Source organism: Rhodoferax bucti, assembly GCF_005876985.1.
GTDB classification, from domain to species: Bacteria; Pseudomonadota; Gammaproteobacteria; order Burkholderiales; family Burkholderiaceae_C; genus Allorhodoferax; species Allorhodoferax bucti.
Genome location: NZ_VAHD01000001.1, coordinates 55,664 through 112,919, shown reverse-complemented (window position 1 = coordinate 112,919; position 57,256 = coordinate 55,664). Strand labels below are relative to the sequence as shown.

46 protein-coding genes (2 of these 46 cut by a window edge) are annotated in these 57,256 nt (G+C 62.4%); 21 read left to right on the top strand and 25 right to left on the bottom strand.

Features of this window, described 5'->3' with window-relative positions; genetic code table 11:
• Positions 1 to 323, top strand: the end of a protein-coding gene (gene imuA / locus FDM28_RS00510) for a translesion DNA synthesis-associated protein ImuA (protein ID WP_206021886.1). The gene continues 718 nt to the left of window position 1, outside the view; only the last 323 of its 1,041 coding nucleotides appear in the window; its start codon lies beyond the left edge, outside the window; it ends in the stop codon at positions 321 to 323.
• Positions 292 to 1,731, top strand: a complete 1,440-nt coding sequence (locus tag FDM28_RS00505; protein WP_138511992.1) for a Y-family DNA polymerase — start codon at positions 292 to 294, stop codon at positions 1,729 to 1,731. The genes imuA and FDM28_RS00505 overlap by 32 nt, the downstream gene beginning before the upstream one ends.
• Before the next feature lie 29 nt (positions 1,732 to 1,760).
• On the opposite strand, the gene FDM28_RS00500 is transcribed toward FDM28_RS00505, so the two are convergent.
• Positions 1,761 to 3,422 (bottom strand): L-lactate permease, encoded by a 1,662-nt coding sequence (locus tag FDM28_RS00500; protein WP_138511990.1) that lies wholly within the window; start codon positions 3,420 to 3,422, stop codon positions 1,761 to 1,763.
• A 215-nt stretch (positions 3,423 to 3,637) separates the two neighbouring features.
• Positions 3,638 to 4,087, bottom strand: a complete 450-nt coding sequence (locus FDM28_RS00495; RefSeq protein ID WP_240791908.1) for a transcriptional regulator — start codon at positions 4,085 to 4,087, stop codon at positions 3,638 to 3,640.
• Positions 4,088 to 4,156: 69 nt separating this feature from the next.
• Between FDM28_RS00495 and FDM28_RS00490 the strand changes: the two genes are divergently transcribed.
• Positions 4,157 to 6,298, top strand: a complete 2,142-nt coding sequence (locus FDM28_RS00490; RefSeq protein ID WP_138511988.1) for a site-specific DNA-methyltransferase — start codon at positions 4,157 to 4,159, stop codon at positions 6,296 to 6,298.
• A 7-nt stretch (positions 6,299 to 6,305) separates the two neighbouring features.
• On the opposite strand, the gene FDM28_RS00485 is transcribed toward FDM28_RS00490, so the two are convergent.
• Positions 6,306 to 6,614 carry a HigA family addiction module antitoxin gene (locus tag FDM28_RS00485; protein WP_138511987.1) on the bottom strand — a complete coding sequence of 103 codons (309 nt, stop codon included), beginning with the start codon at positions 6,612 to 6,614 and terminating at the stop codon, positions 6,306 to 6,308.
• 12 nt (positions 6,615 to 6,626) lie between these two features.
• Complete coding sequence (locus FDM28_RS00480) at positions 6,627 to 6,908, bottom strand: type II toxin-antitoxin system RelE/ParE family toxin (RefSeq protein ID WP_138511985.1); 282 nt, start codon at positions 6,906 to 6,908, stop codon at positions 6,627 to 6,629.
• Between the two features lie 51 nt (positions 6,909 to 6,959).
• Here FDM28_RS00480 and FDM28_RS00475 point away from each other — a divergent pair, with 51 nt between their 5' ends.
• Positions 6,960 to 9,929, top strand: a complete 2,970-nt coding sequence (locus tag FDM28_RS00475; RefSeq protein WP_138511983.1) for a DEAD/DEAH box helicase family protein — start codon at positions 6,960 to 6,962, stop codon at positions 9,927 to 9,929.
• Positions 9,930 to 9,990: 61 nt separating this feature from the next.
• Here the strand turns inward: FDM28_RS00475 and FDM28_RS00470 are convergent, their stop codons facing one another.
• Positions 9,991 to 10,512 (bottom strand): DUF1993 domain-containing protein, encoded by a 522-nt coding sequence (locus FDM28_RS00470; RefSeq protein WP_170211546.1) that lies wholly within the window; start codon positions 10,510 to 10,512, stop codon positions 9,991 to 9,993.
• Positions 10,513 to 10,637: 125 nt separating this feature from the next.
• Positions 10,638 to 11,228: a PEP-CTERM sorting domain-containing protein gene (locus FDM28_RS17810; RefSeq protein WP_240791856.1), complete on the bottom strand. Its 591-nt coding sequence runs from the start codon at positions 11,226 to 11,228 to the stop codon at positions 10,638 to 10,640.
• Between the two features lie 171 nt (positions 11,229 to 11,399).
• Between FDM28_RS17810 and FDM28_RS00460 the strand changes: the two genes are divergently transcribed.
• Positions 11,400 to 11,900 (top strand): acyl-CoA thioesterase, encoded by a 501-nt coding sequence (locus FDM28_RS00460; protein WP_138511979.1) that lies wholly within the window; start codon positions 11,400 to 11,402, stop codon positions 11,898 to 11,900.
• An 11-nt stretch (positions 11,901 to 11,911) separates the two neighbouring features.
• Here the strand turns inward: FDM28_RS00460 and FDM28_RS00455 are convergent, their stop codons facing one another.
• Complete coding sequence (locus FDM28_RS00455; RefSeq protein ID WP_240791855.1) at positions 11,912 to 12,382, bottom strand: Lrp/AsnC family transcriptional regulator; 471 nt, start codon at positions 12,380 to 12,382, stop codon at positions 11,912 to 11,914.
• Positions 12,383 to 12,447: 65 nt separating this feature from the next.
• Between FDM28_RS00455 and FDM28_RS00450 the strand changes: the two genes are divergently transcribed.
• Entirely contained in the window at positions 12,448 to 13,383 is a 936-nt protein-coding gene (locus tag FDM28_RS00450; protein WP_138511977.1) for an EamA family transporter, read from the top strand.
• A 6-nt stretch (positions 13,384 to 13,389) separates the two neighbouring features.
• Here the strand turns inward: FDM28_RS00450 and FDM28_RS00445 are convergent, their stop codons facing one another.
• Entirely contained in the window at positions 13,390 to 14,151 is a 762-nt protein-coding gene (locus tag FDM28_RS00445) for an SDR family oxidoreductase (RefSeq protein ID WP_138511975.1), read from the bottom strand.
• A 132-nt stretch (positions 14,152 to 14,283) separates the two neighbouring features.
• Between FDM28_RS00445 and FDM28_RS00440 the strand changes: the two genes are divergently transcribed.
• Together FDM28_RS00440 and FDM28_RS00435 are read left to right on the top strand one after the other, a co-directional pair.
• Positions 14,284 to 15,036, top strand: a complete 753-nt coding sequence (locus FDM28_RS00440) for a dienelactone hydrolase family protein (protein ID WP_138511973.1) — start codon at positions 14,284 to 14,286, stop codon at positions 15,034 to 15,036.
• Between the two features lie 60 nt (positions 15,037 to 15,096).
• Positions 15,097 to 18,057, top strand: coding sequence for a CHAT domain-containing protein (locus tag FDM28_RS00435; protein WP_170211544.1), 2,961 nt, complete (start codon positions 15,097 to 15,099; stop codon positions 18,055 to 18,057).
• Between the two features lie 9 nt (positions 18,058 to 18,066).
• Here FDM28_RS00435 and FDM28_RS00430 read toward each other — a convergent pair whose 3' ends face one another.
• The 4 genes from FDM28_RS00430 to FDM28_RS00415 all read right to left on the bottom strand — a co-directional run bounded on the left by FDM28_RS00430 (position 18,067) and on the right by FDM28_RS00415 (position 20,956).
• Complete coding sequence (locus FDM28_RS00430; RefSeq protein ID WP_138511969.1) at positions 18,067 to 18,591, bottom strand: hypothetical protein; 525 nt, start codon at positions 18,589 to 18,591, stop codon at positions 18,067 to 18,069.
• 70 nt (positions 18,592 to 18,661) lie between these two features.
• Positions 18,662 to 19,705, bottom strand: a complete 1,044-nt coding sequence (locus FDM28_RS00425; RefSeq protein WP_138511967.1) for an LLM class flavin-dependent oxidoreductase — start codon at positions 19,703 to 19,705, stop codon at positions 18,662 to 18,664.
• Positions 19,706 to 19,741: 36 nt separating this feature from the next.
• Positions 19,742 to 20,296, bottom strand: a complete 555-nt coding sequence (locus tag FDM28_RS00420) for an ester cyclase (RefSeq protein ID WP_138511965.1) — start codon at positions 20,294 to 20,296, stop codon at positions 19,742 to 19,744.
• Between the two features lie 30 nt (positions 20,297 to 20,326).
• Positions 20,327 to 20,956 carry an NADPH-dependent F420 reductase gene (locus tag FDM28_RS00415; protein WP_138511963.1) on the bottom strand — a complete coding sequence of 210 codons (630 nt, stop codon included), beginning with the start codon at positions 20,954 to 20,956 and terminating at the stop codon, positions 20,327 to 20,329.
• 139 nt (positions 20,957 to 21,095) lie between these two features.
• Here FDM28_RS00415 and FDM28_RS00410 point away from each other — a divergent pair, with 139 nt between their 5' ends.
• Both FDM28_RS00410 and FDM28_RS00405 read left to right on the top strand, forming a co-directional pair.
• Positions 21,096 to 22,010: a LysR family transcriptional regulator gene (locus FDM28_RS00410; RefSeq protein WP_138511961.1), complete on the top strand. Its 915-nt coding sequence runs from the start codon at positions 21,096 to 21,098 to the stop codon at positions 22,008 to 22,010.
• A gap of 50 nt (positions 22,011 to 22,060) precedes the next feature.
• Positions 22,061 to 25,258: an error-prone DNA polymerase gene (locus FDM28_RS00405; protein WP_240791854.1), complete on the top strand. Its 3,198-nt coding sequence runs from the start codon at positions 22,061 to 22,063 to the stop codon at positions 25,256 to 25,258.
• A gap of 30 nt (positions 25,259 to 25,288) precedes the next feature.
• Here the strand turns inward: FDM28_RS00405 and FDM28_RS00400 are convergent, their stop codons facing one another.
• From FDM28_RS00400 to FDM28_RS00385, 4 genes are all read right to left on the bottom strand, one after another.
• Positions 25,289 to 26,308 (bottom strand): Gfo/Idh/MocA family oxidoreductase, encoded by a 1,020-nt coding sequence (locus tag FDM28_RS00400; protein ID WP_138511959.1) that lies wholly within the window; start codon positions 26,306 to 26,308, stop codon positions 25,289 to 25,291.
• A gap of 8 nt (positions 26,309 to 26,316) precedes the next feature.
• The gene (iolG, locus tag FDM28_RS00395; protein ID WP_138511957.1) at positions 26,317 to 27,312 is read right to left on the bottom strand and encodes an inositol 2-dehydrogenase; all 996 of its coding nucleotides are present in this window, start codon (positions 27,310 to 27,312) and stop codon (positions 26,317 to 26,319) included.
• A gap of 139 nt (positions 27,313 to 27,451) precedes the next feature.
• Positions 27,452 to 28,324, bottom strand: coding sequence for a MurR/RpiR family transcriptional regulator (locus FDM28_RS00390; RefSeq protein WP_138511955.1), 873 nt, complete (start codon positions 28,322 to 28,324; stop codon positions 27,452 to 27,454).
• Between the two features lie 120 nt (positions 28,325 to 28,444).
• Positions 28,445 to 29,191 (bottom strand): substrate-binding domain-containing protein, encoded by a 747-nt coding sequence (locus FDM28_RS00385; RefSeq protein WP_170211543.1) that lies wholly within the window; start codon positions 29,189 to 29,191, stop codon positions 28,445 to 28,447.
• A 281-nt stretch (positions 29,192 to 29,472) separates the two neighbouring features.
• On the opposite strand from FDM28_RS00385, the gene FDM28_RS00380 reads away from it, so the two are divergent.
• The 5 genes from FDM28_RS00380 to FDM28_RS00360 are packed head-to-tail and all read left to right on the top strand — an operon-like array spanning position 29,473 to position 36,676.
• Positions 29,473 to 31,425 (top strand): bifunctional 5-dehydro-2-deoxygluconokinase/5-dehydro-2-deoxyphosphogluconate aldolase, encoded by a 1,953-nt coding sequence (locus tag FDM28_RS00380; RefSeq protein ID WP_138511951.1) that lies wholly within the window; start codon positions 29,473 to 29,475, stop codon positions 31,423 to 31,425.
• A gap of 21 nt (positions 31,426 to 31,446) precedes the next feature.
• Positions 31,447 to 33,315, top strand: a complete 1,869-nt coding sequence (gene iolD, locus FDM28_RS00375; RefSeq protein ID WP_138511949.1) for a 3D-(3,5/4)-trihydroxycyclohexane-1,2-dione acylhydrolase (decyclizing) — start codon at positions 31,447 to 31,449, stop codon at positions 33,313 to 33,315.
• Positions 33,316 to 33,360: 45 nt separating this feature from the next.
• The gene (gene iolE / locus FDM28_RS00370) at positions 33,361 to 34,287 is read left to right on the top strand and encodes a myo-inosose-2 dehydratase (RefSeq protein WP_138511947.1); all 927 of its coding nucleotides are present in this window, start codon (positions 33,361 to 33,363) and stop codon (positions 34,285 to 34,287) included.
• Positions 34,288 to 34,305: 18 nt separating this feature from the next.
• Entirely contained in the window at positions 34,306 to 35,124 is an 819-nt protein-coding gene (gene iolB / locus FDM28_RS00365) for a 5-deoxy-glucuronate isomerase (protein WP_138511945.1), read from the top strand.
• A 25-nt stretch (positions 35,125 to 35,149) separates the two neighbouring features.
• Entirely contained in the window at positions 35,150 to 36,676 is a 1,527-nt protein-coding gene (locus FDM28_RS00360) for a CoA-acylating methylmalonate-semialdehyde dehydrogenase (protein ID WP_138511943.1), read from the top strand.
• Positions 36,677 to 36,802: 126 nt separating this feature from the next.
• Here the strand turns inward: FDM28_RS00360 and FDM28_RS00355 are convergent, their stop codons facing one another.
• Positions 36,803 to 38,005 carry a phytanoyl-CoA dioxygenase family protein gene (locus tag FDM28_RS00355; RefSeq protein WP_138511941.1) on the bottom strand — a complete coding sequence of 401 codons (1,203 nt, stop codon included), beginning with the start codon at positions 38,003 to 38,005 and terminating at the stop codon, positions 36,803 to 36,805.
• Positions 38,006 to 38,147: 142 nt separating this feature from the next.
• On the opposite strand from FDM28_RS00355, the gene FDM28_RS00350 reads away from it, so the two are divergent.
• Together FDM28_RS00350 and FDM28_RS00345 are read left to right on the top strand one after the other, a co-directional pair.
• On the top strand, positions 38,148 to 39,248 hold the full coding sequence (locus FDM28_RS00350; RefSeq protein ID WP_138511939.1) for a LacI family DNA-binding transcriptional regulator: 1,101 nt from the start codon (positions 38,148 to 38,150) through the stop codon (positions 39,246 to 39,248).
• A gap of 32 nt (positions 39,249 to 39,280) precedes the next feature.
• Positions 39,281 to 40,441 (top strand): MFS transporter, encoded by a 1,161-nt coding sequence (locus FDM28_RS00345; RefSeq protein WP_138511937.1) that lies wholly within the window; start codon positions 39,281 to 39,283, stop codon positions 40,439 to 40,441.
• Positions 40,442 to 40,583: 142 nt separating this feature from the next.
• Here FDM28_RS00345 and FDM28_RS00340 read toward each other — a convergent pair whose 3' ends face one another.
• The 7 genes from FDM28_RS00340 to xylF form a co-directional block, all read right to left on the bottom strand.
• Positions 40,584 to 41,513, bottom strand: coding sequence for a hypothetical protein (locus FDM28_RS00340; protein ID WP_138511935.1), 930 nt, complete (start codon positions 41,511 to 41,513; stop codon positions 40,584 to 40,586).
• Positions 41,514 to 42,185: 672 nt separating this feature from the next.
• Positions 42,186 to 43,499: a xylose isomerase gene (xylA, locus tag FDM28_RS00335; protein WP_138511934.1), complete on the bottom strand. Its 1,314-nt coding sequence runs from the start codon at positions 43,497 to 43,499 to the stop codon at positions 42,186 to 42,188.
• Between the two features lie 73 nt (positions 43,500 to 43,572).
• Complete coding sequence (gene xylB, locus FDM28_RS00330) at positions 43,573 to 45,021, bottom strand: xylulokinase (RefSeq protein ID WP_138511932.1); 1,449 nt, start codon at positions 45,019 to 45,021, stop codon at positions 43,573 to 43,575.
• Between the two features lie 2 nt (positions 45,022 to 45,023).
• Positions 45,024 to 46,202, bottom strand: coding sequence for an ROK family transcriptional regulator (locus tag FDM28_RS00325; protein WP_138511930.1), 1,179 nt, complete (start codon positions 46,200 to 46,202; stop codon positions 45,024 to 45,026).
• Between the two features lie 31 nt (positions 46,203 to 46,233).
• On the bottom strand, positions 46,234 to 47,007 hold the full coding sequence (locus FDM28_RS00320) for an ATP-binding cassette domain-containing protein (RefSeq protein ID WP_138511928.1): 774 nt from the start codon (positions 47,005 to 47,007) through the stop codon (positions 46,234 to 46,236).
• Positions 47,004 to 48,140 carry an ABC transporter permease subunit gene (locus tag FDM28_RS00315; protein ID WP_138514151.1) on the bottom strand — a complete coding sequence of 379 codons (1,137 nt, stop codon included), beginning with the start codon at positions 48,138 to 48,140 and terminating at the stop codon, positions 47,004 to 47,006. Before FDM28_RS00315 ends, FDM28_RS00320 begins: the two co-directional genes overlap by 4 nt.
• Positions 48,141 to 48,281: 141 nt before the next feature.
• Positions 48,282 to 49,301 carry a D-xylose ABC transporter substrate-binding protein gene (gene xylF, locus FDM28_RS00310; RefSeq protein ID WP_138511926.1) on the bottom strand — a complete coding sequence of 340 codons (1,020 nt, stop codon included), beginning with the start codon at positions 49,299 to 49,301 and terminating at the stop codon, positions 48,282 to 48,284.
• Positions 49,302 to 49,520: 219 nt separating this feature from the next.
• Here xylF and FDM28_RS00305 point away from each other — a divergent pair, with 219 nt between their 5' ends.
• Complete coding sequence (locus FDM28_RS00305; protein WP_240791852.1) at positions 49,521 to 51,152, top strand: CRTAC1 family protein; 1,632 nt, start codon at positions 49,521 to 49,523, stop codon at positions 51,150 to 51,152.
• Positions 51,149 to 52,501, top strand: a complete 1,353-nt coding sequence (locus tag FDM28_RS00300; RefSeq protein ID WP_138511925.1) for a vanadium-dependent haloperoxidase — start codon at positions 51,149 to 51,151, stop codon at positions 52,499 to 52,501. The genes FDM28_RS00305 and FDM28_RS00300 overlap by 4 nt, the downstream gene beginning before the upstream one ends.
• A gap of 15 nt (positions 52,502 to 52,516) precedes the next feature.
• Here the strand turns inward: FDM28_RS00300 and FDM28_RS00295 are convergent, their stop codons facing one another.
• Positions 52,517 to 53,101, bottom strand: coding sequence for a hemerythrin domain-containing protein (locus FDM28_RS00295; RefSeq protein WP_138511923.1), 585 nt, complete (start codon positions 53,099 to 53,101; stop codon positions 52,517 to 52,519).
• Between the two features lie 148 nt (positions 53,102 to 53,249).
• Between FDM28_RS00295 and FDM28_RS00290 the strand changes: the two genes are divergently transcribed.
• Together FDM28_RS00290 and FDM28_RS00285 are read left to right on the top strand one after the other, a co-directional pair.
• Positions 53,250 to 56,987 (top strand): DUF748 domain-containing protein, encoded by a 3,738-nt coding sequence (locus FDM28_RS00290; RefSeq protein WP_240791851.1) that lies wholly within the window; start codon positions 53,250 to 53,252, stop codon positions 56,985 to 56,987.
• A gap of 3 nt (positions 56,988 to 56,990) precedes the next feature.
• A protein-coding gene (locus FDM28_RS00285) for an FMN-binding negative transcriptional regulator (RefSeq protein ID WP_138511921.1) crosses the window boundary here: on the top strand, positions 56,991 to 57,256 show its start. 364 nt of this gene lie beyond the right edge of the window; the window shows 266 of its 630 coding nt (coding positions 1-266); it begins with the start codon at positions 56,991 to 56,993; the stop codon falls past the right edge of the window.

Here is a 57,256-nt window from a genome sequence, read left to right as displayed (position 1 = left end):
TGCAGGTGCAGGCACGCAGCCCCCGGCTGGGCGTGTTGCTGGCGGCTGGTCGCGCCTTGGCCCGGAGTGCGGAGGGGCCGAAAGAGCAAGAGGGCGTATCAGCCTGGGGCATGTGGCCTGCCACGCCGCCGGATGCTCAGGCCGCGCGCGCCGCATTTCAACAGCAGGCGCTGGGCGGCGTGGAGAGCCAGGCGTTCCCGTGGCCGCCGCTGCCGCCCGCGCAGGGCGAGCTGGCCGTGGCGGCGCGCGGTACGGCCGATGCGTATGGGCCTATGAATGCGGAGGCGGGCCATGCACTGGATCGCGCTGCGGCCGTCGCTTGATGCCACGGCTGCCCCGACCGAGCCCGTGTTGGTGGATGCGTCCACCGCGCTGGCATGGTGGGCCCTGCGCTTCACGCCGCTGGTGGCTCGCGTGGGCGACGCGCTGGTGTTGGAGGTGTCTGCCAGCGAGCGCTTGTTCGGCGGGCGCACCGCCTTGCTGCAGCAACTTTTAGAGTCAAATAGGCCGCTAGCGCAGGTGGAATATGCGCAAGGCGCTACTTCTTTGATAGCGCTGGCAGCCTTGCAGGTGCATACCTGCCGGGTGGGGCAGGCCGCGCCGGTGCGTGGGGTGCTGCCTGATGCCCTGCCGGTGCACACCCTGGCCGCGGCCCAGGCCCACCTGCCCACGCTGGCCCGCCTGGGTGTGCGCACCTGGGGGCAGCTGCGGGCCCTGCCGCGTGGGGGCGTGGTGCGGCGCTTTGGTGCCGAGGTGGTGGATGCGCTAGACCGCGCCTACGGCCAGCGCCCCGAGGTCTACCCTTGGCTCACGCTGCCCGATGTGTTTGATGCCCCGCTGGAGCTGGCGGCGAGTGTCGATGCGGCACCGGCCTTGTTGTTTGGCGCGCGCCGCCTGCTGGCGCAGCTGCTGGTGTGGCTGCGCGCCCGCCAGTCGGGGGTGCTGGCGCTGGAGCTGCTGTGGGAGCTGGATGCGCGCCGCGCCAACACCCGCCATGTGGACGCCCACCACCAGGGCGGCCAGCAAGGTCGATTGGAGCTACGCACCGCCGAGGCCACGCAGGACATGAGCCACCTGCAGCGCATTCTGGGTGAGCAGCTGGCCCGCGTCACCCTGCCGGCGCCGGTGCTGTACCTGCGCCTGCGCAGCCTGCAGACCCAACCGCTGGGCGGCGAGAGCCACAGCCTGCTGCCTGAAGATGTGCGCAAGGGCGACAGCCTGCACCAGACCCTGGAGCGCCTGGCCGCCCGGCTGGGCGCGCACAGCGTGCAGTGCGCCACCCCGCAGGCCGACCACCGGCCCGAACGCATGCAGCGCTGGCAGCCGTGGCGGGTGGATACTACGCGGAAAGAAAATCAAAATGCTATGAAATCAGGAGCTGCTCGCGCATATTCCATGAGCGCTAGAGGCCCAAAAGATTATGAAGCAGAGCACGATGTGCTCCCCACGGCCGACCTGTACCCCACCTGGCTGCTGCCGGTGCCGCAGCGGCTGGTGGTGCGCCAAGCCTCGCACCCGAGCGGTCCGCCGCAAAGCATTCCTTGTTATCACGGCGAGCTCACGCTACTCGCCGGCCCGCAGCGTCTGGAGACCGGCTGGCTCGAAGGCGAGCCCGCCTTGCGCGACTACTTTGTGGCCCGCAGCCCGCAGGCGGGGCTGGTGTGGGTGTACCGCGAGCGGCTGGAGGCGGCAGAAGATGCCGCCTGGTTTTTGCACGGGCTCTTCGCGTAGGAGCCCGTGCGCGGAGTGTCGCGAGGTGCTTAGTGCACCACCATCAAGGTGAAGGGGAACACATAGGCCTGCAGCGTCACGAAGATGCCGACCAGGCACGCCAGCGCGATCGAGTGGAAGAACACATAGCGCAAGATGTCGCCTTCGTGGTTGAACCACTTGGTGGCGGTGGACGCGACCACGATGGATTGGGCGTCAATCATCTTGCCCATCACGCCGCCAGAAGAGTTGGCCGCGCCCATCAGGTTGGCGGACAAGCCCAGCTGCTCGGCAGCCACTTTTTGCATGCCGCCGAAGAGCACGTTGGACGCCGTGTCCGAGCCGGTCATGGCCACGCCGATCCAGCCCATCAAAGTGCCGAAGAAGGGGTACAGCGCGCCAGTGCCGGCAAAGGCCAGGCCCAGTGTGGTGTCGGTGCCGGAGAAGCGGGTCAGCGTGCCTAAAGCCAGCATCAGCACGATGGTGACCAGCGAGTAACGCACCAGCCAGAACGTGCGGAAGAAGGTTTGCACAATCGCCAGCGGGCGGTAGCCCATGACCAAGGCACCGATGATGGCCGACAACAAAATGCCAGTGCCGGTGGCCGACAGGCCGTTGAGCACATAGACCGCGGCTTCCTTGTGGGGCGTGGGCACCACGGGGGGCACTTTTTCGATCAGGTTGTTCAAGCCTTCAATCGGAAACTTGGGCGCCCAGATGCCGTTGAAGTAGTTCTTCACGGCGGGCAGACCCCAGATGAACACGAACACGGTCAGGATCAGCCAGGGGGTCCAAGCGCTCAGCAGGGCAGAGGCCGAGTGGCGTTTGAGGGCGACAGGGGCCGGGGCTTCGCCGCCGTCCTTTTCGTGGCCCTTGAGCGAGGTGGAGCGCCAGACTTTCTTGGGCTGCCACACGCGCAAAAACAGCACCAGCGACACCATGGACACGATGGCGGCAATGATGTCCACCAGCTCTGGCCCGATGAAGTTGGACACCAAATACTGCGGAATGGCGAAGGACAAACCGGTCACCAGAATGGCGGGCCAGATTTCCATCATCGCCTTGCGGCCGGCAAACGCCCAGATCAGCCAGAAGGGCACCAGCAGGCTGAAGAAGGGCAGTTGGCGGCCGATCATGGCGGTGACTTCCATCAGGTCGTAGCCGTGCACTTTGGCCAGGGTGATCACCGGTGTGCCCAAGGCGCCGAAGGCCACGGGCGCCGTATTGGCAATCAGCGAGAGGCCGGAGGCTGCCAGAGGCGAGAAGCCCAGGCCGATCAAAATGCCTGCCGTCACCGCCACGGGGGTACCGAAGCCGGCCGCACCTTCAAAGAATGCGCCGAAGCAAAAGGCAATCAGCAGCAGTTGCAGGCGGCGGTCTTCGGTGATGCCCGAGAGCGAGTCCTGCAGCACCTTGAAGCTGCCGTTGCCTTCGGCCAACTGCTGCAAAAAGATGATGTTGAGCACGATCCAGCCAATGGGCAGCAGGCCGGTCAGCCCACCGAAGAAGGCGGCATTGCCCGCCATGCCGGCCGGCATGCCGTAGCCGAACACGGCCACCGCAAAGGCGGCAATCAGGCCCAGGCCCGCCGCAATGTGTGCCTTGATGTGCAGAAAACCCAAGCACACCAGCATCACCACCACCGGCACCGCCGCCAGCAGGGTGGATATGAACATGTTCCCGAAAGGGTCGTAAATTTGTTGCCAGACCATGTGTGTCTCCGAAGTACTTTTGAATGCAGGTGCACACCGCCTGAAAGGGGGCGGTTTGTGCAGTGCGGCAAATGTAAGAAGCTCACACGCGTGCTGGTGTGAAAAGAATTTTTCAGGCCCGTGAAAATAAATCCCCTCCTAGGGGAGGGGGCAAACCGCTTGGCGCGGCAGTCAGCAATCCGCCAGCTTTCGGGCTACTGGCGATCTGTGGGAGGTCAGGAGCGGGTCGTGGATGTGTCGGCTGTGGTGTCTTCGCCGTGCGCCTTGGCAAACGCCAGAATCACCTCTCGAACCACTTTGCGCTGCGGTGCTGGCAGCTTCAGGAACGCATCGAAGGTATCTCTCTCGGTGTAACCCGCACCCTCATCCCAGCGCTTTTGTGCTGCTTGCAAGTGGGTTTGCACTTGTTCCCCAAAGCGCAGTTGGTGGGGGTTGAGCTTGAGCAGCTTGGCCAGCTCCTGCAATTTGTCTTGCGTAGGAATGGCCTCCCCATTGAGCCACTTCCAGGCGGTTTGCCGCCGTACCGGGGTGCCTAGCCACTCTGAATTGAACTCGCGCTCCAGCACCGCACCGCTCACTTCCAGCCTTCTGGCTTTCATGGCTGCGCGTAAGCGTTCGCTGAATTCCTTCTTCTCATTCATGGCTGGCACGGTATCCGCACGCATCGCCACAAATGTCAATTACAGTTGACGACTTTTGTCCCTTTTTAAGGGTTTTACGATGGCGCGCGCTGTATGCCCAAATCCCTACTAGAACAACTCCCCGAGATCGTGGCCCAAGGCCGCAAAGAAGCCGAAAAAATCCTGGAGAGCATCGAAAGCCGCCATCGCGTGAGCCTGCAAACCCGTGAAGTGGTGCTGCCCGCCAAAGACAGTTCCGCCACCGACTGGATTACGGCCCAAGCCCGTGCCGACCGGCGCGAGGTGTTTGCGCCAGGGCAAGGCAGCTTGCTGGAGAGTGCGCAGCCCCTGTTGGGCGCGGCCCAAGCCGAAGCGCCCTGGGCCAACCGCCTGATTTATGGGGACAACCTGCTGGCTATGGCCGCGCTGTTAGCGGGTGATGACACCACGCCCAGCCTGCGGGGCAAGGTGGATTTGATCTACATCGACCCGCCGTTTGACAGCAAGGCCGACTACCGCACCAAGGTCGCGCTACCCGGCCTGGAGTTGGAGCAAAAACCCACGGTGATTGAGCAGTTTGCGTATTCCGATACGTGGAGCGACGGCACCGCTTCGTACCTCGCCATGATCACGCCACGCCTGATCCTGATGCGGGAGTTGCTGGCGGACACCGGCTCCATCTACGTGCATCTGGATTGGCATGTGGGGCATTACGTGAAGCTGGTGATGGATGAGGTGTTTGGGAAAGACAATTTCGTTAACGAGATCGTGTGGAAACGCTCTGAAGCACACTCAGACGCTAGTGCTTTTGGCGCGGTGCATGACGTCATTTTTTTCTATAAAAAAACACGCAGCAATATTTGGAATAGGCAGTACACGCCTTACACAAGTGAGTACGTAGAGCGTCAATTTAAATATGTAGAGCAGGAGTCTGGTCGGCGTTATCGATCTGCTGATTTGTCTGCTTCAGGACTGTCGGGCGGGGGGTACACATATGAGTGGAACGGCATTACGCGTTCTTGGCGTTGTCCCATCCAGACAATGGAACGCTATAAGTTAGAGGGACGCTTGGATTACACGGGCAAGGGACTTGTTCGATACAAGTACTACTTGGATGAGATGCCTGGTTTGGCAATCCAATCGGTATGGACTGACATTGGGAAAATTCACCATTTGGCGGATGAGCGAATCAGTTACCAGACTCAAAAGCCGGAAGAGTTGCTTGATCGTATCGTGCGATCGTCGTCCAATGAAGGTGCACTGGTAGCTGACTTCAACGGCGGCTCTGGCACCACCGCAGCAGTCGCCGAAAAACTAGGCCGCCGCTGGATCACCACCGACCTCGGCAAACCCGCCTGCATGATCATGCGCAAGCGCTTGATCGACCTGGAAGCCAAACCCTTCCTCTACCAAGCGATTGGTGACTACCAGGTAGAAGCCGCCAAGGCCACGCTGGGCCGGGACTTCCGGATTGGCGACCTGTCGCACATCGTGCTGTCGCTCTACGGCGCGTTGCCGCTCCCTACCGATGTGAATCCCCAGCGTAATCTGGGCCAGATTGCGGGAATCGATTTCGGTGGCCGCCGTGGCAGCAAAACACTGGTGCTGGCTGATTCGCCCAACAAGCTCACTGGCATGGCCACGCTCAAAAAAGCCATTGCCCAGCGCGACAACCTGATGGGGGGCTGGGACAAAGTGGTGGTGCTGGGCTGGAACTTTGAGCCCAGCATTGGCGAAACCATTACCGCGCTCAACGACTCACGGATGGAAGTGCTGGTGATTCCGCCGGACCTGATGGACCGGCTCAAGAAGAAGGGTGGCATCGACAAGCTGCGCGGGCAGGTGCGCTTCTCCAGCCTGCAGTACCTCACCATTCACCCCATCACGCGAACGACCGCGCGCAAGGCCGACGGAGATACCGAAACGCTCACCGTGCAGCTCAAAAACTATGTGTTGCTCTCGCCCGAGGCCATCAACTTGGATGATGCCAACCGCATCAAGCTACAGCAGATTGCCAATGCCGAGCCTCTGGCGCTGATTGAATACTGGGCGGTGGACCCGGACTACGACGGGAAAGTGTTCCGCTCGGTGTGGCAGGACTACCGGGGCAACACGGCCAACGATGCAGATGAATTGCGCGTGGTGACTACGGCCACAGTCACCGCTCCCGCAAAAGCGGGTCCGCGCAAGGTGTGCGTGCGGGTGGTGGATGTGTTTGGCTTTGAGGCCGAGGTGGTGACGACGGTGGGAGCCTGAGATGGGGTCAGGCCACCGCCAGGGTGCGTACGGCTTGGATGCTCTCTTTCATAGCGGCTTCGGTCGTTTTCAGGTCGTAGTTGCTTTGAAGGTTCAACCAGTATTGGGGCGTTTGGCCGAAGGCGCGCCCCAATCGCAAGGCAAGCTCTGCCGTCACGGGCCGATCGCCCTTGAGCAAGTGCGAAATGCGCATCGGCGAGACGCCCAACGCATCCGCCAGCGCCGACTGGGTCAGCGCCATGTCGTCCAAGATTTCGCGCAGGTACTCCCCGGGGTGAATCGGAGGCAGGCCGTTGGTGATGGGTTGTGCAGTCATTTCATTCACTCCTCAGTGGTAGTCCACGATTTCAACGTCAAAGGCATGGCCGCGCTCAAACCGGAAGCACAGGCGCCAGCGGTCGTTGATGCGAATGCTCCATTTGCCCGCCATATCACCGCTCAGTGCTTCCAGCCGATTGGACGGGGGCACCCGCAAGTCGTCTACCTCCACGGCTGCGTCCAATTGCGCAAGCCGCATGGCAGCGCGTTTCAGGATGTCTGGCGGCAAGCGACGCGATTTGCCGGTGGCAAACAGGCGCTGGGTTTCATCACTGGCAAAGCTTTCGATCATTCCAGCATATTTTAAACAAATTGTTTATAAAACCACAAACAGGGATTCATCATGCAAGGACAAGACACACAACTCGCCCTCGCCACCGGTTTGACTGCCAAGACCCAGCAGCTGTGCCTGGGCTTGGAGTCTGGCGCTGCGGATATTTTGGATTTGGTGACGCCGACCACCGCCGAGCTGTTGCTGTGGTGGTTTGGTGAAGACATGGTGTTGGCTCGCCAAGGCTTGAACTTCCACGCCGGGCAGAAGCAAGCCATTCTGAACGCCATCGTGGCGCACGAAGTGTTGGGGCAGGAACGTGAACATTGGACGTTGCTAGACCTGTACCAGGCCTGCGCGCCCGATGCGTTGCTCACAGGTAACCGCATGAATGAGGTGGCCTCTAACAAACATGCGCACCCCAAATATTGTTTCAAGATGGCCACGGGCACTGGCAAGACTTGGGTGATGCAGGCGCTGATGGTGTGGCAGTTGCTGAACAAGACGGCGGCGCTGGCCGAGGGCATCAACGATGCGCGGTTTACCCGACAGTTCATGGTGGTTGCGCCGGGCTTGATCGTGTACGAGCGGCTGCTGGATGCGTTTTGCGGAAAGCTGGTGGCAGGTAGCACGGGGCGAGACTTCAGCACGTCGGACATCTTCAAGTTTGCCGACCTGTTTGTGCCCGAGGCCTACCGAGACGCGGTGTTTGCGTTTGTGCGCGGCAATGTGTGCAGCAAGGCAGAGATTGGTCTCAAGGCCACGGGCAACGGCATGATCGCCATCACCAACTGGCACCTGCTGGCTGAGGGTGATGTGATGGATGACGCGGTGGAAGATGTGGAAGCCCTGGGCGCTCCACTGGACCCGCATCTGGTGGTAGGCGCAGTGCTGCCGCTTACGCCCGGCCGCGCTACGGGCAACAGCCTGGATGTGCTGGACCGCCGCTATGCGCGCGGTAATGTGCTGGAGTTTCTGGCGGGGCTGCCGGAGCTGATGGTGTTCAACGACGAGGCGCACCACATTCATGAGTTCAAACGCGAGGGCGAAACCACCGAGGTGGAGTGGCAAAAGAGCCTGAGCCGCATTGCTGCCACCAAAGGGCGGCGCTTTGTGCAGGTGGACTTTTCAGCCACGCCGTACAACGACGTGGGCAGTGGCAAAAACAAACGCAAGCTGTACTTCCCCCACATCGTGGTGGACTTTGATTTGAAGAGCGCCATGCGTGCGGGGCTGGTGAAGTCGCTGGTGCTGGACCGGCGCAAGGAGATTGGCGCACTGCCGCTGGAGTTCAAAGCCGAGCGGGACGAATCGGGCAACCCCGCCTTAAGCGAAGGCCAGCGCGTCATGCTGCGGGCTGGCTTGAAGAAGTTGCGCAAGCTGGAAGCCGACTTCGCCAAGATTGACCCGACCCGCCACCCCAAGATGCTGGTGGTGTGTGAAGACACGGGCGTTTCTCCCAAAGTTGCAGAGTTCTTGCGTGACCAAGAAGGACTGAAATACGACGGCGATATCGACGACGAAATTTTGCTGATTGACTCCGGCAAGAAGGCGGAGTTGGGCGAGAAGGACTGGGCACCTGTGCGGGAGCGCCTGTTCAGCGTAGACAGCCATGCCACGCCGCGCGTGATCGTCAGCGTGCTGATGCTGCGCGAGGGCTTTGATGTGAACAACATCTGCGTCATCGTGCCGCTGCGTTCCAGCCAAGCGCAAATTCTGTTGGAGCAAACGATTGGGCGCGGCCTGCGCCTGATGTGGCGCGACGATGAATACACCGACCTCAAGCGTGAAAACCGCGAGCGCATCAATGCCGGGCAGGAGCCTGGGAGCTTGGTGGATGTGCTCTCTATCGTGGAGCACCCGGCTTTTCAGTCGTTTTATGACGACTTGCTCAAGGAAGGCTTGGCAGGCACTACGGGTGACGATACCGACGACACCTCCAGCACGGGCGACGTGATGGCGGCAGAGCTGCGCGAGGGCTTTGAGCCGTTTGACTTCGGTATCCCGTTCATCTTGCAAGAGGCGGATGAGCTGCATGCCCATGATGGATTGGATGTATCGGCATTGCCGGCATTTAGCACTATGAGCGTGGATCAACTCACTGGCATGCTGGGCAAGGGCGATACCTTTATCTCGCAAGACCTGCAAAGCGCGACGCTGTTTGGCGATTACCGGGTGGATGGCGCGGTAATGAACGTGGGCGGCTACAACGAATACTTGTCGCGCTTGACGCGGCGCATCAGCCAAGCGCTAAGTGAGCCCATGCCTAAGGGCAACAAGATTGCCACGCACTTGGCCAAGCCCTATTTGCAGGTGAACACCGCAGAGCTGACGGGCTGGTTGGATGACTACATCTGGACGGTGTTGTTTGGGGGGACTTTTAACCCGCTGGAAGGCGAAAACTGGCGTGTGTTGCTGCTGCAGCCTGTGGTGGACCACATCACAGAAAAGTTTGCTGCAGCCTTGTTGGATTCCGAACAGAAGCACGCCACCGGCCAGACAGAGGTGCACTTGCGCGCCCTGAGCGAGGTGCCCAAGCTGATGCTGCGCGAGAGCCATTCGGTGGAGGTGAGCAAGTGCATTTACACCCGACTGGGTTGGCCCGCACGCAACGGTGGGTTGGAGCGTACCTTTATCCATTGGGCGCAGGCGGATTCGCATGTACAAGCCTTCTGCAAGATCAGTGAGAACCGCCACACCTTTGCCCGTCTGCGGTATGTGAAGGAAGACGGTTTACCCGCCTTCTATTCCCCCGACTTTTTGGTGCGCACGGCAGACGCGGTGTACTTGGCCGAAACCAAAGCCCAACAGCAAACGATGCACCCCAATGTGCAACGCAAGCTCAAGGCGGCGCTGGCTTGGTGTGAGCGCATCAATGCGCTAACACCGGAGCAGCGCGGGGGCCCACCGTGGCACTACGTGCTGCTGGCGGAAAACGTGGTCTATGAATGGCAAGCCAAGGGTGCACGCCTAGCCGAGCTGCTGGACTATGCGCGATTGCGGCCTTTGGCAGATGCCTCATTACAGGCGCGATTGCTATAGAAAATGGCTGTAGCGCCTGTGTGTATTGCGCGAGCAGCTATGTAATTCATAGCGTTTTGATCTAGCCCCGGTACACATGCCAGCCATCAAAGTCGCCTTTGCTGAGCGGCAGGCCGTGCTGGCGCAGCAGGGCGTAGACCATGCTGAGGTGGAAAAAGAAGTTGGGCAGTGCGTACTGCTGTAAAAAGGTGCTGCCATCCAGCGCCACGGTGGTTTGACCGGCCGGGTCGTGGATGGTGCGTCCGGCCGCTTCCGCAAAGTCCTCCGGTTGCAAGGTGCGCAAAAAGGCTTGTGCCGCGGCCACCCGCGCGTGCAACCGGGTCAAGCTCTCGTGGTGTTCGCCAAAGGGCGGCACAGCCTGGCCGGCCAGCGGCGCGCAGGCGCGGAACACAAAGTTCACCGCAATCTCCACCTGCACGCCCAGCGGCAGCATGTCGGGCGCGAGGCGGGCCTCTAGCAGCGCAGCCTCCGGTATGCCCTGCTGTGTGCAGTGGGCGACGGCCTTGACCAGCAAGCCCTGCAATTGAATGAGGTAGCGGGCGAACACCGGCACGCTGGCATCGAATAATGAACAGGCAGCCATGCGTGCCATCCTACCTCGTGGGTTAACGCATCAAATAAAAAAGGCCCCAAAGGTTGGATTGATGTCCAACTTTTTGGGTGCAGTTCACGAAGGGCCTTTTTGTCGGTTGTCTCGAGGACAAACGCTTATGCAGCTTTGCGCTTGCGAGCCACTGCGCCCATCAATCCCAAGCCTGCAAGCAGCATCGCGTAAGTTTCAGGCTCTGGAACTGCGCTCACAGGCAAGTTCTGTGACAACAAGTCGCCTTGCTTGCGACGACTGTTCAATTCGTCCATAAATTGCACTTTGACATGAGGGGTATTGAAATTCAACGCGCCGTTGGCTGAAAAGTCGATGCGCCAAGTCATGCTGTCAGTCAGGCTCAAGGGGGAGGCGAAAGAGAAGCAAGCGCCGTTTGTGTTGCCGGTATTGCAACCCAAACCGTTACCAGCCAAGCCCTTAATGGTCGTAGAGACAGATGTGCCGGGGCCGCTCACGACAGATGCGCTAGTCACTTCAGAGCCAAGGTTTTTGATTTCAAAAGCTTTGAGGAAACTAATTCCGAACCAATCGCCGGTGGCGTGGGTCGCGTTCAGTATGGAGAATTCCAGAGTGTCCGCATCCAGTGCACGGGATTCAAACGTAACGCCTTGGTAGGTCAGGGAATTGGCTGCTTGAGCACCCAAGGACATCAAACCCATGGTGAGCGTGGCGAATACGGAAGCAAGTTTTTTCATAAGAACCACCCTTTGTGTAAATCTGTAACAGATTGTCGTTGACCCGCGCCTTTCATCCCTTAGTCCGAATGGATGGTCCTCAAGACCTGTTTGTGAAAAAAATCACATTTTTAGAATATTCCTGGATAAATCATCCCTTTACACTGGCACGCCTTTCGCTACCCGCAAGCCATGAACCTCCCCAATCACCAACTCTCCATGACCGTGCTCATGTCGCCCGACATGGCCAACTTCTCCGGCAACGTGCACGGCGGTGCCATCCTCAAGCTGCTCGACCAGGTGGCCTATGCCTGCGCAAGCCGCTACGCCTCGCGCTATGTGGTGACGCTGAGTGTGGACCGGGTGCTGTTTTTGCAGGCCATCCACGTTGGGGAGCTGGTGACCTTCTTGGCCAGCGTGAACTACACCGGCAAGTCGTCCATGGAAGTGGGCATCAAGGTGATTGCCGAGAACATCCGTACCCAAGAGGTGCGCCATGTAAACAGCTGCTTCTTCACCATGGTGGCGGTGGACGACAACCGCAAGGCGGCGCCGGTGCCCCAGTTGCACCCCAAAACGCCTGATGAAGTGCGCCGCTTCGAAGCGGCCCAGATGCGCAAAGCCCTACGCCAGGAGCTGGAAGAGAAGTTCCGCAAAACCACCCGCCAGCCCGGCGCAAGTCCGGCGGTGTAAGCCAACCGGTCTCAGGCCCCGGGCAGGCGCAGAGGCTGGTCTTCAAACTCGGTGTTCAGCACCACCGTGCTGGTGGTGCGCGCCACACCGGGGATGGCCTTGATCTGCAGCAGCACCGCCTCCAGGTCGCGGGCATGCGGTGTGCGCACCTTGGCCAGCAGGTCGTATTCACCGGCCACACTGTGCAGTTCTTGCACTGAGGGCAGCTCGCGCAGGCGGGGTGCAATGTCGCGGCAGTGGGCGCCGCCATCGTTGCGAATGGCCACAAACGCGGTGAAGTTCAGCCCCACGGTGTGCGGGTCCACGCTGATGGAAAAGCGGCGAATCACACCGCGCTCCAGCATCTTCTTGACCCGCTCATGCACGGCCGCCGTGGATAAGCCCACTTCAGCACCTACGTCGGCGTAAGAACGTCGGCCATCTTCCCCTAACGCCGTAAGAATTTTGGCGTCGATGGCGTCTGTCTGTATATTTGCTTGCATTGGGCTGGTTTTTCGGTAATATCACGCCCAACGGCGCTGTTTGCCGTAAATTTTACGGACTATTCATGATTTCGGCACTCAATATTCAGCAAGGCTGGCGTTTGTCTCCATTCTGGCGCCTCATGGTGGCGCTTTGGCTGGTGTACATCGTCTGGGGCACCACCTACTTTGCCATCGGCGTGGCGGTGCACAGCTTTCCCCCGCTGTGGATGAATGCCACCCGCTTCACGCTGGCCGGCGCCATCATGCTGGCATGGGCCCTGTGGCGCGGCGAAAAGCTGCCTAGCTGGCGCCAGTGGCGCAATGCTGCGCTGGTGGGCGGGCTGATGGTGTTTGTGTCCATGAACCTGGTGGTGTTTGCGCAAAAGCAGGGCATCGGCTCCGGACTCATGGCCACCGTCATCACCACCATGCCCATGTGGCTGGCACTGTGGACGCGCCTGGGCGGTGAACGTGTGCCCACTACCAGTTGGGTCGGGCTGGTGCTGGGTGTGGCGGGGGCTTTGTTGCTGGCTATGGAAGGCGATTTTTCTGCCAGCTGGCTGGGTGCCTTGGCCGCCTTTGGCGCACCGCTGTGCTGGAGCGTGGGTTCTTACGCATCCCGCAAACTGGACTTGCCCGGCCCTGCCATGGCCTCAGCCACCGAGTGGCTGGCCGGTGGGCTGATGGGGGTGGTAGCAGCCTCGCTCATCGAGCCACAAGGTGCGCTGGGCAATGTGTCGCACGAAGCCTGGTTGGCCTGGTGGTACCTGCTGGTGTTCGGCACGCTGGTGGCACTCAATGCCTACCTCTGGCTGCTGCAAAACACCACGGCTGCGGTGGCCGGCAGCTACTCGTTTGTAAACCCTGCCGTGGCCTTGGTGGTGGGCGTGCTCATTGGCAAAGAAGTGCTCACCGGCTGGGTGTACCTGGCCTTGCCGCTGATTGGTGGCGCCTTGGCCATGATCATGTATGGCCCGGCTATCGTGGCGTGGTTGCGCCGCCGCATCGCCCGGGCCTGACGCACCTCAGACCGAGGTCAGCCCACCGTCCACGGTGTGGGCCAGGCCGGTCACAAAGCCGGACGCCTCTGAGCTGAGCCACAGCACGGCGGCGGCCACTTCATCTGGCTCGCCGATGCGGCCAATCGGGTGGGCCCCGGCCACGGTGGATGCCACTTTGGGGTCGGCTTGCACGGCGCGCTCCAGCATCACGGTGCGGATCACGCCGGGGCACACCGCATTCACGCGAATACCTTTGCGGCCGTATTCCACCGCGGCAGATTTGGTGAGGCCGATCACTGCATGCTTGCTCGCGCTGTAGGCCGACATCTTGGGCGCACCCACCAGCCCGGCCACCGACGCGGTATTGACGATGGCGCCGCCACCTTGGCTGAGCATCTGCGCGATCTGGTATTTCATGCACAGCCACACGCCCTTGACGTTCACGCCCATGATGCGGTCGAAGGTGGCTTCCTCGCAATCCGCCAGGCGCATGTGCTCTTCTTCAATGCCGGCGTTGTTGAAGGCGCAGTCCAGCCGGCCGAAGTGGGCCACCACCTGCGCCACCATGGCTTGCACCTGGGAAGCTTGCATCACATCGGCAGCAATGAACAGCGCCTCGGCTCCTAAGGCTTTGACTTGTGCCGTGGTTTCTTCCCCTGCAGCCACGTCGCGGTCGGTCACCGCCACCTTGGCACCCGCGCGCGCAAACGCCAGCGCACTGGCCCGCCCGATGCCACCGCCACCGCCGGTAACCAGCACCACTTTGTTGTCGAATCGGATCTGCATGAAATCGTCCTTTGCCGCAAATGAGAGCTTGGCATCTTAGGTGGCGGCCTACGTTTCTTGTACCGCAGGCGTAACCCGCGCGACAGGGCGGGGGTCATACTCGGGGCCACGTTTTTCACCGGAGCCCTTGCTGTGCAAATCCAGTCCCATGAAGTTGACCTCTCCACTCCCACCGGCGTGATGCGCTGCTATGTGTACCGCCCGAAAGAGGCGGAGGGCGCAGCGGCCAAACAGTACGCCGCCATCCTGCTCTATTCCGAGATTTTTCAGCAGACCGGGCCCATACGCCGCAGCGCGCAGATCATGGCGGGGCATGGCTTCATCGTGGTGGTGCCCGAGGTGTTTCACGAGCTCAACCCCATTGGTACCGTGCTGGGCTACGACGACGCCGGGCGCGACAAGGGCAATGCCGACAAGGTAGCTAAAACCCTGGAAGCCCATGACAGCGATACCCAAGCCATGCTGGACTACCTGCACACCTTGCCCTACTTCTCAGGGCAGGCCGGGGCCATGGGCTTTTGCCTGGGCGGCGGCTTGGCCTACCGGGCGGCCATGCACCCGGCCATCCGCGCGACCTCGTGCTTTTATGCCACCGACATTCACTCCGGCATGACGCCGTCCAACGCCGGCAACGACAGCCTGACCCGCACGCCCGAAATCCGAGGTGAGCTGCAAATGATCTGGGGCAAGCAAGACCCCCACATCCCGCCCGAAGGCCGGGCGCTGGTCTACAGCACCCTGGTGAAAGCCAGTGTGAACTTCACCTGGCACGAGTTCAACGGCGTACACGCCTTTATGCGCGACGAAGGCGAGCGCTATGACGCGGAGCTTCAGCTGCTGGGCTACCAGATGGCGATTGGAATGTTCAGGCGGGTGTTGGGTTAATGGGGTGGACTCGCTGATTTGGTGTAGAAACATCTAAATGATGTGTCGCTAGAAATGCCCATGAAATTATTCATCTACCTATTACTGTTCGGCTTGTGCAGCCCTGTATGTGCGCAAGGCGCTGACAACTTCTCCGCCAGTCGACTGAGTGAAGCAGAGCTGGTGAGCCTGAGGGCGCAGTTGAAAACTACCTTGCCAGTTGGAGCCACCAGAGATCAGGTGGACAACCACTTCAAAGTGTTGGATAGCGTAGCCGTCAAGCTGGGAGACGTTCCCGAGAGAGAGCGGGTTTTGCGGGAATGGAACCTCAAATCCACCAGCTTAGGCGCCCGCTGGGTATTGGCTTCATTTTTGCTCGGCACCGAAAAGGCGGATGAAGGGCTTCAGCGCTCTGAGGCGTTGCTCGCGGAAATGAAAAATCCGCAGGAAAAAGTGCGGCTCATATCCGACTTGGCCATTTTCTATATCGATCAGAGCAATCTCAAGCGTGCGGAAACCTTGCTCAAGGACGCTGCGGAGACGATTAAAACGGAGTTTCCTAGCCGCCCGTATGGGCCGGCGGCTTATTGGCATACACGTGCCGAAATGGAGTTTTACAACATACAAGGCCGGCTGTATATGCGGCAAGGACGTTTTGTAGAGGCTTTAAATACGTCGATATTGGCCAATGCCAAAGGTGACACTTTGCGAGCTTACGAAGCCCTGGTAGACGAGCGAGCACGATACGCTGGGCGACAGAACCATGTATGGACGTTCAATGAGCATGCGCAAATATTGATTTCCATGGGGCGTTTGCTGGAGGCAGATGATGTGCTGCGACAGGCTTACGCACTTTGCAAGTCCTATGGCTTTGCTGAGTACGCCATGATTGGTTTTTACCGTCGGTTGGCGGAGCTCCGTTTCAGCGAAGGCCAATATGCGGAAGCCATTAAGGTTTACCAAAAGATAAAAGACATACAGATTCAGCAAGGCGTGCATCCATCTTCCGCGCAAATGCTGTACACCCGTACCGGGATTGCCCGTGCGCTGGTTGCGGCTAAGAAATGGCAAGAGGCTACGGTAGAGTTTTCCGAAATGGATGCTGCAGCTGGCAATAGTCCACAGTTAGCGAATATTGCCCGGCACACGGAATTTCGGGCACAGGTTTATATGAATATGGGTTTTTTGGGGCGCGCTCGAAGTCTGATGAACGGGACGTTGAAATGGCATGTAGAAAATTTTGGCCCCCATCATTACTACACCGCAATTACCCGTGGCCTGTATGCGGTGGCGCTGACCACTGATTCAAACGAAAACGCCAAGGCTCGCTCCGAGTTTGAAGTCGCGATCCGCGACATGACCGCTCCTAACGTGTTGTCTACGGATTACCAAGAGAACGGTTATCGAAAATCGCTCAAGACGCTCATTCTCAAGAGCTACTTGCAGCTGCTGACCGCGTCGGAGTCGCGTACCGATGCCGATAGCGCAGAGGCCTTCAAAGTAGCCAATCATTTGATTGCGTCTTCGGTGCAGCAAGCGATTGCGGAGTCTGCTGCCCGCTCCGGCATCAAGCAACCTGATCTTGCGGTGCTGGTGCGCAAGGATCAAGATGCCAAGAATGAGTTGAGCGCTTTGTATGCCTATATTGCTGCGCAAAATGGTGAAGGTGCATCACGCCGTACACCAGAGGTGGTGAGCTCCATGCGCGGCAGGATCAAAGCGCTGGAGGACTTGCGAAGCGACATGAAAGAGCGTGTGCAAACGGAATTTCCGGAGTACTTCCAGTTGCTGCAACCGAAGGTTCCAGGTCCGACCGAACTCGCCGCCAAGCTGCGCCCAGATGAGTTGTTTATTTCTGTGCTCCCCATGGACGATGCCACCTATGTATTCGCAGTGGCATCAAATGGAAAGTTGGCATTCAGCCGTAGCAAACTGACGCAGAGCGATATTGCAGAGAAAGTGCGCCGCATCCGTGCCACATTGGATGTGGCAGACCAAGGCGCACGTGCACCTGCGTTTGACGCCAAGTCGGCTTATGAGCTGTACACAGATTTGCTGTTGCCGATGGAGTCCGCAATGTCAGGCAAGCGGCATCTCATCGTTGCGGCCTCGGGTGCTTTGGGGCAGCTGCCTTTTGCGGTGCTGCCTACGGCAGCGGTGCGGCAGGTCAAGAACCAAGAACCCTCTTGGTTGATCAAGCGCTACGCCTTGAGCAGCGTGCCATCGGCAAATGCGTGGATGTCTCTGCAGCAGCTGAGTAAAACCCCGTCCGCCAATCGCTCCATGATGGCTTGGGGCGATCCCCAGTTTCGCACCGACGCACAGGGTGCGCGCCCGTCCACTGGTGTGGCGAGCAATAGCACGCGTGCGGTAGTCACGTCACGAAATGACATGTCATTCGATTTGGAAAAACCACGGGTAGATGTACTGCGCTACAGCGAGCTACCGCCGCTGCCGGAAACGCGTGACGAAGTTATTGCATTGGGTAAGACTTTGGGTGCAGATGCTCAGACAGATATTTTTGTGGGTAACGCAGCTACGCGCGCTTCGGTGTTAGATGCCAGCGCGGATGGTCGCTTAAGCCATCGTCAGGTGGTGGTATTTGCAACTCACGGGCTCTTGCCTGGTGATTTGCCCAACCTCGATCAACCTGCACTCGCACTGGCGAGTACCCATCAAAAAGATGCATTGCCCTTGCTTACGCTAGATGATGTGATGAGCTTGCGAATGAATGCCGACTGGGTGGTACTCAGTGCTTGCAACACCGCGAGCGCGGATGGCAGGGCAGAGGAGGCCATGTCTGGTTTGGCGCGTGGATTCTTTTATGCGGGAAGTCGCAGTTTGCTGGTTACGCACTGGTCCGTGGAAAGTGAAAGCGCCATGTTGCTCACGACGGCAACGTTCGCGGCGTACCAATCATCGCCAGACGTCACTCGCGCAGAGGCCCTGCGCACTGCCATGCTCAAAGTGATGGCGATGAAGCCCTACAAGCACCCAGCATTTTGGGCTCCGTATGCTTTGGTTGGTGAAGGTGGTCGCTGAGCAAGCCCATCAAGCTGATTGAACTCTTCTGAAGCGCACCGTGAGCTGCCCGCTGGCCCCGGGTGTGCCGGCACCCAGAGTGGCGGCAAAAGCCTGAGCCACCAGCGCCAGCACGGCGTCCCGGCGGGGTGCCAACTCGGGTGGGATGTGGATGTGGCTCACAAACACGGTGATGCGCGTGCCGTGCTCCGTCGTCTCGAACACGCTGGCGCGTTCGCCTCCGCCGCCGCACTCGATGTGCACCTTGGCGCCAAAGCACACCAGGGCATGCATCTCGGGAATTTCAAACGCACCTCCGCCCAAGGCCATGAACAGCACGCTCTTGTCGGCATTCACCCACCAGCTGCTCAAGCGCAGCAAGCTCGCAAGGTCGAAGGGGCGCCCGCTCCAGTCGTTCAGCTGGTAGCGGTCGAGCAGGGCGATGTCGGCTTCGGTGATCTTTTCTTTGCGCAGCGCCAGCAGGGGCGCATCCGCCAGTGCCACGCTGACGGCATAGTCTTGCCGGGGGAGGGGCGGAGTGGGTGGCACCGTCATGCAGTCTCCATGCAAAAAAAAGATGCGCAAATTGTGGCACTGCCTTGGCGCCACAGACCGCGCCCACCGACTAAGCCTTGGACGACACCCCCAGCGCCCGGTGCACGATGGGCATCACCTCGCCGGCCAGCAGTTCAATCGCCTGCGCCACTCTGGCAAAGGGCAGACCGCCGATGTCGATCTGGGCCAGAAAGCGCTGGTGGCCGAACAGGGCGTGTTCATACAAAATTTTGTTCGCAATCTCCTGCGGGCTGCCTACAAACAGCGAGCCGCGGGGGCTGGCCAGTTGGGCGTAGGCCTCCGGGCTGATGGCCCAGCCCACGTCGCGCTGCGGCAGGTTGTGCCGCATGTAGTGGGTGTAGTGCGGGAAGAACTCTTCGCGGGCGCGCTGCGAATCTTTTTGCACATGCAGGTGGCCGGAGATCGCCACTTTCAGGTCGTCAGCGCGGTGGCCGGCGGCCAAGCCCGTTTGGCGGTACAGCTCTACAAAGGGCTTGAAGCGTGCCGGCTCGCCGCCAATGTTGGCCAGGTTCAGCGGCAACCCGGCCTGGCCCGCACGCACGGCGCTCTGCGGTGTGCCGCCTGCGCCAATCCACACCGGCAGCGTGCCGGCCAGCGGCCGGGGGGCTACTTCCACCCCGTGCAATGCGGGGCGGAACTGGCCTTGCCAGTGGATGCGCTCATCGCTGCGCAACTTCAGGAGCAGGGCGAGTTTCTCGTTGTAGAGGTCTTCGTAGTCCTCCAGCGCAAAGCCGAACAGGGGGAAGGACTCCACAAACGCACCGCGCCCGGCCATCAGCTCAGCCCGGCCACCCGAGAGCAGGTCCAGCGTGGCAAAGTCTTCAAACACCCGCACCGGGTCGGCGGAGCTGAGGATGGTGACCGCGCTGGTGAGCCGGATGCGGCGGGTCACTGCCGCAATCGCGCCCAGCACCACGGTGTGGGCCGACACGGCGTAGTCCGAGCGGTGGTGCTCCCCCACGCCGAAGACGTGCAGCCCGGCCTCGTCGGCCAGTTTGGCAGCGGCCAGGATGTCCTGCAGGCGCTGCCGTGCAGCTTGCGGGCCGCGCGCATCGGCGGGAAGGTCCCCGAAGGTGTAGATACCGATTTCCATGAGGGCGATTCCTTTCGATGCGGGGTGCGTGATGGCTTAGTTGGCTAGGCCGAGTTGCTTCATGAAGTCCTGGTTGTCCCAGAACAGCCACTCGTGGTCCATGGTCTTGCCGCTCCAGTGGCCGATGGTAGCCATGCCGATGGCGAAGCGTTTGCCGTTCGGTGGAATGGTCTTGCCCTCGCCGATGGGCATGGGCTGGGTGAAGGTGCCGGTCATCACGCCGGTCACTGAAGTCCACGAGCCGGAGCCGAAGCGGATGGGGTGTTCCTTGATTTTGATGTCCGGGGCGAACACAAACAAGGCTTTCAGGTCGTCGGTGTGCTTGTCCAGGCCCTTGGTTTCGTGGCCGTCGGGCCAGGTCACCACGATGTCGGGCGAGTGGCTTTCTTTCAGGCGGTCCCACTTCTGGTTGCTGAAGACATCGAAGTCCAGGGTGTCAAACACCTTGAGCTTGCGTTCCACCTTGGGCGCCTGCTTCTCGTGCTTGGGGGCGGGCGTGGCGGGGTTTTCAGCAGGCGTTTGGGCAAAGGCCAGGCCGAGAGCGGAGCTTGCCAACGTGGCGATGAGGGCGGTGCGGAATGTCCGTGTCATGGTGGTTCCTTCAGGAGCTGATGAAAAGGCTTACTTGCCGACCCAGGTAGGGGCAATGCCGGTGCCGCGGCCTGCGCCGTAGCCGAGGTAAATGTTCAAACCGGCCAGGGGTTCGAGGTAGCGGGCGTTTTGGAGTCCACCGGCGTCTGTAGTGGCAAAGCCCAGGCTGGCCGCCAGCGTTTGCACGGTCTGCTTGGCCGCAGCATCGTCACCGGCGTAAAACACGGTGGCCTGGGTGCCGTCTGCCAATGTGGCGCCTTGGGCGAGCACTTGCGCAAACAGGGTGTTGAAGGCTTTGACCACGTTGGCACCAGGCACGGCCTTGGCAATTTCTTCAGCGGCAGAGGTGCTGTGGCCGAGGGTGAGGCCCATGTAGTCGGCGGTCAGCGGGTTGGTGATGTCCACCACGGTTTTGCCTTGTAGGTTGCCGACCGCTTGCAGGGCGCCCACCGCGTCGGCATAGCCGGTAGCCAAGACCACCACGTCCTGCCCTTGGGCGGCACCGGCGGTAGCCACGGCTTGCACGCCGGGGTACTGGGCGGCCAGGGCGGCGGCCTTGGCTGCGTCGCGCGCTGTCACGCGGACCTGGTGGCCTGCGGCGCTGAGTTGTTTGACGAAGGCCGAGCCCATGTTGCCGGCGCCGATCACGAGTACTTGCATACGATGTCCTTTCAGGGTGGTAGAGGGTGTTTTCAGTGCCTTCGCCGTAGAGGTTGGAAGGCATGGGTGAACTGTATTTGTTGTTCTTATCGAGATAAATATGTTTGAATGAGATTAACTATTCCAAAATTCAAAACAAATGGACAAGTTTCTGGAGATGAAAACCTTTGCCGCCGTGGTGGACAGCGGCAGCTTTGTGCAGGCGGCCGATGCGCTGGACATGTCCAAGCCCGCGGTGTCGCGCCATGTGGCTGAGCTGGAGCAGCGCCTGGGCGTGCGGCTGCTGCAGCGCACCACGCGCAAGCTCTCGCTCACCGAAGAGGGGCGGCAGTTTTACGGGCGCTGCAAGTCGGTGCTGGCGGATGTGGAGGTGGCCGAGGCCGAGGTCAGCTCGCAGGCCGTGGTGGCGCGCGGGCTGATCCGCATCAACGTGCCGGTGTCGTTCGGGCTGCTGGAGCTGGCGCCGCTGTGGCCGGATTTCATGGCTCAGTATCCCGAGGTGGAGCTGGACATCACCCTGGCCGACCGGGTGGTGGATCTGGTGGAGGAGGGCTACGACCTCGCAGTGCGGATTGCCCGGCTGCCCAACTCTTCGCTGGTGAGCCGCAAGCTGGCGTCCACGCGCATGGTGCTGTGCGCCTCCCCCGGCTATTTGCGCGAGCACGGTACGCCGCAGCACCCCGCCGAGCTGGCATCGCACACGGTGCTGTCGTACAGCCTGCTGGCTACCGGCGACCAGTGGGAGTTTGCCGGCCCGCAAGGGCCTGTGGCGGTGACGGTGAAGCCGGTGCTGCGCACCAACAGCGGCGATACCTGCATTGCCGCGGCGCGCAAGGACAAGGGCATTGTTTTTCAACCCTCGTTCATGGTGGGCGCTGATTTGCAGAGCGGTGCCCTGCAAGAGCTGATGCCGCACTACCGCTCGCTGGAGTTCGGCATTTACGCGGTGTACCCCACGCGCCAGCATGTGTCGCCCAAGGTGCGCGCCATGATTGACTTTCTGGTCCAGGCCATGCGCGGGGCCAGTTGGTGCGGGGAGCAGGCGTCTTTTTAGCTTGGGGTTGGAGGGTGTATTTACGTATACTGTAATTTTGTACAGTATTTGTGTTGCATCCTTTCACCCGCAAGCCCTGCAGCGAAGCCCCTGCTTACGCCGAGCTGCATTGCCTCACCAACTTCAGTTTCCAGCGCGGTGCGTCGCAGCCGGAGGAGTTGGTGGCGCGTGCGCATGTCTTGGGCTATGCAGCGCTGGCCATTACTGACGAGTGTTCCGTGGCCGGCGTGGTGCGGGCGCACAAGCATGTGAAAGATGAAAAGCTGGGCATGCGGATACTGCCGGGGGCAGAGTTTCAGGTGCCCCATGCGCAGGGCGGCTTTACCGTGGTGGTGGTGCCGCACAACCCGCAGGGCTGGGGCAACCTGTGCGAGTTCATCACCCACGCGCGGATGGCGGCGCCCAAAGGCGAATACCGGGTTGCCTGGCTGGGGCAGGCCGAGGCGTCGCCCTGGCACACGCTGCGGCACTGCGAAGTGCTGCTGCACTTGCCGCTTGCTATCAAAAAAGAAGCTGCTTGCGCAATAGCGATGGGCGCTAGAGGCCTGTTTGGCAATAGTTGCTGGCTGGCAGTCACTGCGGGGCTAGGCGGCATGCAGGCTTTGGAGCGGGTGCATTGGCAGCAGATTTCGGCGGTGAGCGGGCTGGCCCCTGTCGCTACCGGCCAGGTGCGCATGCACACCCGCTCGCGCAAGCCCTTGCACGATGTGCTGACCGCCGTGCGCTGCGGCCTGCCGGTGGCGCAGTGCGGCTTTGCCTTGCAGGCCAATGCCGAGCATCACCTGCGCAGCCGCGCCCGGCTGGCTGCGCTGTTCACGCCCGAGGAACTGGCCCACACGCTGGTGGTGGCGGAGCGTTGTACGTTCAATCTGGATGCGCTCAAGTACCACTACCCGCTGGAGTCGGTGATTCCGGGCATGACGGCCGCGCAAACCCTGCGCCACTTCACCGAGGAGGGGGCCGCCGTGCGCTACCCCGGTGGCATGAAGGAGGACATCCGCGCGCGGGTGGACAAAGAGCTGGCGCTGATTGCCGAGCTGAACTACGAGATGTATTTCCTCACGGTGCACGACATCGTCCGCTTTGCGCGGAGCGAGGGCATCTTGTGCCAAGGGCGGGGCTCGGCGGCCAACTCGGTGGTGTGCTACTGCCTGCACATCACCGAGGCGAACCCGGCCGAGACCTCGTTGCTGTTTGAGCGCTTCATCTCTAGAGAGCGCAACGAGCCGCCGGATATCGATGTGGACTTTGAGCACCAGCGGCGCGAAGAAGTCATCCAGTACATCTACGCCAAATACGGCCGTGAGCGGGCCGCGATTGCCGCTACCGTGGCCCACTACCGACCCCGCAGTGCGCTACGCGATGTGGGCCACGCGCTGGAGATCCCCGAGGCGCTGATCACCGCCATGGCGAAAGAGCACCCCGGCATGTACAGCCGCGAGGTGTTGGTGGAGCGATTGCAGTCTGCTATCGAAAAAGTGGCTGGTGACGCACATTCTGCGGGCACTGCAGGCATCGCGATCCCTTCCGCCCGCCGCCTGCAACTCTGGCTGGACATGGCCATCGCTTTACAGAAGTTTCCGCGCCACCTGAGCCAGCACGTGGGCGGCTTTGTACTCACCCAAGGTCCGCTCACCCGCCTAGTGCCGGTTGAAAACGCGTCCATGAAAGAGCGCTCCATCATCCAGTGGGACAAGGACGACCTCCAAGCCGTGGGCCTCATGAAGGTGGACGTGCTGGCTCTGGGCATGCTCAGCGCCATTCGCCGTTGCTTGGAGTTGGTGACGCAGCGCCGGGGCCTGCCGCAGCCTCTGCGCATGCAAGACGTTCCGCGTGACGACCCCGCCACCTACGACATGATTTGCGCGGCCGACACGGTGGGTGTGTTCCAGATCGAGAGCCGCGCGCAGATGAGCATGCTGCCGCGCCTCAAGCCCCGCAAGTATTACGACCTCGTGGTGGAAGTGGCCATCGTGCGGCCGGGGCCGATCCAAGGCGGCATGGTGCACCCCTACCTGAAGGCGCGCAATGCGCCGGTGAAAGCCGAGTCGCCTTACCCTGCGCTCAAAGAGGCGTTGCAACGCACCCATGGCATTCCGATTTTTCAGGAGCAGGTGATGCAGATCGCCATCCTCGCCGCTGGTTACACGCCCGGCGAGGCGGACGATTTGCGACGCTCCATGGCGGCGTGGCGGCGGCATGGCAACGTCAGCGGCCACCATGACCGGCTGGTGGGCGGCATGGTCGATCGGGGTTACCCGCTGGAGTTTGCCGAGGCCATCTTCCGGCAGATGGAGGGCTTTGGCGAGTACGGTTTTCCCGAGAGCCATGCGGCCAGTTTTGCCATCTTGGTCTACATCAGCAGCTACCTCAAGTGCCACGAGCCCGCCTGCTTTCTGGCCGCCATGCTCAACAGCCAGCCCCTGGGTTTTTACGGCCCGGCGCAGCTGGTGCAAGACGCGCAGCGCCACGGTGTGGAAGTGCGCGCGGTGGATGTGCAGCACAGCAGCTGGGATTGCACGCTGGAGGGGGATGCCGTGCGCCTGGGGCTGCGCTTGGTCAAGGGCTTGTCGCTTGCCGCGGCCAATCGGGTGGTGGCTGCGCGCCAACATGCGGTGTTTGCCAGCACGCAGGATGTGTCGCTGCGCTGCGACTTGAGTGCGGAGGATGTACGCGCACTGGCCAGTGCCGATGCCTTGCAGTCCCTCAGCGGCCACCGCCGCCAACAGGCGTGGGACGCCTCGGCCCTGCGCCCCGCGCCCGCCTTGCTGCAAGGCGTGCCGATTGACGAGGCTGCGTTGGCGTTACCTGCGGCAGGTGAGGGGGAGGAGGTTACCTTTGATTACGCCGCAGTAGGGCTCACTTTGCGCTCCCACCCCTTGCTGCTATTGCGCGAGCAGCTATCAAAACAGAAGCTGCTGACAGCCTCACAAATGCGCGACTACCCCAGTGGCCGCTTGGTGCGCGCCTGCGGCATCGTCACCGCCCGGCAGCAACCGCAAACCGCCAAAGGCGTGGTGTTTGTGACGCTGGAGGACGAAACCGGGAGCGTGAACGTCATCGTGTGGCGCTCTGTGAAAGAGCAGTTCCGCCACGTGGTGTACCAGTCCCGCTTGATGGCGGTCTATGGCGTGTGGCAGCGTGATGACGAGAGCGGTGGCCAGGTCCGCCACCTGGTCGCCAAGCGGGTGGTGGACATGACGCACCTGCTCGGCGATCTGGAAACCAGCAGCCGGGACTTCCACTGAAGCCCCGGCTGTCACCGGGCGTGGCGCGGTTTACACCGCCTCGGGCATGCCGCTTTGCAGCGAGCGGGCAATCGCCAGGCCGATGCGGGTGGCTTCCATGGCGTCGGACAGGGTCAGTGTGAGCTGGGTCTCGCCACGGCAGGCCGCCACGAACTCGGCCATTTCGGCGGCGAATGCGGCCTGGAAGCGCTCGTAAAAGTCCTTGAGCACGGCATGGCGCACGCCGTGGGCATCACTGGTGACGATGCGGTCACGCGCAGCGTGCTCGCCAATCGTCAGCTTGCCGGCGGTGCCGATGACTTCGGTGCTGGTCTCATGGCCGTGGGCCATGGTGCGGGATGCATAGAGCACCGCTTTGGCGCCGCCTTCAAACTCCACCACGGCGATACCGTTGTCCACATCGCCACACGCGGCCAGGCCGGGGTGCAGGGCGATGGTGCCGGTCGCGAATGCGCGCAGGGCTTTGGGGCGGCCGAGCATCCAGCGGGCGAGGTCAATGTCATGCACGCTGCAGTCCATGAAGATGCCGCCCGAGGTGGGGGCAAATTTCACGAAGAAGCCTTCGGGGTCGTTCTGGTCGCAGGTTTGCGAGCGCACGATGAAGGGGCGGCCGATGTCGCCCGCTTCAATGCCGGCCTGGGCCGCACGGTAGCTGGGGTCGAAGCGGCGCACAAAGCCCACCATGGCGATCAGGCCGGGGTGTTTTTCGGCCTCGGCCAGCACCCGCTCGCAGTCGGGCAGGTTCAGGGCCAGGGGCTTTTCGATGAACACGTGCTTGCCGGCCTGCAGGGCGGCAATGGCCTGGTCCGCGTGCAAGGAGGTGGGGGTGACGAGTACTACCGCATCCACATCGGGGCTGGCCAGCAGGTCTTCATAGCGGGAGTACACCTGCTGGATACCCAGCTGCTCGCGGGCATAGGCCTGCTCGGCCTCTACCGGGCTGCAGGCTGCGGTGAGCACGCAGTTGCGGGTGCTGAAGGCCAGGGCCTGGGCGTGGCGTTGCCCCAAACGGCCGAGGCCGACGATACCAATACGCAAAGGAGAAGTCATGGTGTTGCTCAGAAGGTGATAATGCGGTTGTGGGTGGCGCTTTCAGCGGCTGCGTCGGCCAGGATTTGGGCGTCCACGCCGTCTTGCACGGTGGTGCGGAAGCTGCCGCCGTTTTGCAGTTGGGTGAAGAAATGCTCAATCTCCAAGCGGTACGCGGCTGCGTAGCGTTGCAAAAAGAAGGCTTCAGGGTTGTCCTGTGAGGTGCCTTGCGCGGTGGCTTGGGTGACTTCGCTGGGCTTGTGGTTGCCGCACTGCAGCATGCCCTTGGAGCCGATGACTTCAAAGCGCTGGTCGTAGCCGTAGGCAGCACGGCGGGTGGTGTTGATCTGGCAGAGGCGGCCTTTGACGGTTTTGATGGTGACTGCGGTGCAGTCAAAATCGCCGGCCTTGCCGATGGCGGGGTCGGTCAGGCAGGAACCGGTGGCGCTGAGCCAGGCGGCCTTGTCGCCATCGCCGCACAAAATCCAGCGGAACACGTCAAAGTCGTGGATCAGCATGTCGCGGAAGATGCCGCCAGATTGCTGGATGTATTCCACCGGTGGCGCGCCGGGGTCGCGGCTGGTGATGACCAGCATCTCGGGGTTGCCGATGTCGCCCCGGTCCAGGCGAATTTTGGCTTCATTGAAGGTGGGGTCAAAACGGCGCTGGAAGCCGATCATGCAGGCCACGCCTGCGGCCGACACGGCTTGGGCCACGGCTTCTGCACGTTGCACCGACAAGTCCACCGGCTTCTCGCAGAAGATGTGCTTACCGGCCGCGGCGGCGCGTGCAATCAGGTCGCTGTGGGTGGTGGTGGGGGAGCAGATAGCGACCGCATCAATGCTTTTGTCAGCAAATACGGTGTCAATGTCTGCAACTTGTGCGCCCAGGGTTTGCGCCAAGTCGGCCGCCGCAGCGGGCATGGCATCGCAAACGTACTTGAGTTGCACGCCGGATTGGGCGGCGAGGTTGGTGGCGTGGATACGGCCGATGCGGCCAGCGCCGAACACTGCGACGTTTTTCATGAAGTTCCTGTCTCCGTGTGTTTATGGAATATCGAATCACGCGCGCGCGTGACGTGATGACAGGACTATACGAAAAATTTTCACATATGGAAATATTTTTCTAATTTAAATTTCAAATGAAATATAAATTTTCAAGTGCTCACGACTGGGCCGGCGCCGAGGTGGGGCGGTAAGGCAGTTCCAGCGCATAGGCCAGCGAGATGAACAGGCTTTGCGCCAGGCCCATGGTGCTGGTGAGCGCCCGGAAGCCGAAGGTGGAGTTGTCCTGCACGATGAGGATGGCCTCAGCCTCTTTGGCCAAAGGGCTCATGCGGCTGTCGGTGATGGCGATCACGCGGGCACCGCGCTCTTGCGCCACGGCCACGGCAGCGAGGGTTTCTTCGGCGTAGGGGGCGAACGAGATTGCCAGCATTACATCGCCCGGGCGGACCGAGCGCATTTGACCCAGGTGCATATTGCCCAAGGCGGACATCAGGCACACGCGTTTGTCGGTGTGTTGCAGCGCGTAATCGAGGTACACCGCGATGGGAAAGGAGCGGCGCGAGGCTGCAATCCAGATGCAATCCGTTTCCCGCAGCATGTTTACGGCTTTGGTGAAGGTGGCTTCGTCCAGGTTGGCCTCCAGCTCATGCATCGCAGCTTGGCTACCGGCCAGAAATTCACGCGCGATTTCCACGCTGGAGAGGCTGCCCGCGCCGGAGTCGATGATGTCGCGGATGCGCGAGCGGTAGTTGCGGCTGGGGGCCAGCTGGCGCGTGAGGCCTTCGCGGAACACGAGCTGCATTTCCGAAAAGCCCGAAAACCCGAAATGTTTGGCAAAGCGCACCACCGCCGAGGGCTGCACCTGGCAGCTCGCGGCAAGCTGCTGGATGCCTTCAATGCCGATGTGGTCGCGGTGCTGCTCCACGTACTTGGCAATCACCTTGAGCTGCTTGCTTAGCGTGTCGTACTCCGCGGTAATGCGTGCGATCAACTGGTCGACGGGGGTCTTGTCATTGCCCTTGGATGCCATGTGCAGAGTCTTTCGTGGGTGGTGTCAGCCGGAGTCGGCGGTGGAACTGAATTTCTTTTCGTATTCTGATTGAAAACTGCGTTCTCGGAGGATGGGGAGTTCCCGCAGGCGACAACCCTTCTACCCTGCGAGATAGGGTTGTTTGCCCATGTTTTCTGCAAAGTAGAGGCGGAAGTCGCCCGACTTTTCTGCCGGGCTGGACGGGGCCATGCCCACCGCCATCAGCACCTGTTGCAATGCGCGGATCGCCTGGGTGTCTGGGTCCTGGTCGATCACCACGTCCAGCACGCCTTGTTGCAAGTACTGCCGGTGGTCGTCCGAGATTTCGTGGGTGATCCAGCACACTTTTTCTTTGGCAAAGCGTTGCAGTGCGGCGTGGATACCGGGTGAGCCGGCACCGGTGTTGTAGAGGCCGACCACATCGCGCTTGCCTTGCAGGGCTTTTTTCAGGGCGAGGTAGCAGCGGTCCGGGTCGTCATGCGTTTCGGCCACGTCCGGGTCACAGCGCAGGTGCGGAAACTGTGCGCTCAGCACGTCGCGGCAACCGCTGCTGCGCTCGATGTGCCCCAGGTAGTCCAGGCGGCTGGAGAGCGTGAGGATGCGCCCCTCGCGGTGGCACAGGCGCCCGAGCAGATAGCCCGCCGTGCGGCCGGCGGCATGGTTGTCGATGCCCACGTAGTCGGCTTGGGGCACGTGGTTCACCCGGGTCACCACCATGGCGACATGCTCCCCGTTGGCGCGGGCCTGTTGCAGCGCCTGGCGCACGGCCGGAGTGTCCGGGGCCGACACGATCAAGGCCTGCCGCTTGTAGCGGCGCGGGCCGATGGCGCGTACCAGCGCGGCTTCGTCTTCTTCCGGCGTGGTCACGCGGTGCACAACCAGCCGTGTTGATCTATCTCCTAACTAGGTTTTATTCACGGCTGACGGAATGTCAACCGCTGTCGGGCTTGGTCGTACACAAGACATTTCCTTGCCACGGAACGAACTGTAATCAGAAAACGAAAAATTTTTCTAAGTGATTAAACCCGGCGAAATTTATTTCTTTATACTTTACAGTCACCGGAACGATAAAAGCGCCTGCGCTATTGACGTTGCTGTTTCGCGCAGCTTCCGCGAGTCATTAACATGTCCTTTGGACCCCGTACCCGATGAGTACCCTCAAATTTCCTTCTGGTCGCCCCATCGATCTGGCTTGCCTGGGCCGCTTGGCCGTCGACCTGTACGCACAGCAATTTGGTAGCCGTCTTGAAGATGCGCGCAGCATGGCGATGTACCTGGGTGGCAGTTCTGCCAACCTGGCCTTCGGCGTGGCGCGTTTGGGCTTGCGCAGCGGCATGTTGTCCCGCGTGGGCAATGAGCAAATGGGCCGCTTTCTGATTGAGACCCTGGAAAACGAAGGCTGCGATGTCAGCCAGATCCAGATCGACCCCGAGCGTTTGACCGGGCAGGTGCTGCTGGGCCTCAAAGACCGCGACACCTTCCCTCTGCTGTTCATGCGCGAAAACTGCGCGGACATGGCGATTGACGCTGCACAAATCCAGGAGTCCTACCTGGCCCAGTGCCGTGCACTGGCCATCACCGGCACCCATTTGTCCACCCCCGGCACCCGCGCGGCTGCCTTGACCGCGCTGGGTTATGCCCGCAAGCACGGTGCCATCCGCGTGCTGGATATCGACTACCGCCCCGTGCTGTGGGGCCTGACCAGCCGCGGCGCCGGTGAAAACCGCTACGTGGCCGATGCCAACGTTACCCGCCAGTTGCAAGAGGTGCTGCCCGAGTTCGATTTGTTGGTGGGCACCGAAGAAGAGTTTTTCATTGCCGGTGGCTTCGCCAACGACATCGTGGCCAGCCTGCGTGCGGTGCGCGCTTTGACGCCCGCGACGCTGGTGGTCAAGCGCGGCGCCTTGGGGTGCTGCGTGATTGAAGGTGCAGTGCCTGCCAATATTGACGATGCCCCCACTTACAAGGGCGAGCGTGTCGAGGTGCTCAACGTGTTGGGCGCGGGCGATGCTTTCTTGTCGGGCCTGATGACCGGCTTGCTGCAAGGCAAAGACTGGACGGGCGCCACCCAAATGGCCAATGCTTGCGGCGCCATTGTGGTGTCTCGCCACGCCTGCTCTGCGGCCATGCCTACGCCTGAAGAGTTGGCGCACTGGTTCAGCGGCAGTCGCAACCCCAAGGTAGATGCGGATGCCCAATTGGCCCACCTGCACCGTGTAACCCCCAATCGCAAAGAGTGGAACGAGTTGTGCGTGATCGCGTTTGACCACCGCAGCCAATTCCTTGACCTCGCCCGCGAAGCCGGAGCCGACGAAGCGCGCATTCCTGCGCTCAAAAACCTGCTGGTGCGGGTGGCCGAGCAAGTCGAAGCCGACCGCCAGTTGCAAAACCACACCGGCGTGCTGATTGACGGTGGCGCCTACGGCACCGACGCATTGGCCGCAGCCACCGGCCGCGGCTGGTGGGTAGGCCGCCCGGTGGAGCTGCCCGGCTCCCGCCCCCTGCGTTTTGATGGCACCCGCTCCATCGGCAGCGCGCTGATTCATTGGCCTACCGAGCAAGTGGTGAAGTGCCTGGTGCACTACCACCCCGACGACGCCTACGAGCTCCGCATCGAGCAAGAGCAAAAAGTGCTGGAGCTGTGGGAAGCCACCCGCGAAAGCGGCAACGAGTTGCTGCTGGAAATCATCTCCCCCAAGGCCCTGACCCTGGCTGGCACCGAAGATGACGTGGTGCTCCGCGCCGTGAAGCGCTTCTACAACCTGGGCGTGAAGCCCGAGTGGTGGAAGCTGGCCCCCATGCAACCCCAAGGCTGGGTGGCGCTGGAAGCCTTGCTGGCCGAACGCGACCCGCATTGCCGTGGCGCTGTGATTCTGGGCCTGAACCAACCCATTCCGCACTTGGTAGACAGCTTCCGCAACGCCACCAACCCCGTCGTTAAAGGCTTTATGGTGGGGCGCAGCTTGTGGGCCGATGCCTCGTTGCGCTGGTTGCGCGGCGACTTGTCCGATGCCGCCTTTGTGGACGAAGTGGCCCGCAACTTCACCATTTTGGTGGACGGCTGGCGCAACCGCCACGCCCAAGTGCGCGCTGCGGCTTAAAACTCCGGTAGAACACTGACCATGACGACAACCCAACGACTCACTCTTTCGCAAGCCCTCGTGAAGCACCTGGCGGCTTTGCGGGTGGAAATGCATGACGGCAGCATCCAGCCCTATTGCGGCGGCGTGTTCACCATCTTCGGGCATGGCAACGTGGCCGGCATGGGCGAAGCCCTGGTGGCCGAGCGTGACAAGCTCACCACCTACCGCGCCCACAACGAGCAAACCATGGCGCACGCTGCCATTGCGTTTGCCAAGGCCCAGTTCCGCCAGCGCATCATGGCGGTGAGCACCAGCATCGGCCCCGGCGCTACCAACATGGTGACCGCTGCAGCCGTCGCCCATGTGAACCGCCTGCCGGTGCTGCTGCTGCCGGGTGACGTGTTCGCCACCCGCCGCCCCGATCCGGTGCTGCAGCAAATCGAGAGTTTCGGCCAGGGCGATGTGAGCGCGAGCGACTGCTTCCGCCCCGTGACCCGTTACTTCGACCGCCTGACCCGCCCCGAGCACATCTTGACCGCGCTGCCCCGCGCCATCCAGATGATGACGGACCCGGCCAACTGCGGCCCCGCCTGCCTCTCGCTGCCGCAAGACGTGCAGGCCATGGCCTTCGACTGCCCGGAGGACTTTTTGAACCCCGAAGTGCTGCGCTTCCGCCGCCCGCCTGCAGACGCGCGCGAGCTAGCGAATGCCGTGGCCCTGCTGCGTACCGCCAAGCGCCCGCTCATCGTGGCCGGTGGTGGCGTGCTTTACAGCCAAGCCTGGGCCGAGCTGCGCGCCTTTGCCGATGCACACGGCGTGCCGGTGGTCGAGTCGCATGGCGGCAAGAGCAGCCTGCCCTGGGACCACCCGCTGAACCTCGGCGCCATTGGTGTGGACGGCGTGTCATGGGCCAATGACATGGCCCGCGAGGCCGATGTGGTGTTCGCCGTGGGCACCCGCCTGCAAGACTTCACCACCGGTTCGCACGCGCTGTTCCCGCAAGCTAAGTTGCTGAGCCTGAACGTGCAGCCTTACGACGCCGGCAAGTGGAGCGGTACCGCCTTGGTGGCCGATGCCCGCGTCGGCCTGGGCCAGCTGGAAACCGGCCTGGGCGGCTGGGCGGCCGATGCCGCCTGGACGGCACGCGCCAAGCAGCAAGCCGCTGCGGCGAATGTCCGCATTGGCGAGCTGACCACCAACGTACCCAAAGACATGCTGCCTTACGACGCCGAAGTGATCGGCGCGGTGCGCGACTCAGCCATTGAGCTGGGCTTGGACAGCGGCACCCGCGACGTGGCCCTGTGCGCCGCCGGCACCTTGCCCGCCGAGCTGCACAAGCTCTGGCGCGCCAGCCTGCCGGGCAACTACCACATGGAGTACGGCTACTCCTGCATGGGCTACGAAGTGGCCGGTGGCCTCGGCGTCAAGATGGCCCGCCCCGAGCAGGAGTCCATCGTGCTGGTGGGCGATGGCTCGTACATGATGGCCAACTCCGAGCTGGCGACCTCTGTGCTGCTGGGCCAGAAGATCATTGTGGTGATTCTGGACAACCGCGGCTACGGCTGCATCGAGCGCCTGCAGATCAAAACTGGCAGCCCCGGCTTCAACAACATGCTGGACGACTGCGTGCCTGAAGGCGGCGAGCGCAGCACCATCGATTTTGCGATGCACGCCCGCGCCATGGGTGCCGATGCGGTGCACGTCAAAGACGTGGCTGAGCTGAAAACGGCCATGGTCAAAGCCCGCAAGGCCAAGCGCACCCAGGTGATCGTGATCGACACCACCCACCACCGCATCACCGATGGTGGTTGCTGGTGGGAGGTGGCCATTCCCGAGGTGTCCACCCGCACCGAGGTGAATGAGGCCCACGCCAACTACGTCAAGGCCCAGACCCTGCAACGTGTTTGAACCTGTTTTCTTTGTATTCCCCCCTATTTTTCTGAGAGCACTCACATGACCTGGAATGTCCGTATTGGTATCAACCCCCTGTCCTGGATGAACGACGACCTGCCTTCCCTGGGCGGCGAAACACCGCTGGAAACCGCGCTGAAAGAAGGCAAAGAAATCGGCTACGAAGGCTTTGAGCTGGGCAACAAATTCCCCAAAGACGGCCCCGGCCTCAAGGCCAAGTTGGACGAGTTCGGCCTGGCCTGCGTGTCCGGTTGGTACTCCGGCTTTTTGGCCGAAGTGAAGCCCGGCCAAAGCAATGCCGACGCGGTAGCTGCCGAAATTGAAAGCTGCAAAGCCCACATGAGCAAGCTGCAGTACAACGGCGTGAAGGTGGTGGTCTATGGCGAGTGCGCAGGCACCGTGCAAGGCCAGATCGACACCCCCGTGAGCAAGCGCCCCAAGTTCGCCAGCGAAGCGCTGTGGCACGGCTACGCCGAGCGCCTGAACGCCTTTGGCGAGCACCTGCTCAAGACCTACGGCATCAAGCTGGCCTACCACCACCACATGGGTGCATATGTAGAGTCCCCCGCCGATGTGGACAAGCTCATGGCCTTGACCGACCCCGCCAAGGTGTTCCTGCTGTTTGACACCGGCCACGCTTACTTTGGTGGCGCTGCCGACCCGGTGGAGTTGCTCAAGAAACACGTCAAGCGCGTGGTGCACGTGCACTGCAAGGATGTGCGCACCCCGGTGATTGCCCAGGCGCGCAACGACGGCTGGAGCTTTTTGAATGGCGTGATCAACGGCACTTTCACCGTGCCCGGTGACGGCAGCATCAACTACGCGGCCGCCCTCAAGGTGCTGCGCGAAGCTGGTTACGAAGGCTGGTTGGTGGTCGAGGCCGAGCAAGACCCCGCCGTGGCCCCGAGCTACCAGTACGCCAAGAAGGGTTTTGAGACCCTGAGCGGCCTGGTCAAGAGCCTGGCCTGATCGTCCGAGGACACCGCCATGGTCAGCCCCTTACTCGCCAAAGCTGCCCCCGCGGGCCGCGAAATTGTCAACGTCACCCCCGAGCGTGCCGGGTGGACGCATGTGGGCTTCCGGGCGGTGCGCCTGGAGGCTGGTGCTACAGAAACCATAGCTACCGGCGCACGTGAATTGTGCGTGGTGGTGCTGGTGGGCTCGGTAGACATCACCATCGACGGCACCACTTTTGCCAACCTGGGCACCCGCGACAATGTGTTTGACGACAAGTCGCCCGCTGCCGTGTACGTGCCCTCCGGCAAAGAGGTCACCGTGCGTGCCGTGCGCAATGCCGAAGTGGCTTTGTGCACCGCACCGTGCGACGACAAAGTGCGCGCCGTGCGCGTGATCGACCCCGCCAGCATGCGCCGCAGCGTGCGTGGCAAGGGCACCAACACCCGCTATGTGTGCGACATCCTGCCGCACGACGACCCCACCGCCGCCCACTTGCTGGTGGTGGAAGTGATGACGCCGGCCAGCCACAGCAGCAGCTACCCGCCCCACAAACACGATGTGGAGCAGCCACCGGTCGAGACGCTGCTGGAAGAAACCTACTACCACCGCCTCAACCCGCCGCAGGGCTTTGCCTTCCAGCGCATCTACACCGACGACCGCAGCATCGACGAAGCCTGCGCGGTAGAAAACCACGACGTGGTCATGGTGCCCAAGGGCTACCACCCGGTGGTGGCGCCGCATGGCTACGACTCTTACTACCTCAACGTGATGGCGGGCCCCAACCGCTTCTGGGTCTTCAAAAACGACCCGGCCCACGAGTGGATGCTGGCGCCCGCTGCCAGCACCTGAATCTCTTTTTTAAGAAACACATTCCATGTCCCAAGTTACCAATATCGCCCACTACATCGCCGGTGCCCACACGGCCGGTACTTCCGGCCGCAGCCAGCCGGTGACCAACCCCGCCACCGGTCAAGTTACCGGCTCCGTGGCTTTGGCCAACGTGGCCGAGGTGGATGCGGCGGTGGCCGCTGCGCAAGCGGCGTTCCCCAAGTGGGCTGACACGCCCCCCATCCGCCGTGCGCGCATCATGTTCAACTTCTTGCAGCTGCTCAACGAGCACAAGGACGAGTTGGCCCGCATGATCACCGCCGAGCACGGCAAGGTGTTCACCGATGCGCAGGGCGAGGTGTCCCGCGGCATCGACATCGTCGAGTTCGCCTGCGGCATTCCGCAGCTGCTCAAGGGCGACTTCACCGACCAGGTGTCCACCGGTATCGACAACTGGACCCTGCGCCAGCCTTTGGGTGTGGTGGCCGGCATTACGCCTTTCAACTTCCCCGTGATGGTGCCCGCTTGGATGTTCCCCGTGGCCATTGCTGCAGGCAACACCTTCGTGCTCAAGCCCAGCCCGATCGACCCGTCCCCCAGCCTGTTCATTGCCGACCTGCTGAAAAAAGCCGGCTTGCCCGATGGCGTGTTCAACGTGGTGCAGGGCGACAAGGAAGCGGTGGACGCACTGCTGGTGCATCCCGATGTGAAGGCCGTGAGCTTTGTGGGCTCCACGCCCATTGCCAACTACATCTATGAAACCGGTGCCCACCACGGCAAGCGCGTGCAGGCCCTGGGCGGCGCCAAGAACCACATGGTGGTCATGCCCGACGCGGACGTAGACCAAGTGGTGGACGCCCTTATCGGCGCGGGCTACGGCTCTGCTGGCGAGCGTTGCATGGCCATTAGTGTGGCGGTGCTGGTGGGTGATGTGGCCGACAAGGTCATCCCCAAATTGCTGGAGCGCACCAAAACGCTCAAGGTGCTCAACGGCACCAACCTCGCGGCTGAGATGGGCCCCATCGTCACCCAGGCCGCGCACAAGCGCATCAGCGGCTACATCGACCTGGGTGTGCAAGAAGGCGCCAAGTTGCTGGCCGATGGCCGTGGCTTTGATGGCAAGCAGGCGGGCGAAGGCTGCGGAACTGACACGTCTGGCGGCTTCTGGCTGGGCGGCACGCTGTTTGACCACGTGACCCCCGAGATGCGCATCTACAAGGAAGAAATCTTCGGCCCCGTGCTCGCCTGCGTGCGCGTGCCCGACTTTGCCAAGGCGCTGCAGCTGATCAACGACCACGAGTTCGGCAATGGCGTGGCCTGCTTCACCCGCGACGGTAACGTGGCGCGCGAATTCAGCCGCCGCGTGCAAGTGGGCATGGTGGGCATCAACGTGCCGATTCCGGTGCCCATGGCCTGGCACGGCTTTGGTGGCTGGAAGAAGAGCCTGTTTGGCGACATGCACGCCTACGGCGAAGAGGGCTTGCGCTTCTACACCAAGCAAAAATCCATCATGCAGCGCTGGCCCGAGAGCATTGGCAAGGGCGCCGAGTTTGTGATGCCCACTGCCAAGTAATTGAAGAATCAAAGTGGCCTCTAGCGCACACGGAATGTGCGCTAGCAGCTACTAAAACCATAGCAAAATACCGGCTTCAAGCCGGTCTTTTTGTTGGTGGCTCCCGCCGGTGCAGGCGGGGAGCGCTCAGGTCAGGCGCTTGAGGGCGAGCCCGTCCAGCTGTGCGCCCAGTTGCTCGGGGCTCCAGCCTTCTTGCAGCGCGCAGCGCACCCAGGCTTGTGGGCTCTCGGGGGCCAGGCCGCCCAGGGGCGGGTCGCGGTCCAGGTTGGTGGGGAAGGCGTAGCCCTCGCTGCTGGCTGCAATGGCGTGGTGGGCGCCCGCTGTGTCCAGCGCGCCGCTGCGCAGCAGGTTTTGCAGGTGGGGATAAAGGGCGCGCGTCATGCGGTCGCGATCCACCGACTCCATAGCCCGCCCGAAGGCTGACGACACCTGCAGCAAATTGGCCATGCGCTGGATGCCGGCCGAGCGGTTGTCCCCCGCCGCGTGCAGCAGCGCGGGGTTGAAGAACACGGCATCCCCCTTGCGCAGTGGCAACTGCACCCGGTGTGCGGCAAAGTAGTCTTTGAACGCTGCGTTGTCGGCCACCAGGTAGCCGTGGCGGTACTTTTGCGAGTGCGGCAGGTAGAGCGTGGGCCCGCTCTCCAGCGGCATGTCCACATGCGCTATGGCACCCTGCAGGGTCAGCATGGGCGAGAGGCGGTGCACATGCGCCGGGTAGCGCTCGGCCTGCGCGGCGGTGCAAAAGCCCAGGTGGTAGTCGCGGTGGGGCGTTTGCGCGCCGCCGCCGGGGCGCACGTTGTTCACTTGTGAGGTGACCTGGTAGGCCGGGCCCAGCCAGGCTTCGCTGGCCAGGGCGATCATGTCATTGGCGTAGTAGCGGGCGAAGAGGGCAGGGTCCAGCAGGCACAGCTTTTCGAGTGCGTTCCAGATGCGGTCGTTCGCGCCGGGTTTGGCAAAGTGGTCGCCCCCGCTGCCACTGATGCGCTCCTGCGCAATCAGGTCGAAAAAGCGCGCTGTGACGGCGTCGAGCACCGCGTGGTCGGCCACAGCGCCTTGCAGCACCACAATGCCCGGCCCGTGCTCCCACACCGCTGCCCACTCGGCCATTACCGCAGCGCGCTGTGCCGGGTCTTGCTGCAGGGCGGTGCGCAGGGCCGCGCAGTCGTACAGCGGCACGCCTTGCACCACGCTGGCAGCCAGCGGGCAGTCGGCCACCGTGGTGGGGGTTTGCAGCAGGGCCTGCAGCTCGGGCAGGTGAGCGTCTTGCGCGTGCAGCCAGCGGTCGGCAGGCGCGGTGTGGGGGGAGGTCGGTGAGGTGGGGGTGTGCATGGTGTCTCCGAGTGATTTCTGTGGGGCAGTGTAGAAAAGCGAGGCGCTCCGGCGTGTGGCCAAACACCTCAAAAACACCTCAAAAATTCCGCGCAGTTTCCAGCACTGCCAGCACAATGCAGGGCTCGCCCCAAGGACACCCATGGCCCATGAATTCCCCATCAAAGAAGTCGCCCTGCAAGCCGGCCTGAGCCTGGCCACGGTGGATCGCGTGGTGCACCAGCGCCCCGGCGTGCGGGCCAGCACCCGCCGCCGGGTGGAGCAGGCGCAGGCCGAGCTGCGGCGCCAGCAGCAGCAAGTGGGCTTGCGCGGGCGGCGCTTGTTGATCGACTTGGTCATGGAGGCACCCACCCGCTTCACCCGCATCGTGCGCGACGCGCTGGGCGTGGCCATGCAGCGCAGCCAACCGGCCGTGTTCCGCGCGCGGGACCACTTGGCCGAGACCCTGCCCGTGCCCGAGCTGGTGGCCGTGCTGGATGCCATTGCCCGCCGGGGTAGCCATGGCGTGCTGCTCAAGGCGCCCGATGTGCCCGCCGTGGCCGAGGCGGTAGACCGGCTGCAGGCGCGCGGCATTCCGGTGGTGACCCTGGCTACCGATGTCAAAACGGCCCACCTCCATCCCTATGTAGGCTTGGACAACCGCTGCGCGGGCCAAACCGCCGCCTACCTCATGGCGCAGTGGCTGGGCCCGCAGGCGCCGGGGCAGGCGGTGGATGTACTGGTGTCCAGCAGCGGCCAGCGCTTTCAGGGGGAGGACGAGCGCATCCACGCCTTTGTGCAGGCCATGGCACAGCACCTACCGGCCTGCACGGTACACGTGCTGGACACCGGGCTGGGCCTGTACGCACCCACGGTAGCCGCCGTGGGGCGTTTGCTGCGTGAGCAGCCCGAAGTGGCGGCGGTGTATTCGGTAGGAGGGGCGAATGCGGCCATTCTTGCGGCGTTTGACCAGGCACAGCGGGCCTGCCACCCCTTCATCGGCCACGATCTGGATGACGACAACCTTGCCCTCCTGCGCGCCGGTCGCCTGAGCGCTGTGCTGCACCACGACTTGCAGCACGACCTGCAAAGGGCGTGCTGGCACTTCATGCAGGCACAAGGGGCCGCGCGAGGCGTACCGCAAGAGGCACGAGAAGAAGCACGAGAAGAAGCACGTAAAGGGGCGCAGGCGGTGCGGCCGTCCAATGTGGAGGTCATCACCCCGTTTAACCTGCCCGCAGATGTGGCCCGGCCCGGCATTTAGACTGCGCGCTGTTTTTGGCAACGCAACCCCGCATGACGACCTCGACCCCCGCCCCCGCATCGCCCGTGTACGACTGGCGCACCATCACCGCGCTTAACACGGTGTCCACGCTGGGGCAAATCGGGCAGTTCGGCATCGTGTACGTGATGGTGCCGGTGTGGCTGGCCCTGCAGGGCTTGAGCGCGGCGCAGCTCGGGTTTTTTGCCGCCTCGCTGTGGCTGGGGCAAATGCCCGGCCTGGGCCTGGCACCGTGGTTGAGCCGCCACTGGGGCGCACGCCGCGTGGTGGTGGTGGGCCTGGCTTGCTCGGTAGTGGCTTTGTTGGGGCTGGCCGTGGCAGCATGGCCGGTGTACTTGCTGTGCGGTCTGCTGGCCGGGCTGGGCATGGGCCTGCGCTGGGTGGGGCTGGAGCCGTGGCTCTACAACATAGCCCCCGCCCACGCGCGCGGGCGCCTGGTGGGTTTTCATGAAACGCTGATTGCCGCTGCGCCTGTGGTGGCCCCGGCCATTGCCGCCTGGGTGGGTGTGCAGGGCCACACCATTCTGTGGGTGGGTGTTGGCTTTACCGTGTCGGCACTGGTGCCTCTTGGCCTGGCGCGCACCCCGCCGGTGGATGACGCACACCACGCCCGCAGCTGGGCGCAGTCTGCCCGCGCGGCGTGGCCGCACCGCATCTTCCAACAAGGGCTGCTGATTGCGCTGTGTGGCGGCATGCTGGAGTCGGCGCTGGCCGGCTTGTTTGCGGTGTTCGCGGGGGACAGGGGTTTTGATGCTGAGAGCATCGCCCGCCTGCTCACCGCCTTTGGGCTGGGCGGCTTGCTGCTGCAATACCCCGTGGGTTGGATGGCCGACCACTGGGGCCTGCGCGCCGCCGGCGCATTGGCCGCGCTGGGCTCCGCTTTGGCGGCTGCGCTGTTGGCATGCGTACCCGGTGTGCCGGTGGCGTTTGCCACCCTATTTGTGCTGGGCGGGCTGATCACCGCCTTCCTCACCTTGGCCCTGATTGCTTCCACCAAGACCCCCACGCCCGACATGGCCTGGAACGTCAGTAGCCTCTCCATGGCCTATTCGCTCAGTGCCGTCGTCGGCCCGGTGGTGGCCGGCGGCGCCATGACCGCCACCAGCAGCGTGGCGCTGATGTGGTGTGTGGCGGGGGTGGGTGGTGTGATGGTGGGGTTGCTATTGAAAAGATAGCTGGTAGCGCAGGCTCGGTGGGCGCAAGAGTCGAATTTGATGCTTGCTGCCTACCAATTGCGGATAGCCAAGATTTCTGCAAATGGACGCTCGTCGCTTGTCTCGAACGCAAATCAGAGGCGTTTCTTTTTCATTGTAGGACTTAGACTGCATTCGCGACTTCTTGTAGCAACGCCATGCCTGCGGCTTGCGTGGCCTCAATATATGACTCAACTTCAGCGGGAGTAACCCAAAGATCGTCTCCCATGGCGACAGCATGCCCAGTTGCCTCAAGGTATTCACGATCCACTAAACCTCGTCGGTGAACGATAAGGTGCCTTTTCTGGCTGAGGTCCCATAAGCGCTTGTCACTGAGTGTTTGATGGAGACTTGAGGCTAAAGGGAAGAGCGCTTGATAGGTTGCACGGATCGCCGGAACGTTTTTCAAGTCGGCACGAGAAATAAGGAACTGGCCGAGATTTTTCGACATATCAAAACCGTAACTTGCGAGAGTCTGCCAATCTATGCGCTCCACTGAAAATCTCTTCCGGTTCGTACCATCGGACAGCAGCAGATCAGAGAGGCTTGGTTGTCGATCAAGTAGGTAGACGAACGCGTCACGGGCAAGCACCTCCATGGCAGACCAAACAAGGACAATTCCCTGTCTAGTGAGTTCGCGCGCTGCGGCAAGCGACTCAGGATCTTCTTTTAACCGGAGAAGGCGAGCCAAGATGTCATTGATGATTTGGTCTTTTCCATCCTGCCTCTGATATGCCTCAAACTTGAATTGAGCCTTTTCTAGCGCGCCAACGTCATCGGTAGATTCGCTATCTGATTTGAGTGCACGAATGCGCTCAGCCATGTGTATCCGTTGCCAGTGAAGGTTGATGACTTCAGATTGTGTGTATTGAAAAGGAATACTGAGCGTCCTAATGACGCCGACTAGGTTCTCAGCAAATGCGACAGCCACTAGATGCAGATCCTCAGGCCCCGAAGCCGCGGTAGCGATGATTGCGGCCCGCGCAGGTCCAAGATCGGGAGGAACAAGGAAGACTTCGCGGACTTGGCTGGCGATCGAGGGTGGTGTTGTCATGAAATGCCGTCCCTAACGTGAATCAGGCTACACCACAAAGCAACGTGAGTGCGAATGAATTATTCGATTGCATCGGCTCCTTAGCTGTTGTGCCGAGAGTTCCAATTGCACTTTCCACACTGGGCGTACTCTGCAACTATGTCGTACAGGCCCAGTGCGTTTTTTTCAGGCGAGTGAATCCGACGAATCTCGATCAAACCCCCACATTTGGGGCATTGGTCACCGCTCTCGTAACCATCTGTCTCATCGTTTGGTTCGCTGTGCTTTATATTCATTGAAATGTCTCCTTTCACCAATTCTATGCACGTCATCACACGACGGGACGTCAAAGTCCGGACGCAGGTCTGCCGCTTGGAGAGCTCATATATGTTGGTGACATCAATTGAGGCTTACTGCCACGAGTAGCGTTACAGAAGTCTGGCTGTAATTGACCTAGGTGAATCGCGTAGGGTTATCAGGACTTTCTATATATATGTTCAATTACGATCAATTCTGCTGAACTCGTAGGTAATTTCCGATCCCTCAAACCAGCAATTTAACGCCCGCTTTAATTAGACAGCTGTTCTTGGCCAAATACAGACCCGCATCAAGATCACGACTGTCGCAAACAAAAAAGGCCCCGCAGGCATTCACCTGCGGGGCCTTCGTTTTTCCGTTCTCTAGTTGCTCAACTCAGATATAGCTATTCAACAAGTTCTCAATCCGCTCCTGTCGGCCGGACACCGGTTGCACGTCCACGTTCTGGTCCAGCACGCGTTGGGCCACGGCGTCTAGGCCGAGTTTGCCGGTCAATACGTCCTGGCCGAAGCTGCCTTTCCAGCCGGCGTAGCGGTCTTCGGTGACTTGGGCGAATTGGCCGTCGGTAATCATCTTTTCTGCGATCAGCAGGGCGCGGGCTGACACGTCCATGCCGCCGATGTGGCCGTGGAAGATGTCTTCGGGGTCAATGCTCTGGCGGCGCACTTTGGAGTCAAAGTTCAGGCCACCGGTGGTGAAGCCGCCGCCCTTCAAGATCAGGTACATCGCCAGTGCGGTCTCGGGGATGTTGTTGGGGAACTGGTCGGTGTCCCAGCCGCACTGCATGTCGCCGCGGTTCATGTCGATCGAACCGAACAGCCCCAAGTCAATGGCCGTGGCAATTTCATGCTCAAAGCTGTGGCCCGACAGGGTGGCGTGGTTGGCTTCGATGTTGACCTTGATTTCCTTCTCCAGGCCGTAGCGGCACAAAAAGCCGTAGACGGTGGCGGTGTCAAAGTCGTACTGGTGCTTGGAGGGTTCGCGGGGCTTGGGTTCGAGCAGGATGGTGCCTTGGAAGCCGATCTTGTGCTTGTACTCCACTACCATGTTCAGGAAGCGGCCCATTTGGTCCAGCTCGTGGCCCATGCGGGTGTTGAGCAGGGTCTCGTAGCCTTCGCGGCCGCCCCACAGCACGTAGTTTTCACCGCCCAGTTTCAGGGTGGCGTCCATGGCTTCTTTCACCTGCAGGGCGCCCATGGCAAAGATTTCTGGGTTGGGGTTGGTGGCCGCGCCCGACATGAAGCGGCGGTGGCTGAACAGATTGGCCGTACCCCACAGCAGCTTCATGCCGGTGGCTTGCTGCTTGGCGCCCAGGATGTCGACCATCTCGCGCAGGTTGTTGACGCTGTCACGCGGGGTGGCGCCTTCGGGGGCCACGTCGCGGTCGTGGAAGCAGTAGTAGGGCGCGCCCAACTTGGTAAAAAACTCAAAAGCCACTTCGGCCTTGGCCTTGGCGGCGGCCATGGGGTCGCTGATGCTGTGCCAGGGGCGTTGGAAGGTGTCGCCACCAAACGGGTCCAGCCCGTTCCAGCAGAAGGTGTGCCAGTAGCAGCTGGCAAACCGCAGGTGGTCTTCCATGCGCTTGCCCAGCACCAGCCGGTCTTTGTCGTACCACTTGAAGGCCAGCGGGTTGGTGGATTGCGGGCCCTCGTAAGCGATGGGGGTAACGGTAGAGAAGTAGTGGCTCATGGTGGTCTCCTGGGTGGTTTAGTTGTTTGGTCGAATTAAATAGGCGACCCAACACGTGGTTGGGCACTGGGTTTTAGGTGTTGCGGTACAGGCTGCGGAAGGTGGCGTAGCGCTCAAGCAGCAGGGCTTGTTCGGCCGCGTTTGGCTGGTAGCTGGCGTGCACCTCGGGGCTCAGGCACACCTGCGCCAGCGGCGCGCCAGTGGCCAGCCAGCCCAGGCGCGCTGCGCCCAAAGCGCCGCCCACGGCAGAGCTGCCGTGGGTGACGATTTCTACATCCAGCGCGCTGGCCAGTTGCTGCGCCCAGAAGGTGCTGCGGGCACCACCGCCTACGAGCGACAGACGTTGCACGCTGCTGCCTGCAGCGTTCAGCGCAGCCAGGCCGTCTTTCAGGCCGAAGGTCACGCCTTCAATGACGGCATAGCCCAGGCGGGCGGCGTCGGTGTCAAAGCTCAGGCCGTGGAAGCTGCCGCGCACATTGGCATCGTTGTGCGGAGTGCGCTCGCCGCCTAAGTAGGGTAAAAACAAAGGCGATGCGGCGCGCTGTGCAGCGCTCAAGGCGCCGGCCTTTTCGGCCACCACACCGGCGTTGGGCGCGCCCAGCAGGTCGGTGACCCATTGCAGGCTGCTGGCGGCAGACAGCATCACGCTCATCTGGTGCCAGCGGCCGGGCACGGCGTGGCAAAACGCGTGGGTGGCGCTGGCCGCATTGGGTTGGTAGCTGGGTGTCACCACAAACAGCACGCCGCTGGTGCCCAGCGACAAAAAGCCCTGGCCGCTGTCCACGGCGCCCATGCCTACAGCGCTGGATGCGTTGTCGCCCGCGCCACCGGCCACCACGATGCCGGGGTTCAGCCCCAGGGTGCTGGCGGCTTGTGCGCTGAGTTGGCCACCGGGCGCGCTGCCTTCCACCAGGCGGGGCATGTGGCTGCGTGTGAGGTTGGTCAAGGCGAGCAGGGCGTCAGACCAGTCGCGTTTTTGCACGTCCAGCCAGAGGGTGCCGCTGGCGTCTGACATATCGCAGGCGTATTCGCCGGTGAGCATGAGGCGCACATAGTCTTTGGGCAGCAACACTTTGGCCACTTGCTTGAATATGTCGGGCTCATGCTTGGCCACCCAGCGCAGCTTGGGCGCGGTGAAGCCGGGCATGGCCAGGCTGCCGGCCAGATCGGTGAGGCCGGGGAGCTCGGCCATCATCTCGGTGCACTCGGCGGCGCAGCGCGTGTCGTTCCACAAAATGGCGGGGCGCAGCACGCGGTCTTGCGCGTCCAGCAGCACCGCGCCGTGCATCTGGCCCGAAAGGCCGATGGCTTGCACTTGGGCGTAGTCGGCCGGGTGCGCCTCTTTGAGCTTGGCCAGTGCGCTTTGGGTGGCGGCCCACCAGTCGGCAGGGGCTTGCTCGCTGTGGCCGGGGTGGGGGCGCGACACCGTGAGCGCCGTGCCGGCCGAGCCGATGATGCTGTGGTCGTCCGCCAGCAGCAGGGCCTTCACTTCGGAAGTGCCGATATCGATACCTAAAAACATAGTTAAACCGTCGTAGTTGTCGTGGAGAGAGAAAGGGGGTCGTCCTCGGGCAGGCGGGCCTGCACCGAGGGGGTACGGGTGTGCATGGGGCGCAGCTCGTGGTGCAGCACCAAGGCAGCGGCGCCTACGGCCGAGGCCAGCAGCCCGTAGCGTGCGGCGCGCAGCGGGGGCGCCACCATGCCGGCCGCTGCGGCGTAGCGTTGCAGGGTTTCTTGCGCAGTTTTGACGATGCCGGGGTAGGTGTCACACGATGGGCCGCCCACCACCAAGGTGCTGGGGTTGAAGGTGGTCCACAGGTTTTGCAACACCACGCCCAGGTAGTGGCCGCCTTGCGAAGGGTCGGGCAGCTTGCTCAGGGTGCGGGCGCCAAAAAAGGTTTCGGCACAGCCCTTGCGTCCGCAGGAGCACAGGGGCCCGTCTATTTGCAGAATGCTGTGGCCGATTTCGCCGGCCATGCCTTGTATGCCGGTAAACAGCCGGTCGTTGAGCACAATGCCGGCGCCCACACCGGCGCCGCAAGTCACGAAGATCAACGAGTCTTTGGCATCGCCGTCGGAAAACTCGTATTCGCTCAGGGCGGCGGTGTCGGCCTCGTTTTGCACATGCACTTGCACTTCGGGCAGTTTGGCTTGGGCCAATGCCTGGGTGATCTGGGGCAAAAAGTCCACATTGCGCCAGCCCAGGTTGGGGGCAAAGCGCAGCATGCCCGTGGCTTCGTCAAACGCACCGGGCAGGCCCACGCCCACACCGGTGAGCTCCATGTTGCGTTGCTGCAGCTGGGTGTAGGTGCGCGCAATCAGGCGCGCGGCCTGGCGGCAAACCTCTTCGGGTTGGGTGCCAATGAGCCCTTCTTCGGTGGCGCACAGCACTTGGCCGCTGAGCGATACGCCCACCACGCGCAGCGCTTCTACCGCCACTTCCACACCGATCAGCCCCCGGTAGCGGGCGTCAATGTGCAGGGGGGTGGAGGGGCGCCCCAAGCCCTGGGCGGCGGGCACCTCGGTTTCGGTGACCCAGCCTTCGTCCATGAGCTCGCGCACCAGCAGGCTGACGGTGGACTTGGTCAGCCCGCTTTCCGCCGCCAACTGGGCCCGGGACAGGCCCGGGCGCGCCCGCAGCAGCCGCAGCAGCACACTGCGGTTGATGCGTTTGACTAATTGTTGGTCGCCGGTGGTTTTCATGGTGTCGCAGTAGGGGTGGGGCTGTGCAGTGTTACAGAGTGTGGGTTTGCACTTTCCCTTCGGGTTGTTTCCCCGCGATGATCATGCCAAGAACTTCGTCTTCCGCCACGTCTGTCGTGCGATAAGTGCCTACTAATTTTCCATTTTTCATCACCGCCAGCCGGTCACTGAGGCCAAACACGTCCGGCATGTCGTGGGTGATGAGAAAAATGCCCACCCCTTCGGCCTTGAGTTGCTTGACCAGGTTGCCCACCATCGCGGTTTCTTCCGGGCCCAGGGCGGCGGTGGGTTCGTCCATGATGAGGATCTTGGCATTGAAGTAAATCGCCCGCGAAATCGCCACCACCTGGCGCTGCCCGCCCGATAGGCGGTGCACCGGAGTGCGCACGTTTTTAAAATTTTTGTTGAGGCGGTGAAACACTTTTCTCGCTTCGGCGTCCATGCGGTGGTCGTCCAGCGTGTTCCAGCGGGTCAGCAGTTCGCGGCCCAAAAACAGGTTGGCCACCGAGTCCAGGTTGTCGGCGAGCGCCAAGGTCTGGTAGATGGACTCAATGCCGCAGCGCTGGGCATCAACCGGGGTGCGGATGGCAGCGATTTCGCCCTGAATGCGGACTTCGCCGCTATCGATCGGGTAAGCGCCTGCCAGCATTTTCATGAGAGTGGATTTGCCGGCCCCGTTGTGGCCCAGCAGCGCCACGACTTCGCCGGGGTAGAGGTTGATGCTGACGTCTTCCACCGCATGCACGCCACCAAAGGCCTTGCGGATGTTGCGCATCTCCACCAGAGGTTGCGGGTGTTGGCTCATACGGTGTCTCCTGTCACACGGCGATAAATCACATCAAACACCACCGCTGCAATCAAAACCTGCCCGATGATCACGTAGCGCACCCCAATGGATACGTCCAGCAGCAGCATGCCGCTGTCAATGCTTTGCATGATGAGCGCTCCCAGCACGGAGCCCATGATGGAGCCGCTGCCGCCGGCCAGCGCGGTGCCGCCGATGACGGCCGCCGCAATCACATACAGCTCCATGCTGGTGCCCAGCGAGTTGGTGCCGGCGTTGAGCCGGGCGATGGACACGATGGCCGCCACGGTAATGAGCACCCCCATCAGCGCAAACAGCATGAGGGTCACTTTGCGCACCGGTATGCCCACAAGCGCAGCTGCTTCGGGGTTGCCGCCCATGGCAAACACATAGCGGCCAAAGCGGGTGCGGTGCACGATGAAGGACAGCAGCAAGGCCACTACCCCCCAAATCAGCACCGGAATCGGAACGCCCTGCGGCGCATCCTTGCTGGGGATTTGGTAGGCGTTCATGGCGGCCACAAACCCCAGCACGATGACCACGGGCACCAGCACGATGGCCGCATCCAGCCACAGCGGGTTGTTGGGCACGTCGTACGAGGCTTTGGCGCGGCGCTTGCTCCACATTTGCATCACCAGCGCTGCAACAATCACAGCGGCAAGCACCCAGCTCGGGGTCACGCCGATGGCGCCATCAAAGCCGCCACCCAAGCGCTGAAAAAACAGGTCGTTGACAGGCTGGGTTTTGCCATCGGCCACCAGAAAGGCCGCGCCGCGAAACGACATCAGCCCGCCCAGCGTGACCACGAAAGACGGCACGCCCAGCTTGGCGGTGAGTGCGCCCTGGTAGAGCGACACGGCGATCGCCACCGCCAAGCCCGCCAGCGAGGCCGTCGCCCAGTGCCAGCCGCCGGTGTACATGAGGGTGGCAATCAGCACCCCCACGAAGCCCATGACCGAGCCTACCGACAGGTCGATATGGCGGGCCACGATGATCAGCACCACCACGGTAGCCACGACGCCGACCACAGCGGTTTGCTGGGCAATGTTGTAGAGGTTCTCAGGGGACATAAACAGTCCGCCGGACAGGATGTTGAACACGATGGCAATGGCTGCCAGCACAGTGCCCATCATCACCAGACGCCAATCAATGGTCGCCTGTTTCAAGGAGTTCAAAACGGGATTCACATGCGTTCTCCGCAAGACATAAAAAAACCGCGGGCTGACCCCAGCCCGCGGTTCGAGGGCTTCAACTAACTCAGAGAGAGACGCAAATTACTTGCAAGCTGCTGGGCCCTTGGCGGTATCCACTCCCTTGCACAGGTCATCTTTTTTGATCCAGCCGGCTTTTACGACCACATCGAGGTTCTTGGCGGTAATGGGCACGGGCTTCAAGAACTGGGCTTGCAGAGCCACTTTCTTCTCACCACCGCTCCAGGTCTGGGCGGAGGCTACTTTTTGGCCCTTGGCCAGCACTACCGCTGCGGCGGCAGCGTCACGGCCTAGGTCGCGCGCGTCTTTCCACACCGACACGGTCTGGCTGCCCAAAGCCACGCGGTTCAGCGCAGCATGGTCACCGTCCTGGCCGGACACCGGAATGCCCTTGATGCCCTTGGCAGTCAAAGCAGCCACCACGCCACCGGCGGTGCCGTCGTTGGAGGCCACCACGGCGTCAATCTTGCCGCCCGTCTTGGTGATGATTTGCTCCATGTTCTTTTGGGCGACTTCGGGCTTCCAGCCGTCGGTGTACTCCTCGCCCACGATCTTGATGTCGCCCTTCTTCACCGCAGCGTCAATGATTTCTTGCTGGCCACCGCGCAGGAAGTTGGCATTGGGGTCGGTAGGCGAGCCCTTGATCATCACGTAGTTGCCCTTGGGCTTGGCTTCCAGAATGGCGCGTGCCTGCATGCGGCCCACTTCCACGTTGTCGAAGGTGATGTAGAACACGCCGGGCGCTTCAATCAGGCGGTCATACGCCACCACCGGGATCTTTTGCTGCGCGGCCTTGTTGATGGCGGGCAGGATGGCGTCCTTGTCCATGGCCAGAATGATCAGGGCCTTGGCGCCTTTGGCGATCAGGCTGTCGATGTCGGCCAACTGCTTCTCGGGCGAGCCGCCGGCGTCTGCGCTGATGTAGCTGGCGCCGTCTTTGGCGAGTTGGGCTTTGATGGCGGCTTCGTCGGTCTTCCAGCGTTCTTCCTGGAAGTTGGACCAGCTCACGCCCACAACTTGGGCAAACGCTCCGGCAGCGGCCATGCTCAGGGCCAATGCGGTCAGGCTTGTTTTCAATTTCATCGTTGTCTCCAGTGGATCGGCCCGTCCCGGGCCTGTGGTTTTGGAAAGACTCTTGAGAGCCATCGCACAACTTGCAGCAGATTTGCGCACTTAGTTTTTGCGATGAACTAATTGTTGGCGCCTTCACAAAAGACGCGAATAGGGATAAACCCGACATAGTTTATTCATCGAACTTAATAAGATCGGCCCCTTCTTTCATATTTCATAAAGGTTTGCAGCGTGCGCGCCAACCCTCTGTTTTCTCTGCCCGCAGGCCGTTTGCTGGCCCTGCTGCTGTGTGCGGCCCAAGGGGCCCATGCGGCAGACCCCGCACCGCTGCCCGCGACCCCGCGCTTTGTGGAAGAGACGGACACTGCCGGCCTGCAAAGCCGCTTTGAAGGCGAGGGCGAATACATGGTGGGCGGCGGCGTGGCCACCTTCGATTGCGATGCGGATGGCCTGCCCGAGGTGTACGTGACCGCCGGGGTCAACAAAGCCAAGTTCTACCGCAACCGCAGTGCGCGGGGCAGCGCGCTCAAACTGCAGGAAGAGCGCTCCGGCCTGGAGCTGACCAACGCCATCGGCGCCTACCCGCTGGACATCGATGGCGATGGCCAGACCGACCTGGTGGTACTGCGCGTGGGCGAAGTGCAGGTGTTCAAAGGGCTGGGCCAGTGCAAGTTTGAAAAAGCCAACGACGCCTGGAACATCCACACCGGCAACGGCTGGCACACCGCTTTCTCGGCCACCTGGGAGCGCGGGCAAACGTGGCCCACGCTGGCCTTTGGCACTTACGCCGACCGCAGCAAACCCGAGTTCCCCTGGGGCAGTTGCACGCCTGGCCTGCTGTTGCGCCCCAAGGAGGGCGGCGGCTACCGCAGCGCCACGCCGCTGGTGCCGGGCCACTGCGCGCTGTCCATGCTGTTTTCGGACTGGAACCGCTCGGGCCAGGCCGCCTTGCGCGTGAGCAACGACCGCGAGTACTACAAAGGCGGTGAGGAGCAACTGTGGCGGCTGCCACCCGGTGAGCCCCCTGTCCTTTACACCGCGAATGAAGGTTGGAAGCCGCTGCAAATCTGGGGCATGGGCATTGCCAGCCACGATCTCAATGGCGATGGTTACCCCGAGGTGTTTTTGACCAGCATGTCTGACAACAAGCTGCAAACCCTGGAAGCCGGTGCGGCCCAGCCGCGCTACATCGATGTGGCCTTCAAGCGTGGCGTCACCGCCCACCGACCTTATGTGGGGGGCGACGTGCACCCCAGCACCGCCTGGCACGCGCAGTTTGCCGATATGAACAACGATGGCCTGGTCGACCTGTTCATCGTCAAAGGCAATGTGTCCACCATGCCCGACTTTGCGACGCTGGACCCCAACAACCTGCTGCTGCAAAAGCTCGATGGCAATTTCGTGGAGGCGGGTAGCCAAGCGGGCTTGGCCAGCTTCAAGCGCGGGCGTGGTGGCATGGTGGTGGACTTGAATGGCGATGGCTTGCTGGATGTGCTGGTGGTGAACCGCTGGGACAAAGCGCAGGTCTGGCGCCAAACCCACAGCGGTGCGGCGGCAGGCGGCGGGCACTGGCTGCAACTGCGTTTGCAGCAAGCCACTGGCAACCGCGATGCCGTGGGCGCATGGGTGGAGCTGCGGCTGGGCGAGGGCGAGAACGCACCCGTCATCCGCCAGGAGCTCACCGTGGGCGGTGGGCATGCCAGTGGCCACGTGGGGTGGATGCACTTTGGCCTGGGCGAAGCCACCCGCGTGCAACTGCGGGTGCAGTGGCCAGGCGGTGCCTGGAGCCCTTGGGTGCTCGCAGCGGCAGACGCTTTTTACCAACTCTCTGATGCAGGCTTGCAGGCTTGGAAAGCACCATGAAAAAAACACTCCTCACCCTGGCCCTGGGTGCCTGGTTGGCCTGCACTGCGGCGCTGGCTCCGGCACAAAGCGTGAGCCCCGCGGCCCGCCCGGCGCAGGACTACAGCGCCAGCGTGGCCACCGAGTGGTTCAGCCTGGCGCTGCTGTTGACCCAGCAAACCCCGGGCTTCAGCCCGCCGGTGGCGTCACGTGCCTTGGCGTATTTGGGGCTCACGCTGTATGAGTCGGTGGTGCCCGGCATGCCGCAGCACCAGAGTCTGGCGGGGCAGTTGAACGAACTGCAGTCTTTGCCCTGGGCCCAGCCCGATGAGGCCTTGCACTGGCCCACGGTGGCCAACGCCGCCATGGCCACCATGACGCGCATGATGTTTCCCACCGCCAGTGCCGAAAACAAGGCGCGCATCGATTTGCTGGAGCGCAGCCTGCCGCTCAAGTACAGCCAGGACTTTGACCCCAACACGGTTACCCCCGAGATCACCAACCGGTCTGAAACCTTTGGCAAGCTCATGGCCATGGCGGTCATGACTTGGGCGCGCACCGATGGCGGCCACGAGGCCTGGGGCCCGCTGCGGCGCAACCAGCAAAACTATGTGCCACCCAGTGGCGAGGGCCAGTGGTCGGCCACTCCACCGGCGTTTGCACCTGCGTTGTTGCCCTGGTGGGGCGATGTGCGCCCCTTTGTCCTCAAAAGCGGCAGCGCGTGCGCGGCTCCGCCTCTGCCGGCTTACTCCGAGGCGCCGGGCTCCGCGTTTTACCGAGAGGCACAAGAGGTCTACCGGGTGAGCAACCAGGCCACGCAAGAGCAGCGGCAGGTGGCGCTTTATTGGGCGGATGACCCGCTCAAAACCCCCACACCGGCCGGCCATTGGGCGTTCATCGCTGGTGACCTGCTCAAGCACAACAAGGCCTCACTGGCCATGGCCGCGCAAACCTATGCGCAACTCAATATCGCAATGGCTGATGCGTTTATTGCCGGCTGGAAAATCAAATACACCGTGAATCTGCTGCGGCCGGTGACCTATGTGCAGCTCGTGATCGACAGCAACTGGGTGCCCACGCTGATGCACACACCACCCTTCCCGGAATACCCCTCAGGCCACTCGGTGCAGTCCAGCGCGGCGGCCGGGGTGCTGGAGCAGGTGTTTGGTGCCAACAAGCCGTTTACCGACAACACCCACAACGACCGGGGCTGGGGCCCGCGCACCTTTGCCAGCTTCAAGGTTGCGGCAGACGAGGCGGCCATCTCTCGCATGTACGCTGGTATCCACTTCCGCAGCGGTATCGAGGGCGGCAAGGTGCAGGGGCGCTGCGTGGCGCAGCAGGCCTTGGCGCTGCGTTTCAGGCGCTAGCGCGAACCTTCTCAGTCAGGCCTCGCCCACGCCAATGGGGGCGGGCGCCCGCATGACGATGCGGGTGAACAGGCGGTCATACACCGGGTCGCGCTGGCCTTTGGTGGCCAAGGGGTCGCGGTTGGCCTCGAAGGCGGCGTCCAGCTCCGCCCAGTCGGCATCGCCCAACACGCTCTGGGCGATGGGCAGGATGGCGGTTTCTTCCAGTTGCATATGGGCCAGGTAGGCCTGCACATAGCGGCGCACGGCGGTGTCAAAGGCTGCGCGGCGGCTCTCGCCGATAAGCTCCCAACCCAGCAGCAGGTGCTGCAGGTCGCGCACCGCGTTTTCGCTATGGGCGTGGTCTTCTTCGAGCTGGATGATGGCTTCCATGGCCTCGGGTGCCAGCCGGGCCACGCGGGGGAAGAGCAGGTTGGACTCCTTGGGGTGGTGCAGCTTTTCGGGAAACTCGTCAATGTAGAAGAGCATGGCCCGCACCACGTCAAAAAAGTTCTCCGGCTCATCGCCCGGTCCCCGGTCCAGCATCATGGTGAGCGACTGCAACATGGCTTTGAGCGCGGCGTGCTCGTCTTTGATGATGTCCAGGCTGCTGTGTTTCATGGGGTGTTTCCTCGGGCTGGGCGCGAGCTTCCCACGTTGTGTTGCTGGGCGGATTGATGCACGTCAAAACTCTGGCGCTTAAGCTGCGGTGCGTCTGCCATGGCGCTTGGGTACCATCTGGGTGCACCTTATCAATGAGCCCGCTGCCATGACTTCACTTTCTCCCGCTGTTTCCCTGTGGCTTCGCCGTTTGGCGTGGGGCCTGGCCGGCTTGCTCGTGCTGTGGGTGCTGGCCTGGGCGGCCGTGCCCCCCTTGCTCAAAAGTCAGGCACAGAGCCGCTTGAGCACGCTGCTGGGGCGGCAGGTCACGGTGGGCGGGGTGGGGTTCTCGCCCTGGTCGCTCGAGCTCACGGTGCGTGATCTGGCAGTGGCAACGGCCGATGGCAAGAGCCCCCAATTCTCGGTAGACCGGGTGTACGTGGATGCTGAGCTGCAATCCTTGCTGCGCCTGGCGCCGGTGGTGGATGCGGTGGCGATTGACGGCCCCAAGGTGCACCTGACCCACCTGGGGTCCGGGCAGTACGACATCGACGACATCGTGCAGCGCCTCAACACGCCGGATGACACCCCCGCCGGCCCCACACCCCGCTTTGCCGTCTACAACGTGACGCTGACCGGTGGCGGCGTGGATTACCTGGACCAGGCCGGCGGTGGCGAGCGCCGCCACACGGTGCACGACCTGCAGATCAGCCTGCCGTTTTTGAGCAGCTTCGACTCCAAGCGCGATGTGCTGGTGTCTCCCCGCCTGGCTTTGGTGCTCAACGGCAGCAAATTTGATACCGCCGCGCAAGGCACCCCGTTTGCCCAAACCCGCAAGGGCGAGGCGGAAATCACCATCCAGCAGCTCGACCTCGCGCCCTATTTGCCCTACCTGCCCGCCGGCTTGCCGGTGAAGCCGCAGAGTGCGGTGGTGGACGCGGCCTTGAAAATCGGCTTTGTGCAAAACCCGCAAACGGCGGTCACGCTGTCCGGCTCGGTCACTGTCAGCCGCATTTCGGTGCAGGACGCGGCGGGCAAGCCCCTGCTCTCTGCCGACAGCCTGCAAGTGGGCTTGGCCGATGTGCGCCCGCTGGAGCGCAGCGTGAAGCTCTCCACCGTGGAGTTCAAGGCCCCGCAGCTCAACGTAGTGCAGTCCGCCGATGGCAAGCTGAACCTGCTGTCTGCACCCGTTGCCCAGAAAAATGCTCCTAAAAAGATAGCTACTCCCGCAAATGTAGCGAGCGCTAGCGGCACAAAAGACACTCAAACGGCAGCCCCCGCCGCCTGGAGTGTGCAGCTCGACACCCTGGCGCTGCGCGATGCCGCGGTGGATTGGACCGACCAGACCACCGCCCCCGCCACCCGCTTGGGCTTGCGCGAGGCGAATGCCACGGTGTCCCATGTGCAGTGGCCCATGACGGAGGCTGCCAGCCTGGACTTCAAGGCGCGCCTGCAATCTTTGGCGTCTGGTGCCGCCAAGGTGCCGTCCGCCACCCTCAGCCTGCAAGGTGAGGGCACGGTGGCCAGCGGCAAAGCGGCGCTGAGCGTGTCGGACTTCGGGCTGGGGTTGGTCTCCGGCTATGTGGCCCCGTACCTGGTGCCTACCTTGCGTGGCCAGGCTGACACCCAGCTCAGCGTGGCTTGGGACGGCGAGCGCCAAACCGCCGTGGTGCAAAAGTTGGCCTTGCGGGATGTGGCCTTGGTGGGCGCACTTGCCGCGCCGGGCACCGCCGCGACGGCAGCGGCAACCGCGAGCGCTGCCGGTAACGCCAGCTCGGGCGACAGGCCCCAATTCAAGCTGCTGGAGGTGAGCGATGTGCGGCTGGACACCTTGGCCCGCACGGCCACCGTGGGCAAAGTGCTGCTGCAAAAGCCCAGCAGCGGCGTGCGCCGGGATGCGGACGGGCATTGGATGTTTGAGAGTTGGCTCAAGCCCACCGAGGCTACCGCCGCCACGCCGGTAGCGGGTGCACCCAAATCGCCGCCCCCGTGGAAGCTGAATGTGGGGGAGTTCAAGCTCGACGAGGGCCATGTGGTGTTCTCTGACCGCGTGCCTGCGCGCCCGGTGCGGGTGGAGTTGAGCAACTTGCAGGTGCAGGCCAAAAACATCCAGCCCGAAGGCAAAAAGCCCATGCCTTTGCAAGTGGCGGGCAAGCTCAAATCCGGCCAGGCCGCCGCGGGCAGCCTGCGCTACACGGGCAGCGTGATGTGGGACCCGGTGGTCGCCCAGGGCGATGTGGAGGTGGTGGACCTGCCCGCGCACGCCTTTGCCGCCTACGCCGGTGGCGCGCTCAACCTGGACGTGCTGCGCGCCGACACCAGTTTCAAAGGCCAGATCCGCTACGCCGCTCTGGCGGCCGGGCCGGACGTCAGCGTCCGGGGCGATGCCGCGCTGGATGACTTCAAGGCCAACACCACCGGCAAGGGCGCTGAGAGCTTGGGCGAAGAGCTGCTGAGCTGGAAGGCGCTGAACGTGCCCGGTATCGACTTCAGCATGTCCCCCGGCACCGCCACCAAAGTGCAAGTGCGCGAGGCGGCCTTGTCCGATTTTTATGCCCGCTTGATCGTGAGCCCGGACGGGCGCCTGAACCTGCAGGATGTGAGCAAGCCGGCCAATGCCACACCGACAAATGCAGGCGATACCGCCAAGCCGGTGACTGCGACGGCAAGCAGCCCTGCCCCAGTGCAGGCGGCGGCGGGGCCGGCACCCGTGATCCAGATGGGCCCGATCAGCCTAGTGAATGGCAGGGTGCTGTTTTCCGACCGCTTCATCAAGCCCAACTACACCGCCAACCTCACCGACCTCACCGGCAAGCTCAGCCGCTTCTCCAACCAGCCCACGAGTGGTGTGGTGCAACTGGCCGACTTGGAGCTGCGTGGCCGGGCAGAGGGCACCGCGTCGCTCGAAATTTTGGGCAAGCTCAACCCGCTGGCCCAGCCGCTGGCGCTGGACATCACCGGCCTGGTGCGCGACTTGGAGCTCTCGCCCCTGTCGCCCTACGCCGTCAAGTACGCGGGCTATGGCATCGAGCGCGGCAAGCTCAGTGTGGATGTGCGCTACACCGTGCAACCCGACGGACAACTCACCGCCAGCAACAAGCTCGTGCTCAACCAGCTTACTTTTGGCGACAAGGTGGAGGGCGCGCCCGCCAGCCTGCCGGTCAAACTGGCAGTGGCTTTGCTGGCCGACCGCAATGGCGTGATTGACCTGGACCTGCCCATCAGCGGCTCGCTCAACGACCCGCAGTTCCGCATTGGCCCGGTCATCTGGAAGGTGATCACCAACCTGGTCACCAAGGCCATCACTGCGCCGTTCAGCTTGTTGGCCAATGCCTTTGGCGGCAGTGGCGGGGCAGAGTTGAGCAGTGTGACCTTTGCGCCCGGTAGCGCCGCTCTGAGCGATGGCGCCCGCGCCGGCCTCGACAAGGTGGCCCAGGCGCTACAAGACCGCAGCGCCCTCAAGCTCACCGTGGTGGGCTCGGCCAACCTGGAAGCCGAGCGCGAAGCCGCCAAGCGTGAAAAACTCAAGGCCCTGCTGGTGGCCGAAAAGCGCCGAGTTGCCAGTGCCCAAGGCAAAGACGCCGCCACGGTGAGCAGCTATACGACGGAGGAAATGCCGGCCTTGCTGCGCGCGGTCTACCGCCGTGCTGATATCACCAAGCCCCGCAACCTGGTGGGGCTCACCAAGGACATTCCGGTGGCGGACATGGAGGCCTTGTTGCTGGCTAACCTGAGCGCCAATGAAGACGACATCCGCGACCTGGCTTTGCAGCGGGCGGTGGCGGTGAAAGAGTACTTGGCAGGCAAAAAGCTGCCGACCGAGCGCCTGTTCCTCGGCGCGGTGAAAACCGGCGGCCCGGCGGCCTATGCCAAGCCGCAGGCCGAGTTGGAAATCGGCGGAAACTGAGCCATGTACCAACCCGCCCACTTTGTTGAAACCCGCCCCGAGGTGCTGCATGCGCTGGTGCAGAGCCACCCTTTGGCCACGCTGGTCACCCTTTCCGCCAAAGGCTTGGACGCGAACCATATTCCACTGGTGTTGCGGGCGGGCGCGGATGGCCGCACCTCGCTGGTGGGGCACGTGGCCCGCGCCAATCCGGTTTGGAAAGACACCGACCTGAGCATGCCGGTGCTGGCGATTTTTCAGGGGCCGCAGCACTACATCAGCCCCGGTTG

What these genes read in the sequence shown, in the direction of transcription:
- FDM28_RS00315 (WP_138514151.1), bottom strand. Translation starts at nt 48,140, where the DNA reads ATGATGGGCACTGTGCTGGCAGCCATTGCCATCGTGTTCAACATCCTG.
- FDM28_RS00460 (WP_138511979.1), top strand. Translation starts at nt 11,400, where the DNA reads ATGAACCTCCCCAATCACCAACTCTCCATGACCGTGCTCATGTCGCCC.
- FDM28_RS00420 (WP_138511965.1), bottom strand. Translation starts at nt 20,296, where the DNA reads ATGACACGGACATTCCGCACCGCCCTCATCGCCACGTTGGCAAGCTCC.
- FDM28_RS00495 (WP_240791908.1), bottom strand. Translation starts at nt 4,087, where the DNA reads ATGCGTGCGGATACCGTGCCAGCCATGAATGAGAAGAAGGAATTCAGC.
- FDM28_RS00455 (WP_240791855.1), bottom strand. Translation starts at nt 12,382, where the DNA reads ATGCAAGCAAATATACAGACAGACGCCATCGACGCCAAAATTCTTACG.
- FDM28_RS00360 (WP_138511943.1), top strand. Translation starts at nt 35,150, where the DNA reads ATGTCCCAAGTTACCAATATCGCCCACTACATCGCCGGTGCCCACACG.
- FDM28_RS00300 (WP_138511925.1), top strand. Translation starts at nt 51,149, where the DNA reads ATGAAAAAAACACTCCTCACCCTGGCCCTGGGTGCCTGGTTGGCCTGC.
- FDM28_RS00475 (WP_138511983.1), top strand. Translation starts at nt 6,960, where the DNA reads ATGCAAGGACAAGACACACAACTCGCCCTCGCCACCGGTTTGACTGCC.
- iolG (WP_138511957.1), bottom strand. Translation starts at nt 27,312, where the DNA reads ATGAAAAACGTCGCAGTGTTCGGCGCTGGCCGCATCGGCCGTATCCAC.
- FDM28_RS00345 (WP_138511937.1), top strand. Translation starts at nt 39,281, where the DNA reads ATGACGACCTCGACCCCCGCCCCCGCATCGCCCGTGTACGACTGGCGC.
- FDM28_RS00340 (WP_138511935.1), bottom strand. Translation starts at nt 41,513, where the DNA reads ATGACAACACCACCCTCGATCGCCAGCCAAGTCCGCGAAGTCTTCCTT.
- xylB (WP_138511932.1), bottom strand. Translation starts at nt 45,021, where the DNA reads ATGTTTTTAGGTATCGATATCGGCACTTCCGAAGTGAAGGCCCTGCTG.
- xylF (WP_138511926.1), bottom strand. Translation starts at nt 49,301, where the DNA reads ATGAAATTGAAAACAAGCCTGACCGCATTGGCCCTGAGCATGGCCGCT.
- FDM28_RS00350 (WP_138511939.1), top strand. Translation starts at nt 38,148, where the DNA reads ATGGCCCATGAATTCCCCATCAAAGAAGTCGCCCTGCAAGCCGGCCTG.
- FDM28_RS00505 (WP_138511992.1), top strand. Translation starts at nt 292, where the DNA reads ATGCACTGGATCGCGCTGCGGCCGTCGCTTGATGCCACGGCTGCCCCG.
- FDM28_RS00445 (WP_138511975.1), bottom strand. Translation starts at nt 14,151, where the DNA reads ATGCAGATCCGATTCGACAACAAAGTGGTGCTGGTTACCGGCGGTGGC.
- FDM28_RS00490 (WP_138511988.1), top strand. Translation starts at nt 4,157, where the DNA reads ATGCCCAAATCCCTACTAGAACAACTCCCCGAGATCGTGGCCCAAGGC.
- FDM28_RS17810 (WP_240791856.1), bottom strand. Translation starts at nt 11,228, where the DNA reads ATGAAAAAACTTGCTTCCGTATTCGCCACGCTCACCATGGGTTTGATG.
- FDM28_RS00435 (WP_170211544.1), top strand. Translation starts at nt 15,097, where the DNA reads ATGAAATTATTCATCTACCTATTACTGTTCGGCTTGTGCAGCCCTGTA.
- iolE (WP_138511947.1), top strand. Translation starts at nt 33,361, where the DNA reads ATGACCTGGAATGTCCGTATTGGTATCAACCCCCTGTCCTGGATGAAC.
- FDM28_RS00470 (WP_170211546.1), bottom strand. Translation starts at nt 10,512, where the DNA reads ATGGCTGCCTGTTCATTATTCGATGCCAGCGTGCCGGTGTTCGCCCGC.
- iolB (WP_138511945.1), top strand. Translation starts at nt 34,306, where the DNA reads ATGGTCAGCCCCTTACTCGCCAAAGCTGCCCCCGCGGGCCGCGAAATT.
- xylA (WP_138511934.1), bottom strand. Translation starts at nt 43,499, where the DNA reads ATGAGCCACTACTTCTCTACCGTTACCCCCATCGCTTACGAGGGCCCG.
- FDM28_RS00320 (WP_138511928.1), bottom strand. Translation starts at nt 47,007, where the DNA reads ATGAGCCAACACCCGCAACCTCTGGTGGAGATGCGCAACATCCGCAAG.
- FDM28_RS00325 (WP_138511930.1), bottom strand. Translation starts at nt 46,202, where the DNA reads ATGAAAACCACCGGCGACCAACAATTAGTCAAACGCATCAACCGCAGT.
- FDM28_RS00380 (WP_138511951.1), top strand. Translation starts at nt 29,473, where the DNA reads ATGAGTACCCTCAAATTTCCTTCTGGTCGCCCCATCGATCTGGCTTGC.
- FDM28_RS00450 (WP_138511977.1), top strand. Translation starts at nt 12,448, where the DNA reads ATGATTTCGGCACTCAATATTCAGCAAGGCTGGCGTTTGTCTCCATTC.
- FDM28_RS00480 (WP_138511985.1), bottom strand. Translation starts at nt 6,908, where the DNA reads ATGATCGAAAGCTTTGCCAGTGATGAAACCCAGCGCCTGTTTGCCACC.
- FDM28_RS00295 (WP_138511923.1), bottom strand. Translation starts at nt 53,101, where the DNA reads ATGAAACACAGCAGCCTGGACATCATCAAAGACGAGCACGCCGCGCTC.
- FDM28_RS00500 (WP_138511990.1), bottom strand. Translation starts at nt 3,422, where the DNA reads ATGGTCTGGCAACAAATTTACGACCCTTTCGGGAACATGTTCATATCC.
- iolD (WP_138511949.1), top strand. Translation starts at nt 31,447, where the DNA reads ATGACGACAACCCAACGACTCACTCTTTCGCAAGCCCTCGTGAAGCAC.
- FDM28_RS00430 (WP_138511969.1), bottom strand. Translation starts at nt 18,591, where the DNA reads ATGACGGTGCCACCCACTCCGCCCCTCCCCCGGCAAGACTATGCCGTC.
- FDM28_RS00390 (WP_138511955.1), bottom strand. Translation starts at nt 28,324, where the DNA reads ATGGCATCCAAGGGCAATGACAAGACCCCCGTCGACCAGTTGATCGCA.
- FDM28_RS00415 (WP_138511963.1), bottom strand. Translation starts at nt 20,956, where the DNA reads ATGCAAGTACTCGTGATCGGCGCCGGCAACATGGGCTCGGCCTTCGTC.
- FDM28_RS00425 (WP_138511967.1), bottom strand. Translation starts at nt 19,705, where the DNA reads ATGGAAATCGGTATCTACACCTTCGGGGACCTTCCCGCCGATGCGCGC.
- FDM28_RS00355 (WP_138511941.1), bottom strand. Translation starts at nt 38,005, where the DNA reads ATGCACACCCCCACCTCACCGACCTCCCCCCACACCGCGCCTGCCGAC.
- FDM28_RS00485 (WP_138511987.1), bottom strand. Translation starts at nt 6,614, where the DNA reads ATGACTGCACAACCCATCACCAACGGCCTGCCTCCGATTCACCCCGGG.
- FDM28_RS00290 (WP_240791851.1), top strand. Translation starts at nt 53,250, where the DNA reads ATGACTTCACTTTCTCCCGCTGTTTCCCTGTGGCTTCGCCGTTTGGCG.
- FDM28_RS00410 (WP_138511961.1), top strand. Translation starts at nt 21,096, where the DNA reads ATGGACAAGTTTCTGGAGATGAAAACCTTTGCCGCCGTGGTGGACAGC.
- FDM28_RS00400 (WP_138511959.1), bottom strand. Translation starts at nt 26,308, where the DNA reads ATGACTTCTCCTTTGCGTATTGGTATCGTCGGCCTCGGCCGTTTGGGG.